The organism is Rhizobium sp. NPDC090275 (assembly GCF_044772225.1).
Lineage (GTDB): Bacteria > Pseudomonadota > Alphaproteobacteria > Rhizobiales > Rhizobiaceae > Rhizobium.
This window is the reverse complement of record NZ_JBIVYL010000003.1, coordinates 496918-553233: the sequence shown is the minus strand read 5'-3', so window position 1 is coordinate 553233 and position 56316 is coordinate 496918. Positions and strand designations below refer to the sequence as shown.

Genomic DNA, 56316 nt, shown 5'->3' with positions numbered 1-56316 from the left:
GAAGCAGGAGCGATCGGGTGGCTTGCGCCCCCTTGCGGGCTGCGCCAAGGACGCCGCGTAAACCATGCGCACCACGCGCCTCATCCCTGCCCTTAACGATCACTGCTTCCCCCAAACCCTAATCAGGCCGTCTATAGCGGCCATTTCGCGGCCTCATATCTGCATAGGCATCTGGCGAAAGCAAACCCTTCCCCCAAACTTGGTTGACGGAGAAGCTAAAATTTTCAGCTTTTTTGAGCGGATAACTTCGTTCTAAGTTATCCACGCTTCCAAACCCGATATTTATGGCTGATCGGTACATTTCTCCCAACAAGTGGAGAAATTAAGTCCCGTGACCAAAAGAACAAAAACAAACAAAATCGCTTTCATCGCACTTCTTTCGGCATTTTCTTCTTTTTCTTACAATCATGCATCCGCTTCTGTTCTTTATAATACAGAAGCATACGGCGCATCTTACTCCAGCTATATTTCGGAAAGCATTGCCGAGCAGGCGGCAAGCGCTGTCAGCGTCGGTGGCATGGCACGCCTCGTCACGCTCGCCGGACGCGGCCTCGCGCAGGCTTTCGGCTCGATCGATCTCGCGGCCCTGAAGACGCCGGCGCCGGTTGCGGCCGCCGCGTTCAGCCCCGAGACCACCGCATCCGTGAAGCCGGCAACCCGCCCCTCGATCGCCGCGCGCCCTGATGATGGCGGCGTGTTCGGATCGGTGGCGATCCCCTTCAAGCGCCTGGCAGCCCTGAAGCGGCTGGCGCCTTCGCTGGACGAAATGACCAGCGGCAGCGCCATTTCCTGCGGCGCGGGCAAGTGCACTGAGGCCGTCAGCGCGGTCAAGGCATCGTTCGCCAAGACATCGCAGGCATCGCTGCGCGACAAGATGAACGCGATCAACACCACGATCAACCACACGATCCGCTACGCCCGCGACATCGACACCTACAAGGTCGCCGATTACTGGGCGACGCCTTCCGAGACGCTGAAGCGCCAGCAGGGCGATTGCGAGGACTTCGCGATCCTGAAGATGGCGGCACTCAATGCCGAAGGCATCGATCTGAAGGACATGGCGATTGTCGTGCTGTTCGACCAGAAGCGCCATTTCTACCACGCCGTTCTCTCGGTCTCGGCCGGCGGCAACCACTATATTCTCGACAACATGCGCGACGAGGTTCTGGCCGACAGCCGGCTGCCCGACTACATGCCGCTCTATTCGATCGCCGGCGGCAAGGGCTATCTGCATGGCTCGCGCGTCGGTGGCAGCCAGATGGCATCTGCCATGCCGATCGAAAAGGTCGCGCCTGGCGAAGGTGTTGCCTTCTGATTGGAAGGCAATGGCGAGGGCCGGGGCTGGCCTCCTCTCGCATCCCGCTTCGATACCGAGGCGAAATGAAGCCGCCGGCGCTGCATTGCCGGCGGCTTTTTCACGTCGGTCCCTGACTTAGCCGAGATATTTGTCGAGTTCGCCGAGGATCGAGGTCCAGCCCTGGATATGGCCGTCGCGGGCGCCTTCGCTGCGGAACTTCACCTGCTTCAGCGTCAGTTCGGTCGCGTCAGGGCCGATCTCCTTGAGATCGATGGTGACGACGCTGTCATCCAGCGAATGCGGGGATTCCCAGGTGAAGGACAGGCGCGAATAGGGATCGACTTCGAGATAGGTGCCGGAATGCGGAATCTCGCGCTCTGAAGTGACCATCACGATCATGAAGCGGCCGCCCTTGACCGGATCGGTAGTGACATCTCGGGCATCGAAATTGCCTGAAGGCGTCTTCATGAATTTCGCCAGTGCTGTTGGCGAGAGCCAAGCGTTGAAAATCTTCTCGCGCGAGGCGGCGATCTTGCGGCTTACCGTCAGTTCAAGTTCGGACATGACTTCACTCCTTTGAAACGAGTAACTCTTCCAGCGCCGTCAGGCGCAGCTCCCATATCGACTTCAGTTGCGCGAACCAGCCTTCCGTCAGTTTCAGCGGTTCAAGCTCCGCGGCAATGAAATGCTCGCGGCCCAAAGTACGCCGGGTGACCAGCCCCGCCTCCTCCAGAACCTTGATGTGCTTGGAGACGGAATTCAGGGACATGTCGAAATGAGCAGCGAGCCCCGTCACCCTGAGAGGCCCCTCTTGCACGAGGAGCGTCAGGATTTGCCGCCGCGTGGTATCCCCCGCGGCCTTCAATATCCGTGACAGTGCGTCTTCATCCATTTCATTCACCCATGTGGTTGAATATATCCATATCCGACTGATAGTCAACCACATGGGTGAATATCTTTACAGAGGCGAAAGCCGCCCTCCCCTGAAACTTTTTTTTGCGGGGCGGGTGACGCTTGCGGTGGGGTCGCGCCGGCGCCAAGGATGAACGTGGGGACGTGGAATGACGGCGACTGGGCTAGCCGAAGTAGGTGTAAATAGCGATCTGTTCCTGCGGCAGCACAATTAGCTGCGCTTCGCTTTTTGTCGTAAAGTAGCCCTCGGTCCCCTTGCCGCCCTCGGTGATCTTCCGAATCAGGTCGTTGGCGACACCCGCGCAGGAAAGGGAGCCGGCAACGGCACCGTCGCCGAACCAGCCTTCCGGTGCAGGGGTTGCCTGCCAAGCCACGTATGCATAGTAGCGACCCTTGGCACTATTGGCATCATAGCCTCGCGCCTGCTGCGCATCCTTGAAAAATGCCAACCCTTGTTGGCGGATTTTCGCGACGGTTTCCGGGGATAGACGGAAGACGACCGCGCCGCATCCTTCGCGGCGTATCGGAAGCACCATGTCGAACCAGTTCGCATCGCTTCCCGAAACCAGAATATCAGTTGTTCCAAGCGCTTCAGGCAGCGCGTTTTGATAGAAGGAAGCCTCGTCCGGCGCGCATGCGGCTAAGGTCGCTGCGACCACGGCGACGGTCGATACCCGCCGAAAAGCACGAAGAATCATCTGGCCCCCTCTGATATTCGCGGAAACAAGATCTGCATATCACTCCTATGACAGCAATTATTTGGTGTATTTCCGCAAGACGCCCACAGATGAATGACGCAGCCTTTTCAGCAGGAATTGCCGTGATGCCATATCACTCTACATAACTCGTCCTGCGCGTTTTGGAGGAGCAAAAGCATGGATCAGTTCACCGGAGGATGCCTTTGCGGCCGCGTTCGTTTGACTGTATCCGGTGCGCCCTATCGGGTCGGCATCTGTTATTGCATGGATTGCCGCAAGCATCACGGGGCTCTGTTTCATGCCTCGGCGATCTTCCCCGAGAATGCGGTGCGGGTCGAGGGGGAGACGGGGGAGTATAATGGGCGGTTCTTCTGTCCGCGCTGCGGGTCGCCGGTGTTTGGGCGGAGCGGCGATGAGGTCGAGGTCAATCTCGGGTCGCTCGATCAGAAGGACCAGTTCCAGCCGACGTATGAGCTGTGGACCATCCGCCGCGAGGGGTGGCTTCCGGCGTTTCCGCTGAAGCACAGGTACGAGCGCGACCGGGATGCGGCGGGGCGTTTCGAGGATTGAGGCAGTTTGGCCATGTCAGCCGGGTCGGGATCAGTAGCGGGAGATGTAGCCAATCAGCATGGACTTCTCGTGCGTCGGCGCCAAAGCCAGGTTGATCTGGCCCTTCATGGTCTGGGTGCCGACCGTGATGGTGAAGCCTGTCGCGAGCGTCTTGCCCTTGTTGCGCGACAGGGTGGCGATGGCTTCCTCGATCTGGGTGTCGATGGAGAAACGCAGGCTCTTGGTCAGCTGCGCGAGGTCGCCGAGCGGCAGGCGCTGGCGCAGCATCGACAGGAAGGCGTCGTTGAAGAGCTGCACCTTCTTTTCATGCGTCAAAAGGATCGCCGGCGACGGCGAGGCCTGGATGATGGCGTTGACATTGGCAAGCGAGGAGATGTCCTCGACCGTATCCAGCCGGCGCAGCGCCCATTTCAAGCTCAGAACACGCAGAAGCGAGGCGAGATTGCCCGATTCCGGCATCTGCGAGGCGGTATAGTGCACGAGATCGGCGGTCGACATCTTGCCCGAGGCCGACATGCGGCTGAGGCCGTCCCAATAGATGCGCTCCAGGCGGATGCCGCGACGCTCGCCGCCACGACCAGCCACGGCCCGGAAACGCGGCTCGATCTCTTCGGCGTCGATCGCGGGCAGTTGCTCGTCGGTCGGTTCGAGATCGGTTGCGTCCTGAATTCCGGGCTTGACGATCAGCATGGTCAGCGCTCCGTCAGCGCTTCGGTGCGCGCCTTGTTGATCGGCTTCATGAGATAGCTGAGCACGGTCTTGCTGCCGGTCATGATCTCGACCGAGGCGACCATGCCCGGGATGATCGGATAGGTCTTGCCGTCGCGCGCGAGCTCCGACTTGTCGGTCTTGACCTGCACGAGATAGTAGGTCTCGCCCTTTTCCTTCTCCACCAAACTGTCGGCCGAGATGTTTTCAACGATACCTTCGAGGCCGCCGAAGATCGAGAAGTCGTAAGCCGTGATCTTGACGATGGCCGGCTGGCCACGGCGGATGAAGGCAACGTCGCGCGGCGAGATCTTGGCTTCGACGAGCAGCGTATCGGCAGTCGGAACGATGCCGGCGATGACGCGGCCGGGATCGACATAGGCGCCGATGGTGTTGACCTCGAGCGTGTTGACGATGCCATCGACAGGCGAGCGGATATCGGTGCGCTTGACGCGATCGGATGCGCCGCGCACGGTTTCATCGACGACCGAGAGCTCGGCCAGCGCCTGCGCCTTGTCCGTCAGCGCCTGCTGGCGCAGTTCGAGCGCGAGATCACCGAGCTGCAGCTTGGCTTCCTGCACGGCGGCCTGAAGGCGGTCAATGCTTTCCTGGTAGACCTTGAGCTGGCCCTGCTGATCTGTGAGATCGCGCTCGGTCTTCAGCACTTCGGTTTCGGCGACCAGCTTCTTCTTGGCGAGCGGGCTGATCAGGTCATACTGGCGCTGGGCGCCGTCGATATTCTGCGTCAGGCGGTCGATATTGGCGTGCGCCTCGCTGAGCTCGTTTTCGCGCTGGCGGACGCGCTCTTTGAGCACGCCGAGCTTGTTGGTGTAGCTGGCGCGATCGGCGGCAAAAAGCTGGGCTTCGTTGGCGCAGACTTCCTTGGCGACGGCCAGAATATCCTCAGGGCAATTATAGGGCTCGTCGTACTTACCCTCTTCCTCGAGCTTCAGGCGCGCCACCTTGGCGCCGAGCGCGCGGGCCTTAGCGACGGATTCACCGAGCGTCGAGGTGGTGGTGGTGTTGTCGAGCTGGACCAGCAGCTGGCCCTTGCGCACGACCTGGCCGAGAACGACGGCGATCTGCTGGACGACGCCGGGTTCGGACGACTGGATGATCTGCGTCTTCGAGACGGGAATGACCTTACCTTCGCCTCGGGCGATCTCGTTGATCTTGGCGATCGCCGCCCAGGCGACGAAGCTGGCGATGACGAGCGCCACGAGGCCGAGAATGGCGCGGGCGAGAAAGGGCGGATTGTCGTGCTTGTTCTTCATGACAGCTTAACCCCCGGTACGATCGGCGTCACGTTGGCGGCCGTCGCCGGACCGACAGGCGCGCCGGAGGCGACCGGCATCGGATGGGCGTGGGCGGGCGCGGCCGTTGCCACCTGCGCGACCGGCATGGCGGCGGAGCCTGCCGGCGCCGGCGCGACCGAGGTGACCGGGGCGACGGACATGGCAACCGGCGTGACCGGAGCCTGCCTTGCGACCGGAGCGGCCTGCGGGGCCACGGCCGCCGCAGGTGCGCCGGGCTTGCGCTGCATGGCTTCGATGACGGCCTGCTTCGGACCATCGGCGATGATGCGGCCCTTGTCGATAACGATCAGGCGGTCGACGAGATCCAGCATGCTATAGCGATGGGTGGCGATGATCAGCGTGGTCTTGCGGTCGAAGGCCTTGGAGAGACGGGCGATCAGGTTGCGCTCGGTCGCGAGATCCATGGCGCCCGAGGGCTCGTCGAGGAACACGACCTTGGGGCGCGTGAGGAGCAGACGGGCGATGGTGAGCGCCTGTTTCTGGCCACTCGACAGATTGCTGCCGCGCTCGCCAACAGGCATGTCGAAGCCGCGCGGATGGGTGCCGACGAACTCATCGACGCCAGTCATGCGGGCGACTTCGAGCAGGTCCTCATCGGTGGCGTCGGCGCGGCCGAGCAGCAGGTTTTCCTTCACCGTTCCCGAGAAGAGATCGGAAGACTGGCCGGCGACGGCGACGTTGGCGCGCACTTCGGCCATGTGATACTGGCGAATATCGACACCATCGATCAGCACGCGACCGCCGGAGGGCGCAAACAGGCCATCCAGCAGACGCCCCAGCGTGGTCTTGCCGGAGCCGATTCGGCCGATGATGCCGATGCGCTCGCCGGGATTGACGTTGAAGGACAGCTTGTTGATGACGGGATAGTCCGAGCCCGGATACTGGAACGAGACATCCTGGAAACTGAAGGCGCCGCGGGTGATCTCGCGATTGACGAAACCGACCGTCGAGGGGCGGTCATCGGGCTGTTCCATGATCTTGTCGAGGATGCGCAGCGACATGGTGGCCTGGCGGAAGCGCGCCAGCGTCATGGCGATCTGGCCGAGCGGCGCGCCGGCGCGGCTTGCTAGCATGACAGTGGCGACGATCGCGCCCATGGCGATGCGGCCTTCCGAGAACTCATAGGTGCCGGCGATGACGATCAGAACGCTCACCATCTGCTGCACGAACATGGTCATGTTGATGGCGTTGGTGGAGACGTGCTTGATCTCTTCGCTGGTGCGGCTGGAGTATTTCGTCAGTTCCTGCCAGCGGCGCAGCATCGTGGCTTCGGCGCGCAGGCTCTTCAGCGTCTCGATCGTCGAGATGGTTTCGACCAGCAGCGACTGGCGGCGCGAGGCTTCGTTGGCGGCGGTCGCCATGCGCTTGCCGATCGCGGCCTGGGCGTAGAGACCGATCACGACCGAGAGCACGAAGGCGACGGCGGGGATAACGACCAGCCAGCCGGAGATGAGATAGATGACCGCGAGGAAGATGAAGACGAAGAGGCTGTCGATGATGACGCCGATCGTGTTGGACGTGAAGAATTCGCGGACGAACTCATACTGCGTGACGCGGTTGGCATATTCGCCCGTCGACATCGGGCGCGAGGCCAGCGTCGAGTTCAGCACCTTGTCGAAGAGCATCTGCGACAGGCGCAAATCGGCCTTGCGACCAGCATAATCGATCAGCGAGGAGCGCGCGGTTTTCAGCAGGAAATCAAATAGATAGGCAAGCGTGATGCCGGCGGCGAGAACCCAGAGCGTCGGGATCGCCTTGTTGGGCAGAACGCGGTCATAGACGTTCATCGTAAACAGCGGCGAGCCGAGCGCGATCAGATTGATGAAGAGTGCTGCCACCATGACGCGGAGATAGGTGCGCCAGTAAGGCGCCAGCGTCGTCGCCAGCCAGTGGCGCTTTTCGATCTCCACGGCATTACCAACAAGCGCCTCTTCCGAGGCGTTCTGATAATAGAGCGTGAAGGCGAAGGCCGTCTCGGGCTTCAGCGCGATCAGATCCTCGCGCGACAGGCGCGAGGAAACGCCGACGACGGGCACGATGTCGGTGATGTAAGAGCCGTCCTCGGCCATCTCCAAGAGCGGGAGCACGCCGCCATCGGCAAAGGTGACGATAGCGGGACAATCGAAATTGCCCAGCCGGCAATCGCGCTCCGGATGCTTGATGACCTGAAGGCCGATGCGCTCGGCCATCTGCTCGACATCATCGCCCTCGAGTGATTCGGTGATCTCATCCGGAAGGCCGGAGAAGAGCACCGTATCGGAGCTTGGTCGACCATAGAACGCTGCCACGGACTTGAACGCGGCCTTGAATGTTTGAAGCGGCATGCTGCCGTTCGTCTCAGATGCAACGTTCCGCATGTTCTATGGTCACCTGACTACTACTGCTGCCGGATCGGCGCCAGCAGGTCCATAGGCATGCCAGCCTTCTGATGAGAGTCGACTTCGGCATATCCGGGATTCTGAGCGGCCGCTGGAACAGCGAACTCTTCTCGTGCGTAAGGCTTCGCCTGATCCAGCGGCTTCAGCTTCATGGTCTGAAGCAGATTGCCGGATGCGGCGAGGATCTTGTATTCCGCGAACAACGAGGCAACGCGGGCCGTATCAGCCAGCACCTTGGTGTTGAAGCGGGTGTTCTGCGCATCGAGCACGTCGAGCAGCGAGCGCTGGCCGACCTTGAACTGCTCGCGGTAGGAACCGACCAGCTGGTTGTTGATCGACGACTGCTTGGCAAGAATGCCCGACAGCTCGCCGCGGCTGACGCGTTCGTTCCAGGCGGAGCTGACCGATTCCTTCACCTCGCGCTGCACTTGGGCGAGCGCGTAACGCTCTTCGCCGGCGCGGCGGATCTGCTCCTGCTCGCGGGCGACATCGATGCCGCCGCGATAAAGGTTCCAGCGGGCGACAACGCGCACCTGGTAATCGTTGGTGTTGCCTTCATCGCCGTCGATGTCGTTGCCGACGCGGGCAGTACCCTCCAGATTGACCTTCGGCAGGTAGTTGGCGCGCGCGCCGCGAACGCCGGCATCGGCCGCGTCAACATCGGCGTTGGCCGAGAAGATGCGCGGGCTGTTCTTGTTGGCGACGAAAAGTGCATCGTCGAGCGTCTTCGGGATATACTTGGCGACCGACGGCGGGGTCTGGGCATTGACGATCGGCTGGCCGACGGCCTTCATGAAGCGGATCTTCGTTGCTTCCAGCTCTTCCAGCGCCTCGCGCATGCGGGCCTTGGCGGCCTGCAGACGTTCGCTGCCCTGAAGACGGTCGGCATCGGTGAGCGCGCCGCCCTTGATGCTTTCATTGATATCGCCGACCATCGCCGTATGGAAGGAGACGTTCTCCTTGGCGGCGGCAACGATCTGGTTTTGCAGCATATATTCCAGGTAGTCCTGGGTTACCTCGAGCGCCAGCGCTTCGGAACGCTCGAGGACCCGGAAGGAGGCGCCATCGACGCGCGATGCCTGCTGATCGACCTGCGACTTGCGCGCGCCGCCATCAAACAGCGTCTGCGTGACCGTCACGCCGACATCGCCGGGCGACAGGTAATCGTGGTTCGAGGTCAGCGTGCCCGTGGTCGAATTCGACAACCGGCGACGGCCGATGCCGCTCTCCAGATCAACCGACGGTAAGTATAACCCACGCGCCTGGCGAAGCTCAAACTCGATTGCTTCTTTGTCTTTTGCAGCCTGAAGTATCTGCGGATTGGTTTTCATCGTCGTTTCGATGGCTTGTTGCAAAGACATCGCATTGGCGTCGACGAAGAACGAGAAATTCAGAGCAACAGTGGCAGACAATGCTGCAATAATGCTTTTGGCTTTAAACAAGACGGATGCCCCTCAACATCTAAATTCACCGAGTGAACCCGTATACCGAACGCTTTCATTCGGCAAACAAGTAACACCTATTTTTCCACATTCCAATTCCGGTACAGGTCTTTCCTGCGGAGACGGTTAATTCCCTAGTATCAAGCGCTAAAGCTAGAATTTTACAGGGTTTTTTAACTCCAACTTTTCCCGTCCGTGTTTATCTGCCGTTACTTCCACAGGGACCTGCCCCGCGATGAAATTCCGTCAGAGTTACCAATCCGCAACAAACCTTTCCGCTCTTCGCATCGCCGCGATCGTTTCGATCTGCTTCGCGGCCTGCTCGGTCGGTTTTTTACTTATCTTAAACCTTCTGATGCCGGAGCGACCATTTTTGGTTGGATTCGTCGGAGCCACCGCTATTTCGCTTTTTGTTGCATTTCCGCTGCTGATGATGCTGCAAATCAAGAATAACGAGCTCAGAAAACTGCAGGACGCCGTTAACTATTCTCAGCGGCACGACAGCGTTACCAAGACGCTCAACGGAACAGCCTTCGCGGCCGCCGTCGAACACTATATCGACCGCCGCAAGCGGATCTCTACTGACGCCGGCGGCGTGATGATCGCGGTCGTGATCGACACGCTGGACGCCATCAGCCGCCGCTACGGGCCGCAATGGGCCGACACCGTGATGCAGTCGCTCGCGGCGATCACCCAGTCTTCGGTGCGCTCGGGCGATCTCGTCGCGCGGCTTGCCACCAACGAGCTCGGCGTGTTCCTGCCGGGCGCCACGATCGAAAACGCCCAGGATGTCGGCATGCGCATCCGCCGCCGCTGCGAACAGGCGGCATTCACCGCCGGCGACGCACCGCTTTCACTCGACATCCGCCTCGGCGGCGCGGTTTTCGACGGCCCCACCGACTTCAACCACATCCGCCAGCTGGCCGACGAAATGGCCATGGACCGCGGCGGCGAAGCGGACGACGCCGTGCCGATCTCCAGACTGCCTGCGGCCTGAGGGCTGAGGCGGATGGCAACAATCGCGACGTGATCTTGAGGCGCCATGGGGCGCCTCTTTTCGTTTGGGTGATTGGCACGTGGATCGCGGTTTCGGCCAGGCGTTGGAATGGTGGCGGATGCAGGCGTCAATACCGGCGAACGCAAGCTAGAGGCTTAAGTGGAGGCTTGAGGCTGGAGGCGTATCCCAATCGTAGCGGCTTGCCGCAACGGCGAAGACCTGCCGCGCCAACAAGATCCGCCGCGCCGTACCAGCCACTTGCATCGCTACACTTGCCGCCATGCGAAGCGAAACAGTCCACGTGGTTTCATTCGCGATCGGCCGACCGCGCAATCAGGCTGGCCGCAACGACCGACTGCCAGACCAGGCTCCGTATCTCGATCGCACGGCGGTGGGGAGCCGCCCACCCCTCGCCTCGCGCATGCCCCTCAAAACGCGAAAAAGGCGCTCGCGCGCCTTTCCCTTGTCATGTCAGGCGGAGCATTCCGCCTGTCCGTTAGCCGACATGCGGCGCGGTGGTGGTGTCGTGCTTGTCGTCGAACAGGATCTTGACCGCTTCCGTGGTGTTCTGGAGGACCGCCACGTCGTGCCAGCCGCCATTGGCGTTGACGCTGACCACCGTGTCGGCACCCTGGACCGTCGTCTTGACGCTCGAGAGCGCCTCGGCTTCGGTCGCCTGGTGGCCGAGCAGGCTGTCGAGGAGCTTCGACACATCAAGCGTGTCGCCGTCGCCGGCCTTGTAGTCGGTGATCACGTCGGCGATCTTCACATCCGAAAGCGCATCGGCATCGAGCACGAAGGTATCGGCGCCTGCGCCACCCGTCAGCGTATACATGCCGCCGGCGCCCGAGAGCGTGTCGTTGCCATCGCTGCCGATCAACGAGTAGGCATGGTTGTCGTCCGCGCTGCCGAGCGTGGCATCGAAGGCAACCTCGACAAAGTGGCCGGTGGAGCCATCCGTCAGCGTGTAGCTGCCATCGGCCAGGATCGCCTGACCGTTGATCGCGCTGTCGGATGCATGCGCATCGAGCGACAGGCTGGCGATCTGGTGGTCCGCCAGGCTCGAAAGCTCGCCGGCATCGCTGATGCCATTGTGGTTCAGATCCTGCCAGATGGTGAGCTTCGAGAAGGCCTCATCATTGGCATCGATCTTGCCATCATGGTTGCTGTCGAGCGTCGCCAGCGCAGCCAGACCATCGACATAATTGCCGCCGGCAAAGTGCGGCGAGAAGATCTCGCTGCCATTGTCGATCTTGCCGTTGCCATCCACGTCGTAAGCCAGGATGCCATCGGTGCCGGCCGTCCAGGCGATCTTGTCCTGGTGACCATCGGCATTGATGTCGAAGGAGACGCCATGCTCGAGGGTAGTCAGGGCAATGCCGTTGTGGTCGAGGTCGAGGATGATGGGGTCGATGGCGGAGGCGACAGGTTTCTTTCCGTCATCCGTGAAGATGTAGTCCTGGCCAGCGGCATGGATACGAACGGAGTCCACGCCGCTGGTGCGAACACCGGCCAGCGTGTAGGCCGTCGTCCAACCACCATTCTGCCCGCTGACAAAGACCTGGACCTGCAGGACCGAGCCGTTATCGAACAGCCTGACGTAATCCGAGATGGACTTGTTGTTTGCGATCAATGGCACAAGGTTCTGCAGATCGATCTTGTCGCCTTCCGAAAGGCTGTAATCGGCAATAACATCAGCGTTCGACGAATTCAGGTTTTCGGTGCCCCACACGAACTTGTCAGCACCCGCACCACCAACGAGCAGGTCGTTGCCAAGGCCGCCACTCAAGGTGTCGTTGCCCCCACCGCCAAAGATCAGGTCGTTGCCGCCGCCGCCAACGAGGGTGTCGTGTGCGCCGCTGCCGGCAATGAGGTCATTCCCGCTGCCGCCGGTCAGCCCCGACGCAATATTATAGCTAGTATTCCCCAGGCTATAGCCCGCGAAGTAGCCGCCATCGTTGAATTTGAGCAATTCGATCCCACTGTTGCCCCGGAACTGATCGAGCACCATCAGACTGCGGTTGCCATCGCTTGAAGACCAGCTGATTTCAAGATTATCGTCCACGCGAGAAACGTCGAGTTGCGTGAAGTTCGTATACCACCAATAAGCAGTGTCGAGTGAGACGGTTTCTGTTCCTGTCGATCCGACCACCGAAACGTGCTCGCCGTCGTCGTACCCGTATAAATTGAACAACTGGGTGCTGTTCTTGGCAATCGACACATCCAGATAGTCCGTCCGGCTAAGATCGAGCGTGATCTTGTTATCCGCTGCGGAAATAGACCCGGAAGAATCCTTAACCTGGAAGCTGAAGCTCGTGTCGTGACTGCCCTGTTTATTGTCGAAGAGATCATCCTTCGGCACGTATACAAGCATGCCGGCAGCAATATCCGCAGCTGTGATCGCCTGTCCGACAGCGACGGCAGCATTAGCGTAAAGCAATGTGCCGGCAGAGGGAGAGGGCAACGCCTTAATGATAACGCTTGTCAGCGTATCGTTGTCAGCATCCTTGAAGCCAAATTCGCTGATTGCGAAAGTGTGTGACACGTCCTCGATGATATTGACCGTTGCGTCAGCTCCGGTCGGCGCATGGTTGGCCGAGACGACCGTACCAGCTTGAACCGTATCAGTCGTGCTGGGGAAGCTCTGGCCATCCGTATAGGTGACGTAAACCGAGATCTGCTTTCCGACATCGGCGTTGGTCAGTATGTAGGTCGAGCCGGTCGCGCTTGTAATAGCGGTGCCGTCCTTTAACCAATGATAGGTCACGCCCGAGCTTGCGCCATCCGGATCGTTCCCCAACTTCGCCGTCAGAACATCGCCGACGGTCGGCGCAGCCGCATTCGGATGCGTCGAGTTGGCAAGCGTCAGCAGCGCAACGCCGTCATCCACCGCCGTCACATTGACGGTAATCGTCTTCGGTGTCGGATCCAGATCGACACCACCATTCGCCGTGCCGCCGTTGTCGTGGATCTGGAAGGTGAAGTTGGCGTAGTTCATGCCGGCGGCGTTGGCAGCAGCGGTGAACGTCAGTTTGCCCGCAGCAATATCGGCCGCCGAAATTTCGGCACCTGCCACGACCACGCTTCCATCGACCTTCAGCGTGCCATTCGTCGGCAGCGTCGCGATCTTGACACCCTTGAGCCCGTTGCCATCGGCATCCGTGAAGCTGAAGTCCGAACTCTTGAAGACGTAGGCTGTGTCTTCCGTCGCGGTGACCGTCCCATTCTTGCCTACAGGGGCATCATTAACGTCGGTGACCTTGATCGTCACCTGAACATCATCGCTCAGATTGCCGCCATCGGTGACGCGAACCGTCACGACGTGCTGCTGGGCCGTCTCGTAATCCAGGCTGGCGCCGGACTTCAGGCTGACCTCGCCCGTGGTCTGATTGACCTCGAACTTGCCGGAAACATCCGAAGCGATGGAGTATTTCAGGTTCTGAGGACCGGCATCCGGATCCGTCGCCGTGACCTTGGCGAGAACCACAGTATCGCCAACGTTTTCGGCAGCGCTGACCGTGAAGTCGGCGCCTGCATCCGGCTTCTCGTTGACGTCGGTGACCTTGATCGTGACCTGAACATCATCGGTCAAACCGCCGGCATCGGTGACGCGAACCGTCACGACGTGCTGCTTGTCCGTTTCGTAGTCCAGGCTGGCGCCGGACTTCAGGCTGACTTCGCCGGTGGTCTGATTGACCTCGAACTTGCCGGAAACATCCGAAGCGATGGAGTATTTCAGGTTCTGAGGACCGGCATCCGGATCCGTCGCCGTGATCTTGGCGAGAACCGTCGTATCGCTGACATTCTCCGCTGCGTTCACCGTGAAGTCGGAACCTGCGTTCGGCTTCTCATTGACGTCGCCGACCTGGATCGTGAAGGTCTGCGATGCCGTGAGGTTGCCGCTATCCTTCGACGTTACCGTGACGTTGACGGAGTGTTCCGCCTCGTAGTTCAGCGACACGCCGCTCTTCAGCTTCAAGGAGCCGTCGACCACTTCGAAGCGGTTGTCCGATACCGTGTAGCTATAGGTGTCGCCGATATCCTTGTCGGTGGTTGTCAGCTTGCCGATGATGGCTCCGGTGTCGTTTTCGTCGACTGTGTTGTTCGACAAGGCAATCGCCGTCGGTGCATCGTTGGTGCCATTGATGGTCACGGTGACGACCTTCGACGTGCCGTCGATCGACTGCACGGTGAAGCTATCGGTCACCTGCTCGCCAGCCTTGAGCGCCTGTATCGCAGGGTTGCTGTTGTTGGCGGTGTACGTCCAATGGCCACCGGTGGTCAGCGTGAACACGCCGTAGCCCGCCGTGCCTGCCGTCGCCTGTTGGGCGACGAAGCTCGACTGGTCGTGGTCGACGTCGACAACCGTCAGGTCACCCTGCGCGAAGAGCTTGGAGGCGGCCGCATCGCGAATGACGATGTTGTCGATGCCGAAGTCTTCGTTTCTGTAGTCCTCGTTCAGGTTATTGCCGAAGCCGAGCGTAACCTGATTACCGGCGCCTTCGGCGATGATGGTGATGTGGTAGATGCGGTCGAGATAGCTATCGCTGCCGCCCAGCTGCGTGTCGACACCACTCGAGGTGATGACGTAGGTGCCGGTGATGCCGCCTGCCGTAAACGTGCCCGTGGTGCCGTCGAGACCGTCATTGCCGGTATTCTTCGGCGTGAAGGCGAATGCGAGGCCGTTGTTCAGGTAGACGTTCAAGTGCTCGCCCCTGTCCCAACTGTCGATCTTGATGAAATCAAAATCGATCTGAGCCGTTGCCGGGCCGGCGCCTGCCGGTGCGAAGACGATCGTCTTGGCGATCGACTGCTGACCGTCGTAGTTGCCGAAGTTGTTTTCGGAAACGTGTTGCGAGAAGCCACGCGTCTGCAACAGGGCGTTGCTGCCCCAGCCGCTGGCGGCGTTGTTGCCGCTGAAGTCTTCCTTGTAGAGCGGCGTCGAGAGGTTGATGGTCGCCACGTCCTCGGTCACCGAACCCGTTGTCGTGCCACCGATCACGGCGGCATCGTTTGTGCCGGTAATGGTGATCGTCACGTCCTTGGTGATCACGCCGCCATGGCCGTCGTCGATCGAGACCTTGTAGGTTTCGGTGCGAACGTCGCCTTCAGCCAAAGCCTGAGCCGAGCTGTTCAGCGTGTAGGTCCAACCGACGCTGCCGCCCGCCGTGGTGGCGGATTCGCTGACGGCGCCGAGCGTGAAGGTGCCGTAGGTCGGGCCCTGCGGTGCCGTTACGGTCGCGGTATGGGTGTCGATCAGGTCGGCGTCGGTGAAGGCGATTGTGCCGCTTGCCGTTGGCGCGGTATCCTCGGTGACCGCGCCTGCAGCGGGGTCGACGATGTCGAAGACCGGCTTGTCGTTGGTGCCGACGAGCTTGACGGTGATGTCGCGGGTCGTGGTCGAGCCGTGGCCGTCGTCGATGGTGACGTGGAAGACCTCGGTGCGGGTTTCACCCTCGGCGAGCTGGTTCAGCGTCGCGTCGTTGACGTGATACTTCCAGTCGACCCAGCCGACGCCGTCATTGGCGGTTTCCTCGCCGACGGCAGCGGTGAGCGTGCCGAAGTAGCCGGTGCCGCCGGCGGCAACCGTCACGGTGTGCTTGTCGCCCTGATCGTCGTAGATGTAGAAGCCACCGCCATTATAGCCGGCGTAGCCTGCGGGTGCGTCGAACTCGGTGCGATCCGTGGTCGAGCCGGCGCGGATGTCGGTCGCCTGGTATTCGGTGATGGTGCCGCCGTCGGGGAAGCCCACCGAGGTCGTCACCAGGTCGTTGTTGCCGGTGACCGTGACCTGATACACGGCCGACTTGATGTCACCGTCGCCGTCCTTGACGGTGAACGAGATGGTGATCGTCGCCAGTTCGCCCTGGCTCAGACCGTTGAAGTGCCAGCCGGGGGTGATGGTGAATGCGCCGGTGGCCTTGTCGTAGTGATAGGCGCCCTGATCGAGCGTGATCGTCGTGCCCGACGGCGTCGTGATTGTGACATGCGTCGTGTCGAAATTCACCTCACCCTTCGTGTCAGCGCCGAACGAGAAGTCGGTGCCTTCGTGAAGGTTGAACTTGATCTGGCCGTCGTCTTCGCCGGTCGTTGCCGTGAAGACGGGAACCGGCGCGCCATGCGTCAGGCTGATGTTGGCGAGATAGGTGCCGGTGTTGTCGTTGGCAAAGCCGACTTCCTTGAAGGTCAGCGTGTTGGTGCCGCTGCCCGCCACCACATCGAGGGTGACGACCTTCATCGCGCCGGTTACCGGGATTGTGTAGACCTGGTTGTTCCAGTGAACCTCTAGAGCCGACGAGTTCGGATCGTAGGAGCCGACTTCGAAGCTGATCGTGTACTTGTCGCCAGCCGTCAGGCCGGCGACGTTCTGCGAGATCGCGATGTTGCCCGGCGAGGCGCCGAGATCGACCATCGGATGGCCGTTCGACGAAGCGAGGCCGAAGTAGGTTCCGACGATCTTTTCAAGCTGAACGCCGGTCTGGCCGGGAACGGTGCCTTCGATCTTCCAGCCGGTGGATTCCGTCGCCCATGCACCCCAGCTTTCAGGGTGCGCCCAGGTGCCGCTAGTGAAATCGCCGTTGGACAGGAGGTTCACGGCATGCGCCGTGCCGTTGATGGTCGGGCCGCCGTCGTTGATGTCGATCTGGACGCTGCCGTTGACGCTGTCGCCGTCTGCGTCCGTGACCGTGTAGACGATCTTCATGCGAAGGCCGTCGTCCGCACCGGTGTTGGCGCCATCGGGATGGTCGATTGGGCCAAGCTGCGTGAACTTGTAGGCACCCGTCGCTGCGTTGGTGACTTCGATCTTGAAGATCTGCGTGCCGTCGGCAAGCTTGCCGACGAGGGTCAGCGCATCGACCTGCTGGATCTGGATCTGCTGGCCACCTGACGTGAGCGCAACAGTCGTGAACTTGGTCTCGTTGGCATCGGAGATGACAGGGTTCGAAGGGCCGCCGCTCAAGCCGTAGGCGATCGAGGTGATCTTGGCGCCGTCGGCACCAGCGTGGAAGCTCATCGTGCCGGTGGCGGAGGTCTCGTGGAAGGAACCGTCGGTGTTGACGGTTTCCTGGACGGTGATGCGTCCGGCATAACCCGCGGTCGGTGCGTCGTCGCGGATATCGACCTGCACGGCGTTGGTCGCGGTGTCGCCATCCTTGTCGGTGACGACGAAGTCGAAGACCATGCGCAGCGAATCGTCGGCGCCGGACTGCCCCTTATCCGGATGATCGATCGGGCCGGACTGGGTGAAGGTATAGGCACCCGTCTTCACGTCGGTGACATGAAGCGAGAAGATCTCGACGTTGCCGACCTTGCCGGTGACCGTCAGGCCATCGCTGGAGGTGGTAACCGTGATCGCCTGGCCGTTCGACGTCAGCGCCGGCCAGCGGATGCTTTCGCCCTGGGCTTCCGGCATTTCCATGATCGTGTTGCCGAAGCGGTAGACAATGCTGGTGATCTGGGCGCCATCAGCGCCACCGTCGAAGAGCAGCTTGCCATCGGCGCTCTGCTGGATGAACTGGCCGTTGTCGGTACCGGCTTCGGTCACGGTGACCGTGTTGGAGAAGTAGGCCTTCGGGCCGTCGTCGTTGACGGCGATCTGCAGGCTGCTGCTCGACGTGTCGCCATCGCCGTCGGTGACGGTGAAGCCGATCTTCAGCAGGATGCCATCGGCGGAGCCGGTTTCGTTCTTGTCCGGCTGGTCGAGCGGGAGCGACTGGGTGAACTTGTATGCGCCGGTCGCGGCATTGGTGACCTCGACCACGAAGACGGTCAGGCCGTCGGCGCGGACGCCGGTCAGGGTCAGGTGATCAGCGGATTCGACGATGTGAACCGCCTGGCCGCCCGACGTCATGGCCTTAGCGGTATAAGAGTCCGCATCTTCGTCGGCGACGATCGGAGCTGCGTTCGTGCCCAATCCGTAGGAAATCGCGGTCACCTTTGCGCCATCGGCGCCGGCCACGAACGTCATGGTGCCGGTGGCCGAGGTCTGGTGGAATGAGCCATCGGTGTTGGCCGTTTCCTGAACCGTGATGCGACCGGAATAGCTTGCCGTCGGCACGTCGTCCTTGATGGTGACGTTGAAATTGCCGGTGATGGAATCACCGTCATTGTCGGTCGCGGTGTAGGTTACGGCGATCTTCAGATCGTCGGCGCCGGCGCCGGTGTGAGCCGTGTTGTGCAGCAGCGTGAAGGTATATTTGCCGTCGTTGCCGAGCGTAACCTTCCAGGAGCCGTCGCCGGCCGTCAGGGTCTTGCTTGCATCGTCCCACTTGGCGCCATCGGCCGCCAGAACGACCTTGCCGCCATCCACGCCGAGCGAGATGTCGAGATCGCCCTTGACGGAAAGATGCGTGCCGTCGGGAGACGAGCCGTTGGCGAGATCGTCCTCGCTGAGGCTGACGCTGCTGACAGCCTTCAGAACCGGCGCATCGTCGCGGAACTGGATCTGCTTGCCGATATCGACCGACTTGGTGACCGTGTCGCCATCATAGTCGGTGGCGGAAACGACGGCGGAGATCTTGCCTGTCAGATCGACCAGGTCGTTGGCGTTGCTTCCATCTGGATGCTTGATCGCCTGGTACTGGGCAATGCTGACGCGGCCATCGCTGTCGATGCTGATGGCGAAGACGGCTTTTCCGTCGCTGTCGCGGCCGATGACGAGGCCGTTGCTCATCGAGAGCGTGATCGCCTTGCCGGCCGTCGTGAACAGGCCGGATTCGCTGCTGGTGACGCTGAGGGTCAGCGTGGTCTTGCCCTGGCCATCGGTGCCAACGCTGGAGCCGTAGTTGACGATCGCACCCGCTTCGCGGGCATAGCCGAGCGCTGTCGCGTGATCGCTGTTCTCGAAAGCGGTGAAGATCGACTTGACGCTCTGCGACGTCGTGTCGTCGCTCCCGTCGCCGTTAATGACGCCGATGCTTTCGTCATGGGTGACGATGCGGCCGGTGAGCGAGATCGAGACGGTGGGGACGTCGTCGGTGATCTTGACGACGAGCTTGCCAGCCAGGGTGATGCTGTCGCCGTCGCCATCCGTCGCCTTGATGACCGAGCCGAAGTCGATGCCGGCAAGCGAGCCGGAGGTGGTCTTCAGGTCGGTGTTGGTGCCGTTGCCGGCAACGTGGTCGAGTTGGTCGTACTGCTGGAACTTGAAGCTGCCGTCGCTGTTCAGCGTCAGCGACAGGACCGGACGGTCGACGAGCGGGTTGTAGCCCTGACCGATGACGTTGACGTAGCCGACGATCATGTTGCCGACCACGGCGTAGGAGAGCTGGCCGCCCTGCGACGACAGGCCAAGAGCCGTCAGCGTGCTTGTGGCGTTTGCGACAAAGGAGAAGCCGCCGCCTGCGGCAGCGCCGTCGGCGCCAAAGGAGACGGTCGATGCGATCGAACCGGAGACGGTTGCTGCAAGACCGAGGCCGAGCAACGACCAATCCGAGGAGGAGCCGTCATGCGTGCCGTCTTCGGCGCTATTGCCCTGCGACAGGACGTTGAAGATGTCGCCTTCATCGGCGGTAACCGTGACGGAGGAACCGGAGAGAACCGGCGCGTCGTCGCGGAACTGGATCTGGCCGCCGATATCGACGGACTTGGTGGCCACGTCGCCGTCATAGTCGATTGCCGTGACGACAGCCGAAATCTTGCCGGCGAGATTGACCAGATCGTTGGCATCGGTGCCGACAGGATGCTGGATCGCCTGATATTGCGCGATGCTGACGCGACCTTCGCTGTCGAGGCTGATCGCGAAAACAACTTCGTTGTGCGTGTCGCGGCCGACGACCAGGCCGCCTTCCTCGTGCAGGGTGATCGCTTCGTTATCGATGGTCTTCAGGCCGGATGCTTCGCTGGTGACGTGCAGCGTCAGCGAGACCTTGCTCGGCTCGTCGGTGCCGACGCTGGAGCCGTAGTTGACGATGGCGTTGCCGTTGCGGGCATAACCGAGCGCATGAATGCCTTCGGCCGTTTCCAGGCCGCCAAACGCCCTGCTTGCTGCACTTGCAGTGCTGTCATTGCTATTTGCGTCGCGGCCAGAGGTTTCGTCGTGGATGACGGTGCGGCCGGTGAGCGAGATCGAGACGGTCGGGACGTCGTCGGTGACGGTGACGACGAGCTTGCCGCCGATCACGACGCTATCGCCGTCGCCGTCGGTTGCCTTGATGACCGAGCCGAAGTCGATGCCGGAAACCGTGCTGTCGCCGGACTTCAAATCGGTGTTGGCGCCGTTGCCGGTTGCATGGTCGAGCTGGTCGTACTGCTGGTACTTGAAGCTGCCATCGCTGTTCAGCGTGAAGGACAGAACCGGGCGGTCGACGTTGATGTTGAAGATGTGGCTGCCGTTGTCGACATATCCGACGATGGTGTTGCCGATCACGGCATAGGAGAGCTGGCCTCCCTTGGAGGAGAGGCCGAGGGATGCAAGCGTTGCCGCGGCGTCGGCCGTGAACGAGAAGGCACCCGTGGCTGCCGAGCCGTCAGCGCCGAAGGCAACCGTGGAGGCGACCGAGCCGGAAACGGTGGCGGCGTAGCCGAGGCCAATAAGCGAAAAGTTCGAGGACGAGCCGTCGCCAGAACCGTCGAACGGCGAGTTGCCATGAGACAGCAGGTTGGAGATATCGCCTTCATCGGCGGTCACAGTGACGACCGTGCCCGTCGTGGTGGGAACGTCGTCATTGACGTTGATGGTGAGCGAACCGGAGGCCGTGTCGCCGTCGCCATCCGTCACCTCGAAGCCGATGGTGACAGGCAGGTTGTCTTCCGTGGCACCCGTGGTGCCATGCACCAGCGGCGCGGAGAGGTCGAAGGTGTAGCTGCCGTCGGCCTTGACCGTCAGCGTGAACACGACGTGCTCACTGTCCGCGCCGGTCGCCGTCAGGATCGTCGCGCCGTTTTCGTCCGTGGTGGTGGTGTAGACGAGGTTTTCGGCGACGCCGTGGCCGTTGACGTCATGGATAGCCTGAATGCCCGTCGGAGCCGTGAAGGATACGTTCTGGATGCCATCGGCGCCAGCCTTGAAGAGGGTGCCGGCCTCGCCGGAGATCGACTTGGCGTCGGCGACGTCGCCATCACCACCGGCATTGCCGGGGAACATCGTCTGTGCGTCGTCGTCGAGTTTGGTTTCTACGTTTACCGTGCTTGCCGTGGGTGCGTCGTCGTTGATGGTGACGTCGAGCCAGCCATGCGAGGTGTCGCCGTCGCCATCGGTGACGGTGAAGTTGACCGTCAGGCCGAAATCGTCCTGGCCGCTGCCGCTGTGAACGATCGGCGCGCTGACGATGAATTCATAAGAACCATCAGCATGCACGATGAAGGTCGCGACGGTCTGGTGACTGTCGTTGCCGGTCGCCGTAAAGGTGGTGACGCCACCCTTGACGACGCCCTCACCCCAGCTGACGCTTTCCTGGGCTGCAAAGCCCTTGTCGGTCTTGTAGATGGCCGAGAAGCTCATCTGCTCGCCGCCGAGCTCAATGCTCTTGAAGCCGTCGGCACCCGTCGTGAACAGGGCGCCGGCCTCACCCTTGACGCTCGTTACGCCAAGGTTGCTGTTGCCCGGGAAGAGCGTCTGCAGGTCGTCCTGCATGATGGTTTCGTTGGTGACGGTGTTGGCAGTCGGGACGTCGTCGTTGACCGTGACGGTGAAGTTGACGGGCAGCGTGTCGCCATCGGCATCCTTGGCCGTGACCTGGAAATTGAGTCCGATCTGCTCGTCCTGGCTCAGCGTCACGGCCAGCGGACGGATGCCACCTTCGGAGCCCTCGCCGCCTTCAGAGCCTGCCGTCTGCGGGTGATCGATGCTCTGCAGCAGTTCGAAAGTGTAGGCGCCGTTGGCAGCAGAGGGATTAAGGGTGACGACGAAAACGGGAACCGTCTGCAGGCCCGAGAGCTCGCCTTCGTGGACCGGGACGACGATGTAGCCCGTCAGCGTGTGGCCATCCGCGGAGATCTGGTAATGGATCTGCTCGCCATGCGATGTCAGGCCCGTCGGCGCGTTCTGCGCGTCGAAGGTCACGTCGCGGTTGCTGCCCTTGTCGGCGCCCCAGTCGATACCGAGGGAGGCCGTGGTCGCGGGATGGCTCTCGCCGCCGGTGATGCCGCTTTCGTTGACTGCGCTATCCGGGCTCTTCGCCGTGGGATCGATAACAGGCGCGTCATCGCGGATATCGACCGAGCCGATGCCGGTGACGCTGTCGCCGTCCTTGTCGGTGACGGTGTAGCTGAACTGCAGGCGCAGCACGTCATCGGCGCCGCTTTCGCCCCGGTCGGGATGATCGAGCGGGCCGAACTGCGTGAAGGTGTAGGCGCCAGTCAGGGTATTGGTGACCGTCAGCGTGAAGACCGGCTGGCCATCGACCGAGCCAGTGATGGTCAGGCCGTTGATGGTGACCACGACAGGCTGGCCGTTGGAGGTCAGATCGACATGCGTGCCGTTCTGGGTGCCTTCATCCATATTGAGGGAATCGGAGAGGCCGACGGCGGTGATGACGCCGAAGTCCTTGCCGGGGATGAAGCCGAACTGGCCGTTGACGACCTGGGTCGAGAAGGCGCCGTTGGCATCGGTGATTTCCGTAACGGTGAGAAGGCCGCTTGTGGTGATGACCGGAACGCCGTTCTGCTCGTCCGGCGTGCGGCTGGGCGCGTTATCGGCCTGCTGCGTATCGGCCAGCAGCGACGCCAGCTGCGTCGGGTCGCCGCCGTTGCCTGGTGTCGTGTCCTGGAAGTTGGCGCCGGAGCTCGAGGGGGAGGAGCTGGCGGAGTAGGAGCCGTCGGGGCCGGCGGCGACGTTGATGTTGCTCTGTTCGAGCGCGGCGATCACGGCTTGCTGGGGAAGCTCGACTTCGCCGAGCAGGAAGGTCGGGACGTGGAGCGCGCCGTTGACGATGACGATCTCGGTGCCGTCGGCCTGGACGAGGACGAGGTCGTTGCCGCGGACGTGGATATCGTCGATGGCGGTGCCGGCCGGCAGATGGGCGATGTTGTTCTGATCCGGGACAACCTGGCCAGCGGGTGCTGCGGCGGCTGCGTCCTGGGCTGCCGGCAAGCGGCCGGTCGTTTCAGTCGACTGGGCGCCCTGCTGATCGCTCGGCTGAGTGGTATCGGCCTGTGCGACCTCGACGCCACCTAGGGCGGAAGTCTGCAGGCGGGCATCCTGATGAATATCGGAGATCAAGTCATGCGATGCGGTTTCATTTTCAACGGCAGAGATGCGAGAATCTTCGATAGACATACAAAATACCCCAATGACAAACTGAGGCCAAATAATTCTGCCGAAGATACAAAAGCAATACTGCCCTATAGGCGCCGATATAGCCGGTTATGCATCCACCCAGAAATGTTTAAGAACGGTTAACCGCAAAAGCGCTTAGTCGGTAAAATTCTAATAAAAATAGAACGATAGAGGCTATTTCGCCACAGCGAAACGGCCCCGTTTCCGGGGCCGATTCGAGTTGCATTCGGTGCGTGATGGCAGCTTGCGCAGGCGTCTAGCGGCCCGGCGCCACGAGGCAGAAGAAGGCGCCCTGCGGGTCGATCGCCTGCACCACCCAGCTGCCGCCGGGCACTTCCATCGGGCCGTTGACGACCTGGCCGCCGCCGGCCTTGACCCGCTCGATGGCGGAATCGATTGCCGGAACGTTGAAGTAATAGGCCCAGGCCGGCATCGGCACATTCTCCGGTTTCGTCATCATGCCGCCGACCGGCGTGCCGTGCTCGGCGAAGATGCGGTAGACGCCCATCGGGCCCATGTCGAAATCATGGTCCTTGGTCCAGCCGAAGAGCTTTTCGTAGAAGGTGAAGGCCTCACCGCCATCGCCGGCATAGAGTTCGCTCCAGCCGAGCGTGCCGGGGGCGCCCATTGCGGCCTCGGGCGGCGGGCTGTCCATCGGCGCCGGGGTCATGATGCAGATCACGGCGCCATGCGGATCGGCAACCACGGCGAAGCGGCCGATTTCGGGGATATCTTCCGGCGGGCGGCGGACGGAGCCGCCATTGGCGGCGAAATCCCGGGCGCTCTGGTCGACATCGTCCACCGCGACATAGCCGGTCCAGTTCGGCGGGATGCCGGTGCCTTCAAGCTCGGCAGGAAAGACCATCATGCCGGCGCGGCCGACGCCATCGGCCTCGAAGATATTATAGGGTGGCATGCCGGGGACGGTCATTTCGCTCGTCGTCCAGCCGACAACCTTCGTGTAGAAATCCTTGGCGCCCTTGGTATCGGGCGTCATCAATTCGCACCAGATGAACTTGCCGTGGGTCTCCGACATCGTGATCTCCCTTTCACGTTCTTCGTTGCGTCGATACAGGCATTGATGATCTCAGGCGTCAGTGGCAGCAGGATGACGCCTTGGGCGCCTCGGCATACTCGTCGTGGCGCTTGACGAAGTTCATCGTCGAATCCTCGTTGCGGCCCTTCGGCGCGCGGTCGAGGATCATCAGCGTACCGATCAGCTCTTCCGGGCCGCGGGCGTAGCTGGAGTAGGTGTGGAAGATCTCGCCCTTCTCATCTTTGTAGAAGGCGCTCAATCCCGGCAGTTCGTCATTGGCGTCTTCGGGCGGGATCGAAGTAAAGTTGTAGAATACCTTGTCCTTGCCGAGATCTTCCGGGCTGAAAGACACGTGATAGTCGAAGTTGAAGTCGCTCGATGCCGAGGATACCCAGGGGAACTTCCAGCCCATCCTGGTCTTGTAGGCCTCGATCTTGGCGACGGGCGCGCGGGAAACGGCGACCCAGGTGACATCGTGATTGTTCAGATGCGGCAGCGCGCCATCGACATGGTCGGACAGGAATGAGCAACCGGGACAGCCGGCCTCCCAATCGGGACCGAGCATGAAATGGTAGATGATCAGCTGGCTGCGGCCATCGAAGAGCTCGCTGAGCGATCTCTTGCCATCGGGCGTGTCGAAGGCATAGTCCTTCTCGACCTTGACCCAGGGAAGCGCCATGCGCTCGGCATTGACCTTGTCCCTCAGATGCGTTGCTTCCTTCTCCTTGAGAAGCAGCGCGCGGCGGGCTTCGAGCCATTCTTCGCGGGAAACGACTTGGTTCTGCATCGTGTGCGCCCTCCTCCGGCGCGACCGAAACGGTCCATTCTCCTTTTCCTTGACTATATATATTGATATCAATAGAAATTAGACATGTCAAACGCTACCGACATTCCTTTCGCGACGACGCTTCTGGTGCGCGACACGTGTCTCTGCCTGCACGCGCAGCGGGCCGCCCGAGCGTTGGCGCGGCTGTTCGATGATGCGCTGCGGCCGGCGGGGCTGACCAACGGGCAATTCTCGCTGATGATGTCGCTGAACCGGCCGGAGCCGCCGCCCATGGGGCCAGTCGCCAAGCTGCTCGCCATGGACCAGACGACACTGACGGCGGCGCTGAAGCCGCTGCAGCGGCGCGGCTGGGTCGAGGTCTTCCCGAACCCGAGGGACAAGCGCGGACGACTGTTGCGGCTGACGCCCGAGGGTATGCGCGTGCTGACCGCCGCGCTGCCGATCTGGGAAAGCACGCATGCGGCGCTGGAAAAGACGTTGCCCGAGGGCAATGCCGAACGACTGCGGCAGGATCTGCAGGCGCTGGCCTAGCTCCGCGCTGCGATGCGTGGGTCATCGCCGAAATCGGCGCGGGTAAACCCAATTCTTGCCTTTGGAAATTCGCAGAGCGCCTGAACGCCTGACGCGGAGAGGCGCAGGCGCCATGTCTGGCGCTCCACCGGATCGCGCGCGGCGAAGGCCGAGGCGGTGAGCAGCGCGATGTTGCGGCGATGGCCGGGATCGCGGACCGAAGCGTAGAGGATCGCCTGACAATCGGCCTCGCGGGCGGCATCGGCCAGCGCCTGGCAGGGTTCGTAGCGCTGAGGGTCGGTCCAGACCGCATGATCGCGGTCGAGCGGCGGCGCGGTGAGGTCGATCGCGCGCGACGTCTCGATGGCTGCTGCAAAGGCGGTGTATTCGGCGGCGTTTGCGGGAAGCGGCGTTTCGGGGGAATCGGCGAAGAACAGCAGCCGGTAGAAAGCCATCTCGGCGATAGCGGTCTCGACCGCTTCCGATGCGTAGTAGACGCCGAGCGTGCGCCCTGCCCGGCGAAAGCGCGAGCCGTGGGGATAGATGGCACCGTAGCGGAAGGGTGTCGCCAGGAGATAGTCGAGGCCCCTGCATTCTGGCGGCAGGACCGGCTTGCTTTCTTCCAGCAGCGTTTCGAGCAGGGCCTGCTCTTCCAGCGTATCGACGATCTTCAGGGTCGAGATCTGATGCTGCGCCTCCACCAATCGCCAGAAACGGCCGGAGACGGGTCGCGCTTCAGACGATAGCGCGGCGGGCGTCCAGGTAGGCGAGGACATCGGTCAATCCTGATATGCTGACGATCTTTTCGAGCGGCGTGGCGCCGAGCGCTGTGTTGGCGTTGCGCAGCCATGAGCGCGCGACCGCCTCGTCACCACCGACGATGGCATCCAGCGAGCGGAACAGGCGGACCAGCAGAATGGCGAGCTCGAAGGATTTCGAGCCGCGCTCAAGCAGGTAGTCCTGCCTTTTCATGCGCGATACGGTGGCTTCCGACAGGCCAAGCACTGAAGACAGCGTGCGGGCGCTGATGCCGAGACGCTCGGCGGCGGCAACGGCTGCCTTGGTGATGACGACGGCTTCCTGGGGATGCTTGCCTGATATCGGATGGGCGATGGCCATGGCGATTTCCTTTCCTTGGAAACAATATAGCGATTATATTTCCAATGGAAAGATGATTGGCGGAACTTCCGCCTGAAAAGAAAACAACCCGGCCTGCGAGTGCGGACCGGGTTGCCAATAATTGTGACGGCCAAGCTTACTTCGCCGAGGGGTCCTTGATGGTCTTGCCGATCGAGAAGGCCAGAAGGGCCGAGATCAGCATCAGGGCGCCGACGATGAACATCGGCATCTCGTAGAGACCCGTGGCATCCTTGACGGCACCGGTGATGTAGGGCGCCGCGAAGCCCGCGATGTTGCCCACGGTGTTGATGAGCGCGATGCCTGCGGCAGCCGCGGCACCCGTGAGGAAGCGCGAGGGGAAGGACCAGAAGTTCGGCAGCGCCGAGAAGATCGCGCAAGCAGTCAGCGTGATGGCGATGACGGTTGCCTCAGGGGACGACATCAGCAGGGCGAGCGGGATGCTGATGGCGCCGACCAGAGCCGGGATGCCGACGTGCCAGGCGCGGACGCCACGCTTGGACGCATCGCGGCTCCAGAAGAACAGTGCGACGGCGGCCGGCAGATACGGGATCGCCGTGATCAGGCCCTTGTCGAAGACGTTGAACTTGGTGCCGAACTTGGTCTCGAAGCCTGCGATGATCGTCGGCAGGAAGAAGGCCAGTGCATAAAGGCCGTAAATCAGGCCGAAATAGATGGCCGACAGCAGCCAGACGCGCTTGTCCTTGAGTGCCTGCAGGGTCATCGAGCCATGGCCCGAAATCTTGCCGGCTTCTTCCTTGGCGAGTTCGCGGTTCAGCCAGTCACGCTCGTCCGTGTTCAGCCACTTGGCGGCGGTCGGGGTGTCAGGCAGGTAGAACCAGGTGATGATGCCGACGATGATCGCAGGAACGGCGACGCCGAAGAACATGATGCGCCAGCCTTCGTAGCCGAACAGGCCGTGTGCCTGGATGAGCAGCGAGGCGATGGGCGCGCCGATAACCGTGGTCAGCGGCTGGGCCAGATAGAAGAGCGCCAGGATCTTGGCGCGGTGGCGGCCGGGGACCCAGGTGCTGAGATAGAGGATGGCGCCAGGGAAGAAGCCCGCCTCGGCAACGCCGAGCAGGAAGCGCAACGCATACAGGCCGTTGACGCTGCTGACCCAGGTGAAGAGCATGGCTACGACGCCCCAGGTGACCATGATGCGGGCGAGCCAGCGGCGGGCACCGTATTTGTGGAGGGCCAGGTTGCTGGGGATTTCCAGAACGATGTAGCCGAAGAAGAAGATGCCAGCGGCAAAGCCAAACTGGGCGGCGGTCATGCCGAGGTCCTGCGTCATCCCGTTCGGGCCGGCAAAGGAGATTGCCGTACGATCGAGGAAGTTGATGAAGAACATCAATGCAATGAAGGGCACCAGGCGAATGGAGATCTTGCGGATCGCCGATTTTTCGACCTGCTGTTCTTGGTCTGATAGTTTAAACGTCGCGTTCACATAGTCCTCCCGACAAGACCGCTGCGGCCCATCGAGCCTACGAGTGCGACTTGCGCTATGCAGCCCCGCTGTGTCGGGAATGCTGGATGTTGATCTCTAGCCCTACCGCGAAAGTCGGTCTCCTATGTCCGTCACCTGTGCAGTTTATCGCGCCCCGTTACCGAATGCGCCTTCTTGCACGAGCCCCAACGGACATGCCTCCTCCCCTAGCGAGCAACATATTTCTGTCAAATTAGCCACCACTCGTCAACTGGTATGATGAGATAGTGAGCATTCTTTAACAGAATATTAGAACATGTTCAAAATCCCGAAGCGCTGAATCGCTCCGCGAAACGAAAAAGGCGCCGCGCTCGAAGCGAGCACGACACCTTTGGCAATCCAGGCCCAATCCCGCCTTATCAGGCGACGGTCACCGGCACTTCCGTGGAGGTGCGCATTGCGTGGCTGTAGGGGCAGACGATGTGGGCGGCAGCGGCCAGCTTTTCGGCCGTCGGCTTGTCGAGGCCCGGGATATGGACCGTCAGCGCCACTTCGATGCCGAAGCCGCCGCCATCTTCACGCGGGCCGATGCCGACGGTGGCCAATACGGTCGTGTCTTCCGGAATCTTGACCTTCTGCTGGCCCGCGACAAATTTCAGGGCACCGAGGAAGCAGGCCGAGTAGCCGGCCGCGAAGAGCTGTTCCGGGTTGGTGCCCGTTGCGCCGTCGCCGCCAAGCTCCTTCGGAACCGTCAGCGTAACATCGAGAACGCCGTTTTCGGAAACGGCGCGGCCTGCGCGGCCACCGGTGGCGGAAGCTTTGGTTGTGTAGAGGATCGGCATGTGAGTCTCCTTGGTTGGGGTTGGATTTTGTATATCGCGCAATTAAATTGTACGCAAGTGAATTTTGCAAATTGCATTCGAAATCCGAAAAGACGACAATGCGGTATCGGGGAAAGACGATGACCAAAGTGCAGATGGCCAAGACGATGAAAATTCCGGAAGAGGAAAAGCGGCTGGAGCGACAGCTCTGTTTCGCGGTCTATTCGACGGCGCACGCCTTTACGCGCGCCTACAAGCCGATCCTCGACAAGGTGGGCCTCACCTATCCGCAATATCTCGTCATGCTGGTTTTGTGGGAGAAGTCGGCGCTGCCGGTGAAGACGATCGGCGAGCAGCTCGATCTCGATTCGGGCACACTCTCGCCCTTGTTGAAGCGCCTCGAGCAGAGCGGGCTGATCGTGCGCACCCGCGACCCCAAGGATGAGCGGCAGGTGATCGTCACGCTGACGGCTGAGGGCGACGCGATGCGGTCGCAGGTGGACGACATCATGGGCGAGATCGGCCAGGCGATCGGCTGCACGCTGGAAGAGATGGCCGATATTCGCGAGAAGCTGCAGGGCCTGCGCGGCAACCTGACCGAGATGCGGTAGCCGCCCCATTCCCTCGCTCAGCCGACAAGCGGGTTGACACCGAGGGATAGTTTGCGAATTTTATAGCCGCGACACCTGTTCGCGCAGTTCAGTCGGGAGGAATTGCGAGATGTCATGCCCAAACCACGCACCATGTGCCTCACACCCGATCTTGTCCAACTCTGCTACCGCGAAGAGGTCGATCCCGGCCCGGATCCGCGCCGCACGACGCTGACGGACGACGACTTCGCCTCGCTCACCGCGCGACTGACGGAAGAGAGCGGCGACGAGCCGCTCTGGGTCTTCGCCTACGGATCGCTGATCTGGAAACCGGAATTCGAGTTCGTCGACCAGAGCCGCGCGACGGCTCTCGGCTGGCATCGCTCCTTCTGTCTGGAGATCAAGAGCTGGCGCGGCTCGCCCGAGCAGGCTGGGCTGATGATGGCGCTCGATCGCGGCGGGCAATGCGATGGCATGATGTACCAGTTGCCTCAGGGAGACCGGGCCGCGCAGATTTCCCGGCTGCTGCGCCGCGAAATCAGCGACCGCGAGCACATCGACACTATAAGATGGCTGCCGGTGAAGACGCCCGAGGGCCGGGCCCGGGCGCTGGGTTTCTGGATCGGGCCGACGGGCAACCGTATCTACCGCAAGCAGCCCCTGCCCCTGGTGGCCGCCACGCTGGCGCGCGCCTGCGGCTATGTCGGCTCCTGCGCCGAATATCTCTACAACACCGTCACGCATCTGGAGAATTTCGGCATCCACGACCGAAACCTCTGGCGCCTGCAGGAGCTCGTCGCCGCCGAGATCCGCCAGATCCACGGGATCGAACAGCCGACGGCATAGCCGCTTGCCGACGCCGGGCGATGGTCGCTCTACGACCCGGCCTCGCGCAGTGACTTCATCATTTCCCGCAGGCCCCGGCTCAGATTCTTGTCGCGGCGCACGACCATTCCGAGCTTGCGCACCAGCGGCGGGCTGACGGGCGCGGTTTCGAGGAAGCCGGCGCGGTCGCGTTTCAGCGCCAGGCCGGGCAGGATCGACCAGCCGAGGCCTGCCGCCACCAGCTCCTTGATAGCCTCGACGCTGCCGAACTCCATGACAGGGCGGGCGACCAGACCGGCCTGCCCCATCCATTCATCGATGGTCCGCCTCGTGTTGCCGCCGTCGTAGAGCAGCAGCGGCTTGGTGTTGACGAAGGCCGCGTCCGGGCCGCCATGCGGGATGGCCGAGCCGCGCGGCGCAACCGCCATCAGCTCGTCGTCATAGAAGGCCTCGACCTCGAAGGACCGGCCGGGCGCCGGCAACGTCACGACCGCGACATCCAGCGCGTTGGTCTCGAGATCGCGCAGGATGTCGTCGGTGTTGCCGATGCGGACGGTGATTTCGAGCCCGGGCATCTTCTTCCTGGCGCGCGAGATCGCCAGCGGCAGCAGATGGATGGAGGCGGTGGCGCCGCTGCCGATGCGCACGCGGCCGCTCTCGCCATTCCTGTGCGGCGTCATCGCTTCCTCGGCATCGGCCAGTTCCCGCATGATCCGCCGCGCATGGTCGAGAAATTCGAGACCGGCCGCCGTCGGCTGCGCGCGGCGTCCGACGCGCTCGATCAGGCGCACGCCAAGGCGCTGTTCCAAGAGCTTGATCTGCAGGCTGACCGCGGGCTGGGTCACCCCCGCCTTGTCGGCGGCGGCGGTGAAGCTTCCGAGTTCGGCGATGTGAATGAAGGTCTGCAGCTGATCGAAACCGAATGCCATGCGAAGTTTCTCTTATGGTTTGCATAAGATGCATAAGCTTCATTGCGGGATATATCCAGCGCATTGTCGGTACAGGCCAATACGGAGACAGAAGAGATGGCGACCGACACATCGGACGAAAGAGCAAGCCAGTCGCGCGTGGCGGGATTGCTGGCAACGCTTGCGGAGGCGGCGCGAAACCTCATGGAAAGTATCGAGACACGCTGCCGGAAGCGACGCGGACGGGCGGCGCTCAGCGAACTCAGCGATGACGAGCTCAAGGATATTGGCGTGTCGCGCGCCGACGCGATGACGGAAGCGTCGAAATCGGCATTCTGGGGATGAGGAGAGCCTGGAGCGCGCAGCCGAGGAATTTTGGGGCCGGCGCGAAAAGTCTCTCCCCGGATCGGGGAGAGACGAAGGCAGAGACTTACTGCTTGACGACGATCGGCGCCTTGTTCGGCACGCGGTCGTAGAGGTCGATGATGTCCTGGTTGAGCAGGCGGACGCAGCCCGACGATACGGCCTTGCCGATCGAGCGCCAGTCCGGATTGCCGTGCAGGCGGTAGAGCGTGTCCTGGCCGCCCGAGAAGATGTAGAGCGCGCGGGCGCCGAGCGGGTTCTTCAGGCCCGGCTCCATGCCGCCGTTCTCGATCGAATATTTCACAAGTTCCGGCTGACGGGCGACCATCTCATTCGGTGGCTTCCAGCGCGGCCACTTCTGACGCCACTGGATGACGCCATCGCCCTGCCAGGCGAAGCCTTCGCGGCCGATGCCGACGCCATAGCGCATCGCGGTCCCGCCCGGCTGGACGAGATAGAGGAAGCGCGAGGGGGTATCGACGACGATGGTGCCGGGGCGCTCGCCGGTCGGATCGATGACCTGCTGGCGATAGTAGCGCGGATCGATCTGCTGGTAGGGAACCGGCGGAATGAGGAAGCCGCCATCCTCGACCGGGCCGTACATGACAGCGAGCTCGGCATCGGTGGGCGCCGGCGTCGTCTGGAAGGCACGGATCGGATTCGGGAATGCCATTGGCTGGCCGTACGACGGGCTCGTGCCCGAAGTGGAGGCACACCCTGCCAGCGCCGATGCCGCGGTTACCGCTGAAAGCGATAGAAAGTTGCGGCGGGATATGGATTTTTCAAAGCTCATAACGAGGGTCAATTTTCCTTAAGCGCGGAAACGGCGAACGTCGTTTCCTGGAGGGTTGTTCAACGCTAGTCACAATTCAAGGAAACTATCCCGTTATGCTAAATAAACCAGAACCTCACGAAGACGTGTGCCCGCTTGTGGCGACGTTCTCACGCCGCCTGTTGCGCGGCTACATCACCACGATCTCGGACTTGGCGGAAACGCGGTCGTACAGATCGATGACGTCCTGGTTCATCATGCGTACGCAGCCCGACGAAGTGGACTTGCCGATCGACTCCCAATCGGGCGTTCCGTGGATTCGGTAGAGCGTATCCTCGCCATTCTTGAAGATATACATGGCGCGCGCCCCGAGCGGATTTCCAAGGCCGGGGTTCATGCCGCCATTGGCCGCCGAAAACGAGCGGACATCGGGCTGACGCTTGACCATCTCATCTGGCGGCGTCCAGCGCGGCCACTTCTGCTTCCACTGGATGACGCCGCGACCCGACCAGGCATAGCCTTCGCGGCCGAGACCGACGCCATAGCGCATGGCCTTGCCATTGGGCTCGATGAAATAGAGGTGCTTGGTCTTGGTGTTGACGACGATGGTGCCTGGCTTTTCGGTCGAGGGGTAATCGACCTCCTGGCGCATGTATACAGGATCGACGCGGCTGACGGGAATGGCAGGCAGCGTGAAGTCGTTGTCCCTCACCTCGCCATACATCGCGGCGCTGACGGGGTTGATCAACGGCATGCCGTAAGTGCGCATCTGGGTGGCGCCGGGGATGCCATAGGTCTGGTTGTAGATCGTCGCGGGGACGCCGGGGCGCTGCGGGATCGGCGCGTTGACCGGGCGGACGCGATCGGGATCGATCCCCGGCGGCTTGTAGAACACAGGATAGGTTTCCTGCACGAAACGGGCCGGATCGGTGGCGCCGGTATCGGGCACGAGAATGTTGCAGCCGCCAAGCGACAGGGCCGCCAACACAAGCCCCGACATGGCCGACAACCGGCTTAGACCCTTCATGAAACCACCCTCATCGATAACAGCGACATTTATAGCTGCCGCGAGGATGGCATGCGCGGCTGGCGCGAAGCTGGCGATGACGGCCAGCCAGCGCCCTAACGCGAGTGATTAAGCCGCCACGCCGTGGAAGAAGCGGATGCTCTGCTCGATTTCCTCCGGCAAGGCCGAGGTGTGGCCGCCCTTGGCCGTATCCGTCTCGATGCGAACGCCGCCGGAGCGGGCGCGGCTGGCGAGCAGGCCGGCGCGGTCGTTGAAATGCGATTCGTCCGTGCCGTGGACGACACGCACGGGGCACTTGAAGCTCTGGGCGTAGCACAGCGCCGTGCGCACCTCGAACTCGTGGGTGTTGTCGTCGTCGAAGCGGATATCCTGAGGATAGCGATTGAAGAAGCGAAAGGCGTCGGGATTGCCCGAGATCGGGGCTGCGGCGCGGAACTTGTGGGTCGACATAGAGGCGAGCATGGTGAGCGTGCCGCCGATGCTGTGGCCGGCGATGAAAAGCCGGTTCGCATCGACACCCGGCAGATGCGCCAGACGATCGGCGGCCGAAAGCACGTCGTCCACCTCGTCATAGAAGCCGGAGAAATTACCCGCCTGGCCGTTTTCGCCGCGCACCGAGGGCATCAGCACCACGAAGCCGGCGTCGATATAAGGCCCCATCAGGTTCCAGTGGCCGAGGCCCATGGCATTGCCGCCGTGCAGGAAGAGAATGCCGGGTTTGGCCTTGCGCTCGCGCTTGTACTTCGACACCCAGGCGACCAGTTCCAGCTCGCCGCCATAGCCGGAGCGATAGAAGATCTTCTCGGCATTGGCAGGCGCATCGAGCGGCTCGTACTTGTCCGGCGCCGGGCCCTTTTCGAGCAGCCGCGTGCGGAAGCGCTTGCGCACCTTCGCGTAATCACGGGTAATCAGGCGCGGCTCGGGGGGAACGTCAAAGGCATTGGCGACACCTGGAAGAGCCGGAAGAACAAGGGCGCCGGCGAGCCCGGTCAGAAGCAGGCGGCGCTGGCGCGAAAAGGAATGGTCGTTGTCTGATGTCATATCACTCTTCCGTCTTCCCCGGCATGATAGATGCTTGCACCCTCGGCGCATCAACGCCAAGACACATTGTGTTGAGGATGCACAGTCGGATGTATTTTGCATCAGGAAAATGCGAGATGAGGGATTTGGGCGGTAGGAAACGCCGCTATGCCGGCTGCTTGATATCAATCTCAGGATCAAAATCGACGCGCTTCGACTTGCCATCCGGCGTCTTCAAGACGATTTCGACGCCACCTCCGATCGAATGCATGTAACGCACGATGGATGACAAGAGCACGTCGTCGGCGCTTTCGATCTTCGACACGGTGTTTTGCGTCATGCCAGCGCTTGCGGCGACCTCCTGTTGCGTGACGCCCATCGCCTTGCGCACCTCCGCCAACGCCTTGCCAAAGCGTCGCTCCCGGCGTTTTTCATCAAGCCGTTCACGAACATCTTCGGGGAGTTCGGCGCGCAGCGTCTTCCACTCAGTGCTCATGGTTTTTCTCCTTCAGCCACGCATCGAACCTCATGTCGGCCTTTCTGATCAACTGCTTGTAAAAGAAAGCTTGGTTCACACCCTGTTTGTCACCGCCACAGAGAACAATCGCACTCTGAGCCGGGTCGAACGCGAAGGCGAAACGCCATAGCTGCTTCCCGAACTTCACTCGTATTTCCTTCATGTTGGCGTAGCTGGAACCGGAGAGCCTATCCACTTCCGGACGGCCAACGAAGGGTCCCTCGTCTTCCAGGTGGTCAAGGACTTCGCCGACGAGTTCTTTCAGACCCATTTCCAGCTCTTTCCATTCAGGAATGAAATGTGGATGGAACCGCACGCGATATGTCATGAAACCACCTGAAGAAAATATATATTTAAAGATATAAATTCAAGTCATGACTTCTCTGAGCGACGATCGCTGCGGCGCAACCTGCTCGGAAACGCGATATGGATTATTGCCCTGCAGAGATTTATCGCGGGAAACAGTGGCAATACAGTTCACCTTTGGTTGCAACCCTACCCCGCCTTCGCATCAATCATCGCCACCAGCGTCGTCAGCCTATCGGCCTCGTAGGACGGCTTGTCCTGTCGCAGGCGCGAGATGCGGGGGAAGCGCATGGCGACGCCGGACTTGTGGCGGTTGGAGCGGTTGATGCCTTCGAAGGCGACTTCCACCACGAAGCCGAAATCCTTGTCGGCGCGCACGGCGCGCACCGGGCCGAAGCGTTCGGTGGTGTTGTTGCGCACGAACTTGTCGAGGATCTCGAGCTCGGCGTCGGTGAAGCCGAAATAGGCCTTGCCGACGGGCACCAGCTGCTCGCCGTCGGGCGTTTCGGCCCAGACGCCGAAGGTGAAATCGGAATAGTAGCTCGAGCGCTTTCCATGGCCGCGCTGCGCATACATCAGGACGGCGTCGACATTATAGGGGTTGCGCTTCCACTTGAACCACGGCCCCTTCAGCCGTCCGGCCTGATAGACGCTGTCGCGGCGCTTGATCATCACCCCCTCGATGACAGGATCGGGCGGGGTCGAGCGCAGGTCGTCGAGTTCTTCCCAGGAGGAGAAATCTACCAGCGCGGAGAGGTCGAAGCGCTCGTGCGGCGCTTGCTCGACGATTTCGCTCAAGCGGGCGCGGCGTTCGAGATAGGTCTTGGCGCGCACGTCCTCCTCGCCGTCGAACAGCAGGTCGTAAGCCCTTATGAAGGCGGGGTAATCGTCCTGCATCTTCTGCGTTACGGTCTTGCGGTTGAGGCGCTGCTGCAGGTCGGAGAAGGTGCGGGTCGGGCTGTTGGAGCGGGCGGTGCCGCCGACCAGAAGCTCGCCGTCGATGACGCCGTCGAAGCTGATGGATTGGACGATATCGGGAAAGGCGGCGGAGATGTCGTCGCCGGAGCGGGAGTAGATCTTGCGGGTCTCGCCGGCGCGCGACAGCTGCACGCGGATGCCGTCCCATTTCCACTCGGCGGCGTAGTCGGCCGGGTCGAGCTGAACAAGGTCGCCCTCCTCCACCGGATTGGCCAGCATCACCGAATGAAAGATCGCCGGCGTCGCCAGCACCGGCTTGCCGCCCTTGCCCTCCAGCCAGGCAAACAGGCTCTCATAGGGCGGCTGCAGACCGTGCCACAAGGTCTCGATCTCGGTCACATCGGGTTCACCGAGATCGGCCAGCGCCTGCTTGGCAAGCCGCGCCGAGACGCCGATGCGCAGCGCGCCGGTCGCGAGTTTGATGAAGGCGAAGCGACCGGAGGCGTCGAGACGATCGAGCAGGTCGCGGACATAGCCGCGCACCTCGGTGCGGCCGAGCGTGTTCATCTCAGCCACGACCTCGCCAAGCCTCGGCTGCGCCAGCGCCGAGCGCTCTATGTCGCGTTCATTGTCCCAGACGAGCGAGATGGTTTCGGCGAGATCGCCGACGTAGTCGTAGGAGTAGCGGAAGAGCACGTCGTCGATGCGCTCCAGCGCCAGTTCGCGCAGCATGGCGGGCTTGACGTTGCGGACATCTAGCGTACCGGCGATGGCCGCGAGGCCGTAGCCGCGGTCGGGGTCGGGCGTGTCGCGAAAGTAGTCCGTCAGCAGCTTCAGCTTGCCGTTGCGGGATGGGGTGAGAACCAGGCGGTCGAGGAGGTCGGCGAAGGCTTTCATGGCGCGCTTCCCGCTTGTGGCAAAGACCCCTCCCCAACCCCTCCCCACAAGGGGGAGGGGCTAGGCTGGGGATGCCTCTTGGGAAGAGTTAAGACCGTTCCGCAAGTTGCGAGGTTGCGATGTGCATCGGCGGCGCGACGCATAAGCCCCTCCCCCTTGTGGGGAGGGGTTGGGGAGGGGTTTTCGTGATCACGCATCATCATCACTCCGCCTCATCCTCATACCCCACCAGATGCAGCGGCTTGGCCTTGATGCCCTGCAATTCGCACCAGCGGACCAGCGCCTCCTCGCGCCCATGCGTCACCCAGACCTCGGCGGGGTGAAGCTCGGAGATCGTATCGGTGAGTTCCGGCCAGTCGCAATGGTCGGAGATCACGAGTGGCAGTTCGACGCCGCCCTGCTTGGCGCGCTGGCGCACCATCATCCAGCCGGAGGCGAAGGCCGGGAGCGGGTCGTTGAAGCGGCGAGCCCAGCGGTCGGCGAAGGCGGATGACGGGCCGACGACGACGGCGCCCTTGAAGGCGGACTTGTCGCGTCCCTCGACGGTTGCCGAGCGCAGCTCGCCGAGGTCGATGCCCTGGCTGACATAGTAGTCGCAGAGCCGCTCCATGGCGCCGTGGATGTAGATGGGCTCGTCGTAGCCGGTGTCGCGCAAGAGGCGGATGACGCGCTGCGCCTTGCCGAGCGCATAGGCGCCGATCATGTGGGTGCGCTCGGGAAACTGGCGGAGCGACGCGTAGAGCTTGGCCATTTCGCCTGCGGGGTCCGGGTGGTGGAACACAGGCAGGCCGAAGGTCGCCTCGGTGATGAAGACGTCGCAGGCAACCGGCTCATAGGGCGCGCAGGTCGGGTCGGGGCGGCGCTTGTAGTCGCCGGACACGACGATACGGGTGGCGTCCTTCTCGATGGCGATCTGGGCGGAGCCGAGCACATGGCCGGCGGGGTGGAAGCTCACCTTGACGCCGTTGACGACGATTTCTTCGCCGAAGGCGGCGGCCTGTTCCGATCCGCAGAAATCCTCGCCGTAGCGGATGCGCATGATGTCGAGCGTCTGGCGGGTGGCCAACACATGAGCGTGGCCGGAGCGGGCGTGGTCGGAATGGCCGTGAGTGATCAGCGCACGCTCCACGGGCCTGACCGGATCGACATAAAAGCGGCCTACCGGGCAGTAGAGCCCCTCGGGCGCGGGATAAAGCAGCGCGTCAAATCTCATCGCCATAGAGATAGCGGCAAATGGCGGAAGAACCAGAGGGGATGGCGGGATCGGGGGCCTTTGACGCCGCCCTGCCCCGCCCTCTCACGCTACCGCCTCAAAAACGCGGGAATCTCCTCGGCCGGCAGCGGCCTGGAGAAGCGGTAGCCCTGGGCTTCCTCGCATTTGGCGAAGCGCAGGAACTCGCGCTGTTCGTCGGTCTCCACGCCCTCGGCGACGACGGTGAGCTTCAGCGTCTGCGCCAGCGAGATGACGGCGAGGCCGATGGCGACGGCGGTCTTGTCGGATGGCAGCGCCTCGATCAGCGAGCGGTCCATCTTCAGGCGGTCGAAAGGGAAGGTCTTCAGCGAGGCGAGGCTGGAATAGCCGCTGCCGAAATCGTCGATCGAGAAGCGGATGCCGAGCGGGCGCAGCGCGTTCATGGTGGCGCGGGCACGGTCGGCGTCCTGCATCAGCACGCTTTCGGTGAGCTCGAGCTCCAGCCAGCGCGGCGCTAGACCGAAGCGCTCGACGGCTTCGGTGACATGACGGGCAAAATCCTTGTCGGTGAACTGGCGCGCCGAGACATTGACGCCGATACGGAGCGGCGGCAGGCCCATGTCCTGCCATTCGCGCGCCTGGCGGCAGGCTTCGTTCAGCACCCAAAGTCCAAGCGGAATGATAAGCCCGCTCTCCTCGGCCAAGGGAATGAACTCGACCGGCGGCACCATTCCCCGCGTCGGGTGGTTCCATCGAACCAATGCTTCGAGCCCGGTCACCTCCAGCGTCGATACATCGAGCTGCGGCTGGTAGTGAACGACGAGCTGGTTGGAGATGATTGCCTGCCGAAGCTCCTCCTGCTCGCTGATCGGCAGGTTGAGATCGGCATCGCGGGCGCTTTGATAGTGCTGCAGCGTGTCGCGTCCAAGCTGCTTGGAGCGGTACATGGCGCTGTCGGCATTTGCCAGAAGCTCTTCGGCAGTGGCGCCATCGCTCGGGAAGGAGGCGACGCCGATGCTGCAGGTCACATGCAGCTGCTTGTCCTGATAGCTTATCGGCTTGCGCACGGCCTTGTGCAGCTCGCGCAGGCGGCGGGTGATGCCGGTATCGTGGTTCGACTGGTGCACGAGGACGACAAGGAACTCGTCGCCACCAAGGCGGACGACCATGTCGGAGGCGCGCACGCCGTTTGCCATGCGGGTGGCGACTTCCTTCAGGACTTCGTCGCCTGCTCCATGCCCAAGCCCATCGTTGATGTCCTTGAAATCGTCGAGGTCGATGTAGGCGAAGGTGACCTTGCGGCCGCTGCGGCGCGCCTGATGCAGGGTCTTGGCCATCCGCTCCTTGAAGAAGGCGCGGTTTGGCAGGCCGGTCAGATCGTCGTGGTGCGCCATGAACTGAATGCGTTCGTCGCCACGGCGGCGCTCGATGGCGATGCCCGCGATATGTGCCGCCATGGCGACGAGTTCCATTTCCCTCGGCGTCGGGCGGCGAACTTCGCTGGAATAAAGCGCGAAAGTGCCGAGTACGTTGTTCTGGGCGGTCATGACGGGCATCGACCAGCAGGAACGGAAGCCATATTGCTGCGCGACACCACGATAGTCGGCCCATAGTGGATCGGCCATCACGTCCTCAACCATCACGAAACTGCCGCGCCATGCCGCGGTTCCGCACGAGCCCGCGTTCGGGCCGATGGCGATGCCGTCGATCGTGCGGCTGTAGATGCTAGGCAGATTGGGCGATGCGCCGTGACACAGTCTCCGTCCGTCGAGATCGAGAATGAGCACTGACCCGGAGACACCATCGATTTCGGCCTCGACCAACAGGACCAACGCTTCGAGGATCATTTCGAGCGGCTCGTTGCGGGCGATCATTTCGACCACCTGAGCCTGGGCGCGGCGAAATTCCTCTTGTCGCTTGCGCTCGGTGATATCGCGCGAGACACCGATCAGGCCGACGACGTCCCCCTTGTCATTGCGCAGCGGAAGCTTCGAGGTGAGCCGGCAGGTGACGATTTCGCTCAAGGTCGAGCGGACCATCTCCTCGACATCGAGCCGGTGCTTGCCCGTCGCCATGATCTCCTGCTCAACCTCGAAATAGCCACGAGCCGTCTGAAAGTCGAAGAAATCAAAATCACGCTTGCCCGCCAGATCCTCCGGATCGTCAATACCGAAAGCCCGCGCGACCGTAGCATTGGCGAATACGAAGCGACTGGTGCGATCCTTGACATAGAAAAAATCGGGAAGTTCGTGGATGATCGCCTTCAACCCAAGATCCTCGATGCCCGTAGCCATATCCCGGCGACTGGAAACAATGAGCGCTTCGGCAGCGGCGACAATCCGGTTCATGTCGATCTCAGTGGTATCGGCATCGCGGCGGCCGGCACTCAATTCATTCATTGTCAGTCTCCAGAGTGGTCGCGACGGCAACCACGCCATCAAACACCGTCATTCACATAGTAAATCCGGATATGCTTCCGGATTACCCGGCCACACTCAAATAAAAAGGTGAATCAGAAGCCAACATCACTGCGCGAATCCCATGACTAATAAATAATAATGCTCGCAACCTCGGGTGTGCCAAAATGATACTTTGATCGCGGCACGATTCCTGCATGGCGGAAATCATGAACAAATCACCTCTCCTGTCGTCCCGCCGGACCATCTTGCGCCTTGCCGCCTGCTCCACCGTCGCCCTGCTTGCCCCGCCCGCCTTCGCCGCGAGCCAGCAGCCGGATCTGCGCGGGTCGATCGACGCGGTGAAATACAAGGCCGCACCCGATCCCGGTGACCGCAAGAGCAGCAGCCTGCAGAAGATGATCGACGACGCGTCGGCGGAGAACGTTCCGGTGTTTCTGCCGCCGGGTGTCTACAAGGTGTCGAACCTGACCCTACCAGACAACACGCGCATCACCGGCGTGCCGGGCGCGTCGCGGATTGTCTACACCGGCGACGGACGGCTGTTTACCGCCGAGAATGTCAAGCGCATCGAGCTCTCCAATATCGTGATCGACGGGCAGAACCGCTGGCTTGGCGACGACGCATCCGCGTTGGTGCAGTTCACCGGCGTCGACGACGTCGTGATCGACAATTGCGAGATCTCGGGAAGCCGCAAGCATGCGCTGCAGCTGGAGCGTTGCGGTGGCCGGGTCGAGCGCAGCCGCATATCGGGGGCCGCGCAATCCGGGCTCTACGCGGTTGAATCCTCGGGTCTTTCGGTGACCAATAATGAGGTATTCGATTGCGGCAATGGCGGCATTCTGATCCATCGCTGGAAGAAGGCGGCCGATGACAGCATCGTCAGCGGCAATCGGATCTACAGGATCGGCGCGACCGATGGAGGGACCGGGCAGAACGGCAACGGCATCAACCTGTTTCGCGCCGACAATGTCATGGTCGCCAACAACCACATCTCCGACTGCGCCTTCACCGCGATCCGCGCCAACTCGACCTCCGACGTGCAGATATCAGGCAACCAGTGCCGGCGATCGGGCGAGACGGCGATCTATGTCGAATTCGAGTTCGAGGGCGCCGTGGTCGCAAACAACATGATCGACGGGGCCGCCAACGGCATCTCGATCGCCAATTTCGACAAGGGCGGCAGGCTTGCCAGCGTCACCGGCAACGTCGTGCGCAATCTGAAACTCGACGGACCCTACAAGCCGGATGTGAGCTTCGGCATCGGCATTGCCGCCGAGGCCGATACGCTGGTTTCGAACAACATCATCGAGGGTGCGCCGAGATGGGGCATGCAGCTCGGCTGGGGTCCCTACATGCGCAACCTGGTGGTCACGGGCAACGTCATCCGCAAGGCGCCGGTCGGCTGCGCGGTTTCGGTCGTCGATGGGGCTGGAACGGCCGTTATCACCGACAACGTGTTTCAGGATATGGCCGAGGGCGCGGTGGTCGGGTTTGCGTGGGACAAGAAGATGTCGGGAGAACTGGCGGACGGCGCCGGCGGCTACGCGCATCTGACCATCGAGCGCAATCGCGTGTCGTGAAGCATGTCGCGCAAAAGTGTGCAGCGGTTTTGCGGCACCGACATGCGACGAGCCTTAAGTCACCATCAAAAGCTTTGATTGACCTATCAGCCTTGAAAGCTTCCGCTCGATCGCCCTAGCCTCTAGGCTCGCGGCAGATTTGAAGAGGGGCACATCATCATGCTGACAATCTACGGCGTTTACCGCTCGCGCGCCTCGCGCGTCTACTGGATGGCGGAAGAGTTCGGGCTGGAATTCACATCCGTCCCCGTGCTGCAGGCGCGACGGCTCGACAACCCGCTGGCATCGGATGCGCCGGTCAATACGCTGTCGCCGGACTTTATAGCCATCAATCCGATGGGGCTCATCCCGGCCATCAAGGACGGCGATCTCGTCATGCACGAGTCACTGGCGATCACGCTCTATCTCGCTCGCAAGCACGGCGGCTCGCTCGCTGGCCAGAGCGTAGAGGAAGACGGCCTTCTGACCATGTGGACGATGTGGGCGGCGACCGAGGTCGAGGTGCACACGATCAAGCTGGTGATGACCTACGACAACGAGATGGAAGACACCGAGGAAGGCAAGGCGACCATCGCGGTGGCCAGCCGCTCGCTGAAGCGGCCGCTAGCGGTGCTGGAGACGCATCTCGCCACCAACGACTATCTCGTCGGCAACCGCTTCACCGCCGCCGATCTCAACCTTGCCGAAGTGCTGCGCTATGCCCAGTCGGAGCAGGCGCTGTTCGACGCGCATCCGAAGGTCGATGCTTGGATCAAGCGCTGCCAGGCCCGCCCGGCCTATATCGCCATGCAGGCGGCACGCTCCAAAGAAGCGGTGTGATCGGCCGAGCTTCGCGGGTCTGCGCGTATGCTCCGAAATCTGCTAGGCTCTCCCGGACGAGGACCGGGAGTGACGCATGGCTGAGGATATCGATGCGATCTTCAAGCGGCTGCTGCGGCTTGTTGCCGAGGCGAAACTGCCCGGCGTCGAGGAAGGCACGTCCTACGGCAACCATGCGCTAAAGGTCGGGGGCAAGTCCTTCGTGGCCGTGAAGGATAACGAGACGATCGTGATCTCGATCTCGCTCGACGAGAAGGAAGCGCTGCTTGCGCTCGCGCCCGAGATCTATTTTCAGACACCGCATTATGTCGGCTGGCAGTATCTGCCCGTGCGCATCGACGTCATCGGCGATGCGGAACTGACCGATCGGCTGATCGGCGCGTGGCGATTGCGCGCGCCGAAGAAGCTTGCGGCAAGTTACCAGCGTTGACGCGGCTTACGCCTTTTCGCGGGCGAGCGCGCGCTGCACGGCCGGGCGCTCGAGCATGCGGGCGTAGTGGTCGGCCACCTTCGGGAAGCGCGCCGGGTCGACATCGTCGCTCGGCAGCCAGCCGGTCATGACGAAGAGATAGGGATCGGCGACGGAGTAACGCTCGCCCATCACCCAGGGACCGGCGAACATGCCGTCTTCGATCAGCGCGAAGCTCTCCGCCATGGTCTCCGGCACCTTGGCCTTCATCGCCTCATGGGCTGCAACGTCATCGGCCCAGCGGCTGGCGCGGCGGCCGTGCGCGTGGTTCACATGCACCGTCGAGCAGATGTAGCTGTTGAAGGCCTGCAGGCGGGCGAATTCGAAGGGGTCGTCGAGCGGCGCAAGGCCGGCCGCCGGCGCGATGGCGGCGATATAGGCCAGGATCGCCGGCGTTTCGGTGAGCACGCCCTTTTCGGTGGCAAGTGCCGGAACGCGGCCCTTGGGATTGATCTTGAGATAGGCCTCGGAGCGCTGTTCGCCATTGGCGGTATCGATCCGCTTCGCCTCGAAGGGAAGGCCCGATTCCTCGAGTGCGATGAGGCTGGCGCGGGAACATGTGCCGGGCGCGAAATACAATGTCAGCATGACGACTCCTGTCTTTTCTTAGACAGCATAGAGCGCGCACGACGGATTGCGAGCGAGAAAGAGAGACCGCATGCGCGGCCTCCCCGATTTGTCTCTGGCGTAGCTTCAAGCGGCCTTGGCGCAGCCCGGCACGTCTTCCAATTTGTACCAGACGGGAATGCCGCGCTCTCTCGCGATGCGGACATCGTTGTCGGCGCCCTTGGATTCGCCTTCCAGCCGCAGCACGCCTTCGCACAATTGCAGCAGGCGGCCGGCGACGGGGTGGAATATCCGCTCGTAGAGATCATCGCCCACGCTTTTGCCGCCGGCGGCATGCCAGACCGGCAGGGCGACCCATTCGCCGATCATCGGCACATGGCCGGCTTCGAACAGGGCATGCGACGGCGCTTCCAGCCGCTGCAGGTTGGCCGCCATCTTCGCCGGATCGTCACCGGTTCCGGAACGATAGGGGCCTGCGATCAAGATCAACATGTCTTTTCTCCTCAACTCCCGGCTTCATGCACGGGATTGCGTGAAAATGCATGATATTTCTTGATTGTCGAATCATTTCGTGCAAACTCAAGAAAATTCATTCAACTTCGTGAGCCCGATGCTGACCTCTCAACGCAAGACACTGATCCTCGACCTGCTGCGCCGCGACGGCCAGGTGATTGCCAAGCGGGTGGCCGAGGATCTCTCCGTGTCGGAAGACACGATCCGTCGCGACCTTCGCGAGATGGCGGCGGAGGGGCTCTTGAAGCGCGTGCATGGCGGCGCGATGCCGCTCTCGCCGGAGCTGCCCGATTTTACGACCCGCAAGGATGTGTCGCGCGACGCCAAGCAGCGGCTTGCGGCAAGAGCGATCGGGCTGATCAAGCCGGGCCAGATGGTGTTTCTCGACGGCGGCACGACCACGGCGGAGATCGCCCGGCAATTGCCGCGTGGGCTATCGGTCACCATCGTCACCCACAGCCCGACGATCGCCGCCGAACTCGAGCATCATCCGAGCGCCGAGGTGATCCTGATCGGCGGCAAGCTCTACAAGCATTCGATGGTGGCTGTCGGCGCCGTCGCGATGGCCGCGATATCGCAGCTGCGGGCGGATCTGTTCTTCCTCGGGGTGACGGCGGCGCATCCCGTGCATGGGCTGTCGACGGGGGATTTCGAGGAGGCCGCGATCAAGCGGCATATCGCCGGCTGCGCGATCGAAACCTATGTGCTGCTGACGGCGGACAAGCTCGACCGGGCATCCGCCTGCCAGGTTCTGCCGGTCGCTTCGGTTTCGGGATTGATCGTGCCTGACGATATCGACGAGGCGCAGCTTGCGCCCTATCGCAGCCTCAACGGCGCGATCCTTTCAGCATGACCGGTGCCATCAGGCGGGAACGGAGGTCCGCGAGGTGCGGGCCGAACAGGCTTGCAGCGAGCGCGACGGAGAAGACTGCAAGGGCCAGATAGGCCAGCCGATCATCCAATGCGCCAAGCGTGAGCGCCGTCTCCAGCTTCGGTTGCCAGGTGGCCAGCAGGACCGAGAGCGCGGGCATGTCGAGCAAGCGGCCGGGTATCCAGGCGAAGGTGGGTGTCTGCGCGAGTGCGGCCAGCGCGCCATATACGGCAGAAAGCCGGATCGCGACGCGCAGCCAGCGCCAGGGACCGAGCGGCCTGCCCCCTCCATCCTCGAACGACCAGCCGATATAGGTGCAGAACACCACGAGGAACGGGAAAGCCGCCGGCAGGTTCTGCATGACCATTTCCGAATTCATCTGGCCGGTCCAGACATTGGCGAGCAGAAGTGGAAATGGCGCCGAGGCGCCGAAGAGGACGAGCACGAAGAGGCACCAGAGCCAGCTCATGCCGATGTGGTGAATACGGGCAAAGGTGACGACGAGGATGATGCCGCCGGCGATGTAATAGCCGATCGGCTTGATCGTGCCGGTCATCATCAGGATCAGCGGGCCACAGGAGCCGGCAACCCGCGCGCAACTCGATGTCGCGACCGTTGCCCAGGTGACGTAATCGAAGCTCATGGCAAAGAACAGGAAGACCGCCAGAGCGATCAGCATCCACCAGAGATAGCGGCCTGCAAACATATCCTGCCCTCATGGCAATCGATGTACTGCGCCAAGAGTAGCTTAACCGCATGAAAGCGCACGCGCCGTCATCCGGTTCAGTTTCGCATATATTAGAATTGGCTATCTTTGATATTCAGAATGTATCGTTCCGGCACGCTTTAATCAGAGAGTACCGCCGCCGCGCGAATGTCGCCGACGTGAATACCATTCCAGTTGTGCATGCTTGAAGTAGCCAGCTCTGCCAGACCGACGCCGATGGCGCTATCCTTGTCGAAGAAGCGGACGAGTGCGGCGGCAACCATGCTTTCGGCGGCGCGGGCATGACCGTCGTCGCATTTGACGGCGATCGAGATGCCCTGGTCGGGGATAGCGGCGCAGAAGACGCCCTCGGCACCCGTCTTGGCGAAGATGCGGCCGGGGGCCAACTGCATCAGCTTCGTGCAGAAGCGGCCGGTGCCGGCGACATAGAAGGGCTCGGCCATGCAGGCATCGAACAGGCGGCGCGAGGCGTTGGCGCGCAATGGTTCCAGCCCGTTGCCGGTCGCCATCCTGGCGAAGCCATGCGCCAGCCCCTTCAGCGGCACGGCGTAAGTCGGGATCGAGCAGCCGTCGGTGCCGCAATTGTCATGACCGAGCACGGCGCCGGTCAGGCTTTCCATGGTGGCGCGGATCTCGCGCTGAAGCGGGTGGTCGTAACCGATATAGCCCTTGGGATCGACGCCCTGGTGCACGCAGGTGCAGACGAAGCCGGAATGCTTGCCGGAGCAATTGTTATGCAGCGCCGTCGGCTTTTCCATCGTGCGGGCCTGATGGATCAGCACCTTCTGGCTCGACGACCAGTGGCCGCCGCATTCGAGCGTTTCGACATCGCGGCCGGCGCGCGCCAGCATAGAGGCTGCGACCGCAACATGCTCGTCCTCGCCATTGTGCGAGGAGCAGGCGAGCGCCAGCTCCTTGTCGCCGAAACCATAAGCATCGGCGGCGCCGCTTTCGACCAGCGGCAGCGCTTGCATGGCCTTGCAGGCCGAACGTGGAAAGGTGGGCGCCTCGACATCGCCAAGCGAAAAGACAACCTTGCCATCGCCATCGACCGCGATGACGGCGCCGCGATGCCGGCTTTCGACGCGCGCGCCGCGGGTGACTTCAACGGTGACGGGATTGGTCATGAGCTTATCCTGATATTCTGAACAGGCTGTCACGCATAAATGATGGGCGCGATAAAGCAATCGGGTTCATGTTGAAAAAGAGCGGCGCAATTGCGCCATCTTGCTCGTCACATTCTTGGCAGCAACCGCACGTCAGCAAAGGTCCCCGGCGTTTCATGCGTCATATCAAACGGCTCCTTCTTCTCATCCTCGTCGTCTATCTGCTGCCGGCCCTGGCATCGGCCGGGTGGTGGTCGCTGCAGAACCATCCAAGCTCATGGCGGGAGGCCGAATGGGGCACATCGGGCGTGCTGCCGAAGGCTGGCGCCAGCGGGGACGCCAAGATCTACATCATGTCGGCAAGCACCGGCGGGCTGAAGGGCGCGGTCGCCAGCCACTCGTGGATCGTCACCAAGGCCAAAGGCGACGCGACCTACAATCGCTACGACAAGGTCGGCTGGGGCTCTCCGATCCGCCGCAACAACTATGTCGCGGACGCCTACTGGTATTCCAACACGCCTCATATCGTGAAGGAAATCTCCGGCGACGAGGCCCAGAGGCTCATTCCGGCCGTCGAGACGGCGATCCAATCCTATCCCTATGCCGGCGTCGGCGACTACCGCATTTATCCCGGCCCGAATTCTAACAGCTTCGTCGCGCATGTGCTGCGCGCGGTGCCCGATCTCGACGCGGTGCTGTCGCCGGATGCGGTCGGGCGCGACTACCTCAGCGACGGGCGGATGTTTGCGATCGACGCCGACGGACGCGACATGCACGCGACCCTCTACGGCCTGATCGGCATCGCCGCCGGCCAGCGCAGCGGCTTCGAAGTGCACTTCATGGGCCTAGTCGCCGGCATCGACGTCGCCAATCCCGGCGTGAAAATCCCGGCGATCGGGCGGATCGGGCTTTAGGGTCAAGGCACCAAACATCGATCACATAATTGAATGGACGCCATCGCGGACACGAGGTTGCAATCAGGTGGTGCGGGTCTAGACTTTTGGCAACTGGAGTCGCCGCATGTCATCCGCCTTCTCGTCCATTCTCCGCGATCAACGAATACGCATTCCGTCGCTGACGCTTGTGACGCTTGCCTTCACCTATGCCTCAACCATGCCGTATCAATCCATCATCGGAATTACCGAACTCGGCATGTCGGATCACGCCTATTCGATACTGATCTTCGCCGCCGCCCTTATCAATGTCGTGACCAGCCTGACGCTCGGCATCTGGTCCGACAAGCTCGGCGACCGCAGGCTGCTGGTGCTGGCACTGTCGGTAAGCGGCATGATCGGCTTCGGCATGATCTACGCGTTCCGCAATACAGCCGCCTTCATGATCGGCGTGCTGCTGTTCATCCCGATCAGCAACGCGACCTATTCGGTCCTTTTAGCGAGCATCCGCGCGGCAACAAACACCATGGATCGCGGCAAGGCGGCTGCGATCACTTCGACGGTACGGGCGCTGTTTTCCGGGTCATGGGCGCTGGCGCCGGGTTTGATCGGCCTCTATCTCGTCAGCGCGCACTCGATGACGCCGGCATACGGCATTGCCGGGCTGGCAAGCCTCGTCTGCTTCTGCCTGTACCTCTTCCTGGCGAAGGCAGAGCCAAGGCAAGATGCGTTGTTCTCGCAACAGGTTGGCTTCTTCAGTTCGCTCGCGCGTGTCTTCTCGCCTCGCGTGCTGATGCGTGTCGGCATCTTGTCGATGATGCTGGGCCTCCAGCGGTTGAGCAGCGTGGTGTCGCCGCTGATCATCACTCATGATGCCGGCGGCAGCGTGGCGGATGTGGGCATCACAGCCGGCATGGTCGCGTTCCTGGAAATGCCGTTCATGCTGATGTGGGGCGCATTGCAGCGGCGTTTTCGCAGCGTCCATATCCTGGCTACCGGGACGCTGATCTATTGCGTCTATCTTGTGATGCTGAGCCTCGTTACCGCGCCTTGGCAAATCTATGCGCTCGTCGTCGTCAACGCCTGCGGTTGCGCGGCGATCCTGAGCGTGCCCATCACCTACCTACAGGACCTGATTGCCGACCGGCCAGGGCTCGGCACATCACTCATCTCGGTCAATACCTTTGCGGCAAACGGCGTCAGCGCGGGAATTTTTGCCCTGGGAACAAGCTTCACAAGCTATTCGGGAACCGCCTTGCTGGCGGCCGGAGTCGGCGTTGCCGCGATATTGCTGCTGCTATTCGTGAAGGCTGAAAAGCAACAGCTTCAGCAATCCGCTAGCCCGCGCTGATCCTGTAAGCACAACGCCGCGCGCCGTGGAGGATGTGTTCCTCGCGCTCGACGTCGGCGCCGAGGATGCTGCGGAAGGTTTCGAGTTCGGAGCGGCAGAAGCCGGCGCAGGCGGTGGCGGCGGCGCAGATGGGGCAGTGGTTTTCGATCAAGAGCAGCGAGCCGTCTTCTTCCTGCCAGCTGTCGGCCATGTAGCCTTCGTCGGTGCGAATGCCGGCCAACTGGCGGACGCGGGTGGGGAGATCTTCTGCCGTGATCTCGCTGCGGTAGCGCGCCAGCGTCTCAGTCTCGCGGGCGGCGATGACGGTGTCGAGCGCCTGGGAGCCGAGGCTCTGGACCATGGTTGCGAGAAGCGTCGCGGTCAGTTCGGCGTGGCGGTCGGGGAAGCGGGCGTTGCCCGATGGCGTCAGGTGCCAGAGCTGGCGGGGGCGGCCCCTGCCCGGCGTGGGCTCGGAGACGGGTTCGACCAGTTCCTCGTCGGCCATCTTCGCCAGTTGCTGGCGCGCGGCCTCGCCGGAGATGGACAGCGCCTCGCCGATGGCCGATAGGCGTTGCGGCCCTTCGGTCTTGAGCAGCATCAGGATTCGGTTGGCAGGCGACTGGCGCATAGGCTGATATTTTTCCAAGCTTGTTCTTGCTTTAATAACGCGGCTGTGTATTTTTTCCAAGCTATAACTTGTAAAAAACTTTCCCAAAAACGTTCCAGGAAACATTCAAGGCATTCCGCATGAGCAGCATCGACGACGTCGCGACGGAGCGCTCCTCCGTCTTCCATCTCTTTTCCAGGCCGGTCCTGGCCGCCACGCTGATGCTCGGCGGCGGCGTGACGCTATATGCGGTCGAGGCCTATATCATGGCGACCATCGCGCCATCGATCGTGCGCGATATCGGCGGGCTGGAACTGCTCTCGTGGGTCACCACGCTGTTCGTCGCGGCGGCCGTGCTCGGATCCATCTTCGTCGCGATGCGGCCCCGCGGCATCGGCCTGCGCACGGTTTACGTGGCCGGCGCGCTGATGTTTGCGGCTGGCAGCCTGATCTGCGCGCTGGCGCCCTCGATGCAGGTCATTCTGGCCGGACGCGCCGTGCAGGGATTTGGAGCCGGCGCGCTGGGCGGGCTTGCCTATGCATTTATCCGCTTTGCCTATCCCGAGCACCTGTGGCGCAAGGCCTCGACGCTCTATGCGGCGATCTGGGGCGTCGCGACGCTGCTCGGCCCAAGCCTTGGCGGCCTGTTCTCCGATGGCAGCACCTGGCGCCACGCCTTCATGCTGCTTGTCCCCGTGAGCGTGCTCATGGCCGTGCTTGCGCCCGTGCTGCTGCCGTCGGCGCATGACGACCGGGCTCCCGGGCGTACGCCGATCACCCAGATCGCGCTGCTTCTGGCGGCCGTGCTTCTGGTCAGCATCGCCGGCACGATCGAGGCGACGCAATCGAAGGCGCTGCTGGTTGCGGCATCGCTCATCGCCGTGGTCGCCATGCTCGGCATAGAGCGGCGTAGCGAGAACCGCCTGCTGCCGACAGGCGCCGTGTCCCTCAGCATGCCGATTTCCCGTGTCTACCTGATGATGTTCCTGCTGATCCTGGTGCTGACCAGCGACATCTACATCCCGTATTTCCTGCAATCCCTGCACAGCGTCAGCCCACTGGAATCGGGATATCTCACGGCGCTCGTCGCGCTCGGCTGGACGGTGGCCGCGTTCCTCAGCGCCTCGTTCTCCGGCCGCCGCGCCGGCCGCGCGATCGTTATCGGCTGCGTGATCGAGACTGTTGCGGTCGCGGCGCTGGCGATCTTCCTGGCACGCGACAACCAGGCAGGCAGCATCGCGCTGCTCGCGCCGGCCGTCGTCTTCATGTTCCTCATGGGGTTCGGGGTCGGGCTCGGCTGGGCGCATCTGGTGACCAAGGTGCTGCGGCTTGTCGCGACATCGGAGCAGGACAAGGCCTCGGCGGCGATCACCACCGTCCAATCGCTCGGAAGCGCATTCGGCGCAGCTTTCGCGGGCGTCATCGTCAACAGCACCGGCCTGCTTGCGCCGGGCGGCGTTACTGGGGGCATATCCGCGGCGCATTGGCTGTTCGTGCTGATGGCGCTGCCGGGGATCGTGACGATCGTGATCTCGCTGTCGATCCGGAAGTCCGGCAACGAGACGCAAGCGACGGCAGCGGCGTGATCGTCAGACGCGCAGCATGATCTTGCCGATATGGCTGCTCGATTCCATCAGCTTGTGGGCTTCGACGACATCCTCGAAAGCGAATGTCTTGTGGATCACGGGGGCAAGCTTGCCCTCGTCGAGCAGCGGCCAGACCTGCGACAGGAGATCGTCGCGGATGGCGCGCTTTTCTTCCGGCGTGCGCGGGCGCAGCGTGGAGCCCGTTACCGTCAGCCGCTTGACCATGATCGGCGCGAGGTTGGCGGTTTCGGCAACCGCGCCGCCGAGGAAGGCGATGATCGAGAGGCAGCCGTCCTTCGCCAGCGAGGCGAGGTTCTTTTCCAGATAGGCAGCGCCGATCATATCGAGGATGATGTCGACGCCCTGGCCGGTTTCGGCCTTGATCACCTCGGCGAAATCCTCGGTCTTGTAGTTGATCGCGCGCTTCGCGCCGAGCTTGACGCAGGCGTCGCATTTTTCCTGAGAGCCCGCAGTCGCGTAGACCTCGGCGCCGAAGGCGCGGGCAAGCTGGATCGCGGTCGTGCCGATGCCGCTCGTGCCACCGTGGATGAGCACCTTCTCACCTTCGGTGAGGCCCGCCATCTGGAACATGTTGGCCCAGACGGTGAAGTAGTTTTCCGGGAGTGCCGCCGCCTGGACCGCATCGTAGCCTTTGGGGAAGCGCAGTGCCTGGCCTGATGGAATGAGGCAATATTCGGCATAGGCGCCGCCGTTGGTGAGTCCGCAGACCTTGTCGCCGACTGTATAGCCGCTGACGCCGGGGCCGATCGCGACCACTTCGCCTGCGATTTCAAGGCCGAGGATCGGGCTTGAAATCGCAGGCGGCGGATAGGTGCCCTGGCGCTGCGCGACATCGGGACGGTTGACGCCGATCGCCTGGGTGCGCACGAGGATCTGCCCGTCGCCCGCCACGGGCAGCGGCCCGCTCGAAATGGTCATCACGTCAGGGGCGCCGAAGCGGGGCAAATCGACAAAACGCATAAGCGCAGGCAAAGACATCACCGGTCTCCTCATTCGGATAGCAGTGAGATAGTTCAGCCCCGCCGCGTTGAGAAGGGCGGAAACGCCGTAGCGTCAATTCGCCTCGCCCAGCCGATGGAAGACCAGGCCTTCCGCGCTTTCCTTCGCCAATGCCTTGATGTGGGCGATGGCGGCGGAGACGCGGCTGATGTCGTCGATGACGAGACCCTTGGGAAGCTCCAGAACGCCGATCGAGCAGCGCATCAGCGGGAAGAAGGCTTCGACGCCGGCGCGGTCGTGGCCGCGGATGCGGCCGGCGGCGCGATCGATATCGGAATAGAGATCCTGCGCATCGTCATGGAAATCGCCGATCAGCCGATCGAGAATTTCCGTCAGCTCCTCCTTGGTCCAGCCCTGCACGCCGATGAAGAAATCATCGCCGCCGACATGGCCGAGGAAGTGGCGCTCGGCGAAGAAGTAGCGCCGCATCAGGGCTGCGAAGAGCGAGATCGCGTGGTCGCCGAGGTGGAAGCCATAGGCATCGTTGAAGGGCTTGAAGTTGTCGAAGTCACAATAGCAGAAGTGCCGCGTCTCGTCGCTGTCGCGGCTCGCCTCGCGCATGAAATCGCGGATGGCGTGGTTGCCGGGAATGCCGGTCAGCGGGTTCTGGTCCTGCGCGGTCTTGAGCTTTTTCTCGTTCATCACCTTGATGAGCGAGGCGGCCGAGACGACGCCGGCATAGCGCATGTTTTCCGTCAACAGCAGACAGTTGGCGCCTTCCATGTTGGCGAAGATGGTCATCAGCTGCTCGGCATCGGAATCGAGGCCAACGATCGGCGCCATTTCGACGAAGTGCGAGATGGTGCGCTCATACATCTTGTTCTTCAGCAGATCGCGGCCGAACGGGTGGTAGATATATTCCTTGAGATGGCGCTCATGCAGGATACCGCGCGGCTCGCCATTGGCGTTCAGAACCGGGAAGAAGGCATTCTGCGGATGGCGGCGGAAGACCTCGAAGACGCTGTCGATCGTGTCGTTTTCATAGACCGTCGGCAGCACTTCGATCTGCTTGCGGATGAGGATTTCGTCGAGCGACTGGTTGTTGCGCTTGCTCTTGCCGAGTTCCTGCAGATGCGGAAATGAAGGCACCAGCTCGGAGACATGCGTGGTCGGGCGCGAGATGAACCAGCCCTGCACGAGATCGACGCCATACTCGCGGCAGGTGATGAACTCGGCTTCGGTCTCGATGCCCTCGGCAATCACGCGGGTGCCAAGCACATGGGCGATGTGGACGATGTTCTTCAACAGGTGGCGCTTGCGCGGGCTGCCATCGATATCGGCGATGAAGTAGCGGTCGATCTTCAGGTAGTCCACCGGATGATCGCAGAGCAGCTTCATCTCGCCATGGCCAACGCCGAAATCGTCGATCGCCAGCTTGAAGCCGCGCTTGCGAAGCAACGAAACCAATGCGGCGAATTCGGGAACCGAGGTGTTGTCGAAGCGCTCGGAGAATTCGAAGCAGATCGAGGATGGCGGGATATTGGCGAGCTTCAGATGCTGCAGCAGGTTTTCCACCAGCTGCTCGCCATGCGGAATGAGGCGAACATCGAGATTGAGGAACAGCGTCGCGGTGGCGAAATTCGGCAGCGACGCGAACTTGGCGAGTGCGCGGCTCGCCACCATCTGCTCGAGCTGCAGCAGCTGATCGCCGCGCTGGGCCTCGTCCAGAATTTCCAGCGGCGAATTGAAGCCCAGGCGCTCCTGGCCGCGCATCAGCGATTCATAGCCGAAGGCAACACCGGTGCTGGCTTCGACGATCGGCTGGAAGGCGTTTTCGATAACAAGTTTGGCGAGAGTAATGATTTGATCGCTGGTGTAGCGACGAATAAGGGCGGGCTCTACGGTGGCAGCCAACGACATGCCATTCTCCACTATACGGCATTCATATTATTATTTTTCGCCCGGAGACTAGAGGCGAAGCGTCAACGAACACTTTCGCCAATGTGAAGGTTTTGTGAAAACTGGCGTTTTATCAAGTGCATGCAGCAACCGCCGCATCGGGCGGCGGTCATATATCGGCCGACCTTCAGGCGGTGCGGCGATGCTCGTGGTCGGCGAACATTTCAGCGACGCATCTGGCATCGGCGGGGGCGCAATCGCGCGCTTTCGGCAGGCCATCGACCTTGCGGGCGGCATCCCACAGCCGGAGCGCTTCACGCACCACCTCGCTGCTGGAAACATAAGTGCCATCGTCGATCGCCGCGCGGATATCGGCCGCCTGCAGCGGAGAGATGGAAACGGTTACCATCGGCATGACATCACTCCCATTGCCTCGTGGTCTCCCATCGCCTCGTCGGGCAGACACCTGCCCTCTCGAGGAACGGATACACACTCGCGTCGGCCGCCCTTCCGGTCGCGGGTGCTGGGCTTTCAGCAGCGTCGCTTTCACACGTTTGCGACCTCTGCCATGAGGTTAATTTTAGTCTTCACTCACATTCTTGTCAAAAAAGAAACAGTGCGTGATGAACAGGCTGTGAATAGCGGGCACAATCAGCGGCGGATGGCGAGGCCGAATGCGAGCATCGACCAGCCCTGCAGGAGGAGGTCGCAGGCGAGGAAGAGGCCGAGGATCCACAGGCTGTTGACCGGCCAGCCGAGCACGATGACGAAGCCCGCGAGCGCCGTGATCAGGCCGCTCAAGAGCACCCAGCCCCAGCCCCTCGACGGGCGCATGCGCCAGCCGACGAAGACGCGGAAGATGCCCGCCACCAGCAAGGCCATGGCCAGAAACAACGTGAGCGCCGCCGATGCCAGAATGGGATTCATGAAGGCGAAGACGCCGGCCAGCACATAGAGCACACCGCTCAGCGCCCAGAAGAGCAACTGCTCCCACTCGCGCACCTGAAAGGCATGGGCGAGATAGACGATGCCGCCGACGAGCATGAGCAAGCCGACATAATAGACGGATACGACGGTTGCGAGAAAGACGTTTGCGGCGGCGATGGCGCCGAAGACGATCAGCAGCGCGCCGAGGACGACGAACCAGACCCATTTCGACCGCAGCGCGGAGGACGAAGGCATTTCATTGGACATATCTGTCATCATGCACCTCCCGGTTGTTCATTGAGTATGGCGCAGAAACAGCGGATGGAAAGAGATATCTTACGGAAAAGGCGATCAGATTTTTATTGATTGATCAGTCAATCAAAATTATGCTGGCCGCATTGCAGGAGAAAGACCGTGCCGAAAGTCGGAATGGAACCGATGCGCCGCAAG

Annotated in this window: 48 protein-coding genes (2 of these 48 cut by a window edge); 15 read left to right on the top strand and 33 right to left on the bottom strand. The window is 62.1% G+C overall.

Annotation, left to right across the window (positions count from 1 at the left end; all coding sequences use genetic code 11):
- Positions 1-103 carry the 5' end (the start) of an ABC transporter substrate-binding protein gene (locus tag ACIQUB_RS10675; protein ID WP_113235699.1) on the bottom strand. 1130 nt of this gene lie to the left of the window's left edge, so only the first 103 of its 1233 coding nucleotides appear in the window; it begins with the start codon at positions 101-103; the stop codon falls past the left edge of the window.
- A gap of 414 nt (positions 104-517) precedes the next feature.
- Here ACIQUB_RS10675 and ACIQUB_RS10670 point away from each other — a divergent pair, with 414 nt between their 5' ends.
- Positions 518-1315, top strand: coding sequence for a transglutaminase-like cysteine peptidase (locus ACIQUB_RS10670; RefSeq protein ID WP_402929387.1), 798 nt, complete (start codon positions 518-520; stop codon positions 1313-1315).
- Positions 1316-1432: 117 nt separating this feature from the next.
- Here the strand turns inward: ACIQUB_RS10670 and ACIQUB_RS10665 are convergent, their stop codons facing one another.
- From ACIQUB_RS10665 to ACIQUB_RS10655, 3 genes are all read right to left on the bottom strand, one after another.
- Positions 1433-1861: an SRPBCC domain-containing protein gene (locus ACIQUB_RS10665; protein WP_113235697.1), complete on the bottom strand. Its 429-nt coding sequence runs from the start codon at positions 1859-1861 to the stop codon at positions 1433-1435.
- A 4-nt stretch (positions 1862-1865) separates the two neighbouring features.
- The gene (locus ACIQUB_RS10660) at positions 1866-2189 is read right to left on the bottom strand and encodes a metalloregulator ArsR/SmtB family transcription factor (protein WP_113235696.1); all 324 of its coding nucleotides are present in this window, start codon (positions 2187-2189) and stop codon (positions 1866-1868) included.
- Positions 2190-2373: 184 nt separating this feature from the next.
- The gene (locus ACIQUB_RS10655; RefSeq protein ID WP_113235695.1) at positions 2374-2907 is read right to left on the bottom strand and encodes a hypothetical protein; all 534 of its coding nucleotides are present in this window, start codon (positions 2905-2907) and stop codon (positions 2374-2376) included.
- A 177-nt stretch (positions 2908-3084) separates the two neighbouring features.
- Here ACIQUB_RS10655 and ACIQUB_RS10650 point away from each other — a divergent pair, with 177 nt between their 5' ends.
- Complete coding sequence (locus ACIQUB_RS10650) at positions 3085-3477, top strand: GFA family protein (RefSeq protein WP_113235694.1); 393 nt, start codon at positions 3085-3087, stop codon at positions 3475-3477.
- Between the two features lie 30 nt (positions 3478-3507).
- On the opposite strand, the gene ACIQUB_RS10645 is transcribed toward ACIQUB_RS10650, so the two are convergent.
- From ACIQUB_RS10645 to ACIQUB_RS10630, 4 genes are read right to left on the bottom strand one after another with little or no spacing between them, the layout of a single operon-like run.
- Complete coding sequence (locus tag ACIQUB_RS10645; protein ID WP_113235693.1) at positions 3508-4167, bottom strand: ribbon-helix-helix domain-containing protein; 660 nt, start codon at positions 4165-4167, stop codon at positions 3508-3510.
- A gap of 2 nt (positions 4168-4169) precedes the next feature.
- Positions 4170-5459, bottom strand: coding sequence for an HlyD family type I secretion periplasmic adaptor subunit (locus tag ACIQUB_RS10640; protein ID WP_113235692.1), 1290 nt, complete (start codon positions 5457-5459; stop codon positions 4170-4172).
- Positions 5456-7858, bottom strand: coding sequence for a type I secretion system permease/ATPase (locus ACIQUB_RS10635; RefSeq protein ID WP_402929386.1), 2403 nt, complete (start codon positions 7856-7858; stop codon positions 5456-5458). The genes ACIQUB_RS10640 and ACIQUB_RS10635 overlap by 4 nt, the downstream gene beginning before the upstream one ends.
- Before the next feature lie 20 nt (positions 7859-7878).
- Complete coding sequence (locus ACIQUB_RS10630; protein ID WP_113235714.1) at positions 7879-9240, bottom strand: TolC family outer membrane protein; 1362 nt, start codon at positions 9238-9240, stop codon at positions 7879-7881.
- A gap of 316 nt (positions 9241-9556) precedes the next feature.
- Here ACIQUB_RS10630 and ACIQUB_RS10625 point away from each other — a divergent pair, with 316 nt between their 5' ends.
- Positions 9557-10318 carry a GGDEF domain-containing protein gene (locus ACIQUB_RS10625; RefSeq protein ID WP_113235690.1) on the top strand — a complete coding sequence of 254 codons (762 nt, stop codon included), beginning with the start codon at positions 9557-9559 and terminating at the stop codon, positions 10316-10318.
- Between the two features lie 496 nt (positions 10319-10814).
- On the opposite strand, the gene ACIQUB_RS10620 is transcribed toward ACIQUB_RS10625, so the two are convergent.
- The 3 genes from ACIQUB_RS10620 to ACIQUB_RS10610 all read right to left on the bottom strand — a co-directional run bounded on the left by ACIQUB_RS10620 (position 10815) and on the right by ACIQUB_RS10610 (position 25360).
- Positions 10815-23537 (bottom strand): DUF5801 repeats-in-toxin domain-containing protein, encoded by a 12723-nt coding sequence (locus tag ACIQUB_RS10620; protein WP_113235689.1) that lies wholly within the window; start codon positions 23535-23537, stop codon positions 10815-10817.
- Between the two features lie 256 nt (positions 23538-23793).
- The gene (locus tag ACIQUB_RS10615) at positions 23794-24573 is read right to left on the bottom strand and encodes a VOC family protein (RefSeq protein WP_113235688.1); all 780 of its coding nucleotides are present in this window, start codon (positions 24571-24573) and stop codon (positions 23794-23796) included.
- Positions 24574-24631: 58 nt separating this feature from the next.
- Positions 24632-25360: a thioredoxin family protein gene (locus ACIQUB_RS10610; RefSeq protein WP_113235687.1), complete on the bottom strand. Its 729-nt coding sequence runs from the start codon at positions 25358-25360 to the stop codon at positions 24632-24634.
- An 84-nt stretch (positions 25361-25444) separates the two neighbouring features.
- Here ACIQUB_RS10610 and ACIQUB_RS10605 point away from each other — a divergent pair, with 84 nt between their 5' ends.
- Positions 25445-25891 carry a MarR family transcriptional regulator gene (locus tag ACIQUB_RS10605; RefSeq protein ID WP_113235686.1) on the top strand — a complete coding sequence of 149 codons (447 nt, stop codon included), beginning with the start codon at positions 25445-25447 and terminating at the stop codon, positions 25889-25891.
- On the opposite strand, the gene ACIQUB_RS10600 is transcribed toward ACIQUB_RS10605, so the two are convergent.
- The 4 genes from ACIQUB_RS10600 to ACIQUB_RS10585 form a co-directional block, all read right to left on the bottom strand.
- Positions 25888-26646, bottom strand: a complete 759-nt coding sequence (locus tag ACIQUB_RS10600) for an RES family NAD+ phosphorylase (RefSeq protein ID WP_113235685.1) — start codon at positions 26644-26646, stop codon at positions 25888-25890. The genes ACIQUB_RS10605 and ACIQUB_RS10600 overlap by 4 nt on opposite strands.
- Positions 26606-26989: an MbcA/ParS/Xre antitoxin family protein gene (locus tag ACIQUB_RS10595; protein WP_113235684.1), complete on the bottom strand. Its 384-nt coding sequence runs from the start codon at positions 26987-26989 to the stop codon at positions 26606-26608. The genes ACIQUB_RS10600 and ACIQUB_RS10595 overlap by 41 nt, the downstream gene beginning before the upstream one ends.
- A gap of 136 nt (positions 26990-27125) precedes the next feature.
- A complete protein-coding gene (locus ACIQUB_RS10590) occupies positions 27126-28457 on the bottom strand; it encodes an MFS transporter (RefSeq protein WP_402929385.1) in 1332 nt (443 codons plus the stop codon).
- A 398-nt stretch (positions 28458-28855) separates the two neighbouring features.
- Complete coding sequence (locus tag ACIQUB_RS10585; RefSeq protein ID WP_113235682.1) at positions 28856-29278, bottom strand: organic hydroperoxide resistance protein; 423 nt, start codon at positions 29276-29278, stop codon at positions 28856-28858.
- A 119-nt stretch (positions 29279-29397) separates the two neighbouring features.
- On the opposite strand from ACIQUB_RS10585, the gene ACIQUB_RS10580 reads away from it, so the two are divergent.
- The gene (locus ACIQUB_RS10580) at positions 29398-29868 is read left to right on the top strand and encodes a MarR family transcriptional regulator (protein ID WP_113235681.1); all 471 of its coding nucleotides are present in this window, start codon (positions 29398-29400) and stop codon (positions 29866-29868) included.
- Positions 29869-29982: 114 nt separating this feature from the next.
- The gene (locus tag ACIQUB_RS10575) at positions 29983-30693 is read left to right on the top strand and encodes a gamma-glutamylcyclotransferase (RefSeq protein ID WP_402929384.1); all 711 of its coding nucleotides are present in this window, start codon (positions 29983-29985) and stop codon (positions 30691-30693) included.
- Between the two features lie 29 nt (positions 30694-30722).
- Here the strand turns inward: ACIQUB_RS10575 and ACIQUB_RS10570 are convergent, their stop codons facing one another.
- Entirely contained in the window at positions 30723-31601 is an 879-nt protein-coding gene (locus ACIQUB_RS10570) for a LysR family transcriptional regulator (RefSeq protein ID WP_113235679.1), read from the bottom strand.
- A gap of 96 nt (positions 31602-31697) precedes the next feature.
- Here ACIQUB_RS10570 and ACIQUB_RS10565 point away from each other — a divergent pair, with 96 nt between their 5' ends.
- Positions 31698-31925, top strand: coding sequence for a DUF1127 domain-containing protein (locus tag ACIQUB_RS10565; RefSeq protein WP_113235678.1), 228 nt, complete (start codon positions 31698-31700; stop codon positions 31923-31925).
- Between the two features lie 85 nt (positions 31926-32010).
- On the opposite strand, the gene ACIQUB_RS10560 is transcribed toward ACIQUB_RS10565, so the two are convergent.
- The 8 genes from ACIQUB_RS10560 to ACIQUB_RS10525 form a co-directional block, all read right to left on the bottom strand.
- Positions 32011-32736, bottom strand: a complete 726-nt coding sequence (locus ACIQUB_RS10560) for a L,D-transpeptidase (RefSeq protein ID WP_113235677.1) — start codon at positions 32734-32736, stop codon at positions 32011-32013.
- A 169-nt stretch (positions 32737-32905) separates the two neighbouring features.
- Entirely contained in the window at positions 32906-33742 is an 837-nt protein-coding gene (locus tag ACIQUB_RS10555) for a L,D-transpeptidase (RefSeq protein ID WP_113008843.1), read from the bottom strand.
- Positions 33743-33850: 108 nt separating this feature from the next.
- Positions 33851-34783, bottom strand: coding sequence for an alpha/beta fold hydrolase (locus ACIQUB_RS10550; protein ID WP_113235676.1), 933 nt, complete (start codon positions 34781-34783; stop codon positions 33851-33853).
- Between the two features lie 145 nt (positions 34784-34928).
- Positions 34929-35258: a helix-turn-helix transcriptional regulator gene (locus tag ACIQUB_RS10545; RefSeq protein WP_113235675.1), complete on the bottom strand. Its 330-nt coding sequence runs from the start codon at positions 35256-35258 to the stop codon at positions 34929-34931.
- Complete coding sequence (locus ACIQUB_RS10540) at positions 35248-35607, bottom strand: type II toxin-antitoxin system RelE/ParE family toxin (RefSeq protein WP_113235674.1); 360 nt, start codon at positions 35605-35607, stop codon at positions 35248-35250. The genes ACIQUB_RS10545 and ACIQUB_RS10540 overlap by 11 nt, the downstream gene beginning before the upstream one ends.
- A gap of 167 nt (positions 35608-35774) precedes the next feature.
- Complete coding sequence (locus ACIQUB_RS10535) at positions 35775-37400, bottom strand: cisplatin damage response ATP-dependent DNA ligase (RefSeq protein WP_113235673.1); 1626 nt, start codon at positions 37398-37400, stop codon at positions 35775-35777.
- 202 nt (positions 37401-37602) lie between these two features.
- Entirely contained in the window at positions 37603-38613 is a 1011-nt protein-coding gene (locus ACIQUB_RS10530; RefSeq protein WP_113235713.1) for a ligase-associated DNA damage response exonuclease, read from the bottom strand.
- An 89-nt stretch (positions 38614-38702) separates the two neighbouring features.
- Complete coding sequence (locus ACIQUB_RS10525; RefSeq protein ID WP_113235672.1) at positions 38703-40991, bottom strand: EAL domain-containing protein; 2289 nt, start codon at positions 40989-40991, stop codon at positions 38703-38705.
- Positions 40992-41236: 245 nt separating this feature from the next.
- On the opposite strand from ACIQUB_RS10525, the gene ACIQUB_RS10520 reads away from it, so the two are divergent.
- The 3 genes from ACIQUB_RS10520 (at position 41237) to ACIQUB_RS10510 (ending at position 43841) form a co-directional block, all read left to right on the top strand.
- A complete protein-coding gene (locus ACIQUB_RS10520) occupies positions 41237-42592 on the top strand; it encodes a TIGR03808 family TAT-translocated repetitive protein (protein ID WP_402929474.1) in 1356 nt (451 codons plus the stop codon).
- A 159-nt stretch (positions 42593-42751) separates the two neighbouring features.
- The gene (locus ACIQUB_RS10515; RefSeq protein WP_113235671.1) at positions 42752-43411 is read left to right on the top strand and encodes a glutathione S-transferase family protein; all 660 of its coding nucleotides are present in this window, start codon (positions 42752-42754) and stop codon (positions 43409-43411) included.
- Between the two features lie 76 nt (positions 43412-43487).
- The gene (locus ACIQUB_RS10510; protein ID WP_113235670.1) at positions 43488-43841 is read left to right on the top strand and encodes an MmcQ/YjbR family DNA-binding protein; all 354 of its coding nucleotides are present in this window, start codon (positions 43488-43490) and stop codon (positions 43839-43841) included.
- 6 nt (positions 43842-43847) lie between these two features.
- Here ACIQUB_RS10510 and ACIQUB_RS10505 read toward each other — a convergent pair whose 3' ends face one another.
- Positions 43848-44468 carry a glutathione S-transferase gene (locus ACIQUB_RS10505; protein WP_113235669.1) on the bottom strand — a complete coding sequence of 207 codons (621 nt, stop codon included), beginning with the start codon at positions 44466-44468 and terminating at the stop codon, positions 43848-43850.
- 105 nt (positions 44469-44573) lie between these two features.
- Complete coding sequence (locus tag ACIQUB_RS10500) at positions 44574-44939, bottom strand: DUF4406 domain-containing protein (RefSeq protein ID WP_209189521.1); 366 nt, start codon at positions 44937-44939, stop codon at positions 44574-44576.
- A 118-nt stretch (positions 44940-45057) separates the two neighbouring features.
- Here ACIQUB_RS10500 and ACIQUB_RS10495 point away from each other — a divergent pair, with 118 nt between their 5' ends.
- Entirely contained in the window at positions 45058-45813 is a 756-nt protein-coding gene (locus ACIQUB_RS10495) for a DeoR/GlpR family DNA-binding transcription regulator (RefSeq protein ID WP_113235711.1), read from the top strand.
- Here the strand turns inward: ACIQUB_RS10495 and ACIQUB_RS10490 are convergent.
- Together ACIQUB_RS10490 and ACIQUB_RS10485 are read right to left on the bottom strand one after the other, a co-directional pair.
- Entirely contained in the window at positions 45788-46537 is a 750-nt protein-coding gene (locus ACIQUB_RS10490; protein ID WP_113235667.1) for a hypothetical protein, read from the bottom strand. The genes ACIQUB_RS10495 and ACIQUB_RS10490 overlap by 26 nt on opposite strands.
- A 140-nt stretch (positions 46538-46677) precedes the next feature.
- Positions 46678-47685, bottom strand: coding sequence for an asparaginase (locus tag ACIQUB_RS10485; protein ID WP_113235666.1), 1008 nt, complete (start codon positions 47683-47685; stop codon positions 46678-46680).
- A 155-nt stretch (positions 47686-47840) separates the two neighbouring features.
- Between ACIQUB_RS10485 and ACIQUB_RS10480 the strand changes: the two genes are divergently transcribed.
- Positions 47841-48578, top strand: coding sequence for a DUF3750 domain-containing protein (locus tag ACIQUB_RS10480; protein ID WP_113235665.1), 738 nt, complete (start codon positions 47841-47843; stop codon positions 48576-48578).
- Positions 48579-48684: 106 nt separating this feature from the next.
- A complete protein-coding gene (locus ACIQUB_RS10475; RefSeq protein ID WP_402929383.1) occupies positions 48685-49908 on the top strand; it encodes an MFS transporter in 1224 nt (407 codons plus the stop codon).
- Here ACIQUB_RS10475 and ACIQUB_RS10470 read toward each other — a convergent pair.
- Positions 49895-50515, bottom strand: coding sequence for a helix-turn-helix transcriptional regulator (locus ACIQUB_RS10470; protein ID WP_402929382.1), 621 nt, complete (start codon positions 50513-50515; stop codon positions 49895-49897). The genes ACIQUB_RS10475 and ACIQUB_RS10470 overlap by 14 nt on opposite strands.
- Positions 50516-50634: 119 nt before the next feature.
- Here ACIQUB_RS10470 and ACIQUB_RS10465 point away from each other — a divergent pair, with 119 nt between their 5' ends.
- A complete protein-coding gene (locus tag ACIQUB_RS10465; RefSeq protein WP_113235662.1) occupies positions 50635-52080 on the top strand; it encodes an MFS transporter in 1446 nt (481 codons plus the stop codon).
- Between the two features lie 3 nt (positions 52081-52083).
- On the opposite strand, the gene ACIQUB_RS10460 is transcribed toward ACIQUB_RS10465, so the two are convergent.
- The 4 genes from ACIQUB_RS10460 to ACIQUB_RS10445 all read right to left on the bottom strand — a co-directional run bounded on the left by ACIQUB_RS10460 (position 52084) and on the right by ACIQUB_RS10445 (position 56142).
- Positions 52084-53079 carry an NAD(P)H-quinone oxidoreductase gene (locus tag ACIQUB_RS10460; protein WP_113235661.1) on the bottom strand — a complete coding sequence of 332 codons (996 nt, stop codon included), beginning with the start codon at positions 53077-53079 and terminating at the stop codon, positions 52084-52086.
- 75 nt (positions 53080-53154) lie between these two features.
- Positions 53155-54960: an EAL domain-containing protein gene (locus ACIQUB_RS10455; protein ID WP_402929381.1), complete on the bottom strand. Its 1806-nt coding sequence runs from the start codon at positions 54958-54960 to the stop codon at positions 53155-53157.
- Positions 54961-55126: 166 nt separating this feature from the next.
- A complete protein-coding gene (locus ACIQUB_RS10450; protein ID WP_113235659.1) occupies positions 55127-55354 on the bottom strand; it encodes a type II toxin-antitoxin system ParD family antitoxin in 228 nt (75 codons plus the stop codon).
- A gap of 236 nt (positions 55355-55590) precedes the next feature.
- Positions 55591-56142: an HdeD family acid-resistance protein gene (locus ACIQUB_RS10445; RefSeq protein ID WP_112982258.1), complete on the bottom strand. Its 552-nt coding sequence runs from the start codon at positions 56140-56142 to the stop codon at positions 55591-55593.
- Positions 56143-56280: 138 nt separating this feature from the next.
- Here ACIQUB_RS10445 and betI point away from each other — a divergent pair, with 138 nt between their 5' ends.
- On the top strand, positions 56281-56316 hold the beginning of the coding sequence (gene betI, locus ACIQUB_RS10440; protein ID WP_113235658.1) for a transcriptional regulator BetI. 552 nt of this gene lie beyond the right edge of the window; the window shows 36 of its 588 coding nt (coding positions 1-36); it begins with the start codon at positions 56281-56283; the stop codon falls past the right edge of the window.

What these genes read in the sequence shown, in the direction of transcription:
- ACIQUB_RS10670 (WP_402929387.1), top strand. Translation starts at nt 518, where the DNA reads ATGGCACGCCTCGTCACGCTCGCCGGACGCGGCCTCGCGCAGGCTTTC.
- ACIQUB_RS10665 (WP_113235697.1), bottom strand. Translation starts at nt 1,861, where the DNA reads ATGTCCGAACTTGAACTGACGGTAAGCCGCAAGATCGCCGCCTCGCGC.
- ACIQUB_RS10660 (WP_113235696.1), bottom strand. Translation starts at nt 2,189, where the DNA reads ATGGATGAAGACGCACTGTCACGGATATTGAAGGCCGCGGGGGATACC.
- ACIQUB_RS10655 (WP_113235695.1), bottom strand. Translation starts at nt 2,907, where the DNA reads ATGATTCTTCGTGCTTTTCGGCGGGTATCGACCGTCGCCGTGGTCGCA.
- ACIQUB_RS10650 (WP_113235694.1), top strand. Translation starts at nt 3,085, where the DNA reads ATGGATCAGTTCACCGGAGGATGCCTTTGCGGCCGCGTTCGTTTGACT.
- ACIQUB_RS10645 (WP_113235693.1), bottom strand. Translation starts at nt 4,167, where the DNA reads ATGCTGATCGTCAAGCCCGGAATTCAGGACGCAACCGATCTCGAACCG.
- ACIQUB_RS10640 (WP_113235692.1), bottom strand. Translation starts at nt 5,459, where the DNA reads ATGAAGAACAAGCACGACAATCCGCCCTTTCTCGCCCGCGCCATTCTC.
- ACIQUB_RS10635 (WP_402929386.1), bottom strand. Translation starts at nt 7,858, where the DNA reads ATGCGGAACGTTGCATCTGAGACGAACGGCAGCATGCCGCTTCAAACA.
- ACIQUB_RS10630 (WP_113235714.1), bottom strand. Translation starts at nt 9,240, where the DNA reads ATGTCTTTGCAACAAGCCATCGAAACGACGATGAAAACCAATCCGCAG.
- ACIQUB_RS10625 (WP_113235690.1), top strand. Translation starts at nt 9,557, where the DNA reads ATGAAATTCCGTCAGAGTTACCAATCCGCAACAAACCTTTCCGCTCTT.
- ACIQUB_RS10620 (WP_113235689.1), bottom strand. Translation starts at nt 23,537, where the DNA reads ATGTCTATCGAAGATTCTCGCATCTCTGCCGTTGAAAATGAAACCGCA.
- ACIQUB_RS10615 (WP_113235688.1), bottom strand. Translation starts at nt 24,573, where the DNA reads ATGTCGGAGACCCACGGCAAGTTCATCTGGTGCGAATTGATGACGCCC.
- ACIQUB_RS10610 (WP_113235687.1), bottom strand. Translation starts at nt 25,360, where the DNA reads ATGCAGAACCAAGTCGTTTCCCGCGAAGAATGGCTCGAAGCCCGCCGC.
- ACIQUB_RS10605 (WP_113235686.1), top strand. Translation starts at nt 25,445, where the DNA reads ATGTCAAACGCTACCGACATTCCTTTCGCGACGACGCTTCTGGTGCGC.
- ACIQUB_RS10600 (WP_113235685.1), bottom strand. Translation starts at nt 26,646, where the DNA reads ATGTCCTCGCCTACCTGGACGCCCGCCGCGCTATCGTCTGAAGCGCGA.
- ACIQUB_RS10595 (WP_113235684.1), bottom strand. Translation starts at nt 26,989, where the DNA reads ATGGCCATCGCCCATCCGATATCAGGCAAGCATCCCCAGGAAGCCGTC.
- ACIQUB_RS10585 (WP_113235682.1), bottom strand. Translation starts at nt 29,278, where the DNA reads ATGCCGATCCTCTACACAACCAAAGCTTCCGCCACCGGTGGCCGCGCA.
- ACIQUB_RS10580 (WP_113235681.1), top strand. Translation starts at nt 29,398, where the DNA reads ATGACCAAAGTGCAGATGGCCAAGACGATGAAAATTCCGGAAGAGGAA.
- ACIQUB_RS10575 (WP_402929384.1), top strand. Translation starts at nt 29,983, where the DNA reads ATGCCCAAACCACGCACCATGTGCCTCACACCCGATCTTGTCCAACTC.
- ACIQUB_RS10570 (WP_113235679.1), bottom strand. Translation starts at nt 31,601, where the DNA reads ATGGCATTCGGTTTCGATCAGCTGCAGACCTTCATTCACATCGCCGAA.
- ACIQUB_RS10565 (WP_113235678.1), top strand. Translation starts at nt 31,698, where the DNA reads ATGGCGACCGACACATCGGACGAAAGAGCAAGCCAGTCGCGCGTGGCG.
- ACIQUB_RS10560 (WP_113235677.1), bottom strand. Translation starts at nt 32,736, where the DNA reads ATGAGCTTTGAAAAATCCATATCCCGCCGCAACTTTCTATCGCTTTCA.
- ACIQUB_RS10555 (WP_113008843.1), bottom strand. Translation starts at nt 33,742, where the DNA reads ATGAAGGGTCTAAGCCGGTTGTCGGCCATGTCGGGGCTTGTGTTGGCG.
- ACIQUB_RS10550 (WP_113235676.1), bottom strand. Translation starts at nt 34,783, where the DNA reads ATGACATCAGACAACGACCATTCCTTTTCGCGCCAGCGCCGCCTGCTT.
- ACIQUB_RS10545 (WP_113235675.1), bottom strand. Translation starts at nt 35,258, where the DNA reads ATGAGCACTGAGTGGAAGACGCTGCGCGCCGAACTCCCCGAAGATGTT.
- ACIQUB_RS10540 (WP_113235674.1), bottom strand. Translation starts at nt 35,607, where the DNA reads ATGACATATCGCGTGCGGTTCCATCCACATTTCATTCCTGAATGGAAA.
- ACIQUB_RS10535 (WP_113235673.1), bottom strand. Translation starts at nt 37,400, where the DNA reads ATGAAAGCCTTCGCCGACCTCCTCGACCGCCTGGTTCTCACCCCATCC.
- ACIQUB_RS10530 (WP_113235713.1), bottom strand. Translation starts at nt 38,613, where the DNA reads ATGAGATTTGACGCGCTGCTTTATCCCGCGCCCGAGGGGCTCTACTGC.
- ACIQUB_RS10525 (WP_113235672.1), bottom strand. Translation starts at nt 40,991, where the DNA reads ATGAATGAATTGAGTGCCGGCCGCCGCGATGCCGATACCACTGAGATC.
- ACIQUB_RS10515 (WP_113235671.1), top strand. Translation starts at nt 42,752, where the DNA reads ATGCTGACAATCTACGGCGTTTACCGCTCGCGCGCCTCGCGCGTCTAC.
- ACIQUB_RS10510 (WP_113235670.1), top strand. Translation starts at nt 43,488, where the DNA reads ATGGCTGAGGATATCGATGCGATCTTCAAGCGGCTGCTGCGGCTTGTT.
- ACIQUB_RS10505 (WP_113235669.1), bottom strand. Translation starts at nt 44,468, where the DNA reads ATGCTGACATTGTATTTCGCGCCCGGCACATGTTCCCGCGCCAGCCTC.
- ACIQUB_RS10500 (WP_209189521.1), bottom strand. Translation starts at nt 44,939, where the DNA reads ATGTTGATCTTGATCGCAGGCCCCTATCGTTCCGGAACCGGTGACGAT.
- ACIQUB_RS10495 (WP_113235711.1), top strand. Translation starts at nt 45,058, where the DNA reads ATGCTGACCTCTCAACGCAAGACACTGATCCTCGACCTGCTGCGCCGC.
- ACIQUB_RS10490 (WP_113235667.1), bottom strand. Translation starts at nt 46,537, where the DNA reads ATGTTTGCAGGCCGCTATCTCTGGTGGATGCTGATCGCTCTGGCGGTC.
- ACIQUB_RS10485 (WP_113235666.1), bottom strand. Translation starts at nt 47,685, where the DNA reads ATGACCAATCCCGTCACCGTTGAAGTCACCCGCGGCGCGCGCGTCGAA.
- ACIQUB_RS10480 (WP_113235665.1), top strand. Translation starts at nt 47,841, where the DNA reads ATGCGTCATATCAAACGGCTCCTTCTTCTCATCCTCGTCGTCTATCTG.
- ACIQUB_RS10475 (WP_402929383.1), top strand. Translation starts at nt 48,685, where the DNA reads ATGTCATCCGCCTTCTCGTCCATTCTCCGCGATCAACGAATACGCATT.
- ACIQUB_RS10470 (WP_402929382.1), bottom strand. Translation starts at nt 50,515, where the DNA reads ATGCGCCAGTCGCCTGCCAACCGAATCCTGATGCTGCTCAAGACCGAA.
- ACIQUB_RS10465 (WP_113235662.1), top strand. Translation starts at nt 50,635, where the DNA reads ATGAGCAGCATCGACGACGTCGCGACGGAGCGCTCCTCCGTCTTCCAT.
- ACIQUB_RS10460 (WP_113235661.1), bottom strand. Translation starts at nt 53,079, where the DNA reads ATGTCTTTGCCTGCGCTTATGCGTTTTGTCGATTTGCCCCGCTTCGGC.
- ACIQUB_RS10455 (WP_402929381.1), bottom strand. Translation starts at nt 54,960, where the DNA reads ATGTCGTTGGCTGCCACCGTAGAGCCCGCCCTTATTCGTCGCTACACC.
- ACIQUB_RS10450 (WP_113235659.1), bottom strand. Translation starts at nt 55,354, where the DNA reads ATGCCGATGGTAACCGTTTCCATCTCTCCGCTGCAGGCGGCCGATATC.
- ACIQUB_RS10445 (WP_112982258.1), bottom strand. Translation starts at nt 56,142, where the DNA reads ATGACAGATATGTCCAATGAAATGCCTTCGTCCTCCGCGCTGCGGTCG.